This window comes from Flavobacterium sp. A45 (assembly GCF_002001005.1).
GTDB lineage: Bacteria > Bacteroidota > Bacteroidia > Flavobacteriales > Flavobacteriaceae > Flavobacterium.
In genome coordinates, this window is sequence record NZ_MUNX01000089.1 from 1 (window position 1) to 53,103 (window position 53,103).

The window sequence follows — 53,103 nt, forward strand, 5'->3', positions numbered from 1 at the left end:
ATAAATATATGTCCTACAAAAAAAGTGCAACAATTCAAAAAATGAATTATTGCACTTACAAAAAAAAATCAAGTATGACCCAAAAAACCAATTAATTCTGTTCCGTATGACAAACAGAATTAATTTTACTGTACAACCTAAGGAATTGGTCATTCTCCTCAGCTAATTTAGACTCAATCATTATTTACCAAATAAAACAAAGGCAATGATTAAAGTAATAACAACATTGAAAGTCTGTGCTATTAAGAAAGCATAGAACGGTTTTTTACTGTTTGAATTGAATAAATCTTTAAAGTTTGTTTCCAAACCAATACTTGTAAAAGCCAAGGCAAACCATATACTCTGAAGATTTTTCAGGCTGTCTTTTACAGCATCTCTAGTTTCTATTGAAACTAGAAATGAAAAAACCAATGAGGCAACTATAAAACCAATAACGAACTTTGGAAAACGTTCCCAGATAATCCTCAAAGTTGGCTTATCAACCTCAACATCCGATGAAGTATTCTTAGTGTATGTCCAATAAAGGGATATTGCAAATGCCGCTATTCCTAAAAGCACATTCTGAGAAAATTTTACAATTGTGCTTATTTTTAAAGCAGTTTCTCCTACCAGCGAACCAGATGCAACAACAGCTCCCGTAGTGTCTATACTGCCACCGAGCCAAGCGCCAGTTACTTCTTCTGAAAAGTTAAAATACTTTGCAATCATTGGCATAAAAATCATCATGGGGATAGCTGTTATCAACACCATAGAGATTACATAGGAAAGTTTCTTTGAATCCCCCTTTATGGCGCCAGATGTTGCGATTGCCGCCGAAACTCCACATATAGAAACCGAACTCGATATCATCATGGCGAGTTCATCATCCACTTTTAATTTTGTGCATAACCAAAATGCAAAATACCAAACCGACAAAACCACCAACAAAGCTTGTATCAATCCCAAAGAACCCGCTTTTAGAACATCCGAAAATATGATAGTGGTTCCTAACAATATTAGACCAATTTTGACAAACAATTCAGTTGAAAGCGAAGATCGAAACCAACTTGGAAGCGCGAAAAAATTACTGATGAATAGACCAATAAAAAGACTAAAAATAACGGCTTCCAGATTGTATGCTTTTACTTGTTCATTTCCTGCAATAATCAATGCTATAATGGTTAAAAAATATACGGCTGGAAATCCAATCAGGAAATTCTTAACCGATTTTCCAGTCAATAAAACACCAAAACTCCCTATAGACAGCAGATAAACAAACTGCTCTAAAACTATTTTCAAATTTCCGTAACCAAACACATCAACAACAAGTTCGTCATATTTCACCCATTTAAAAACAGGCACCGGAAGAATAAAAACCGAAAGAGACAACCCAATAATCAGGAAACCTAAGATTACTACTGTCCAATCTTCGTGAATGGCAAATTGTTTTGTATTTGTATTTTCAGACATTTTAAAAAAATTTTATTTAGATCTTGAACTATATTATTTATCCTTCACGCATCGAAATCCCAAGTGATTACAAGCACTTGTGGTTTCTCCTTTTCCTCGGCTTCCTGCCACATACCGAATGCAATATTGATCGCTGCATAAAAAAGAACCTCCGCGCTGTACGTGTTTTTCAACTCCGGGCTCTTCGGGATCATTACTGGTCGATGGCCCTTTTGGATTATAAACAGCACTATTTTTATAATAATCATCACGGTATAAATCGCTGCACCATTCCCAAACATTCCCTTCCAAATCATAGATTCCAAAAGGATTTTTTGGAAAAGATTTCACTGGTGCGGCACCTGCAAAACCATCTTCCACTGTATTCTCGTTAGGAAAAGTTCCCTGAAAAATATTGGCAACCCATTTTCCATTCGGTTTCAATTCCGTTCCCCAATAATATTTCGTTTGAGATCTCCCTGCTCTTGCGGCAAACTCCCATTCGGCTTCGGTTGGAAGTCGTTTCCCCGCCCATTCTGCATAAGCCTTCGCATCAACATAACTAATTTGAACCACAGGATAATTATCCAAGCCAACGATACTGCTTTCAGGCCCTGTTGGATGTTGCCAGTTGGCTCCGGGCACATATTGCCACCATTGTTGCATATTCTCCAAAGAGACTTGACCTGCAGGAGGCGAAAACACAGCAGAACCCGGCACTAAATTTTCAAGTGGAACACCCGGATAATCATTTGGATTCAGAGGCCTTTCTGCTATTGTTACATAATTTGTTGCTCGTACAAAAGCGGCAAATTGAGCATTCGTTACTTCATGCTCGTCAATCCAATATCCTTTGACACTTACTTCATGAATAGGCTTTGCATCGGGATAATCATTAGTTCCCATATTGAAATTCCCTGCCGCTACCCAAACCATACCATTGGTTGAAGTAGCAACAGCGTTCCCTTTGGAATTATTACTAATGGACTGTAACAGCAATGCTTTTTTGGAAGTGTTTGCCTTGCAAAAAGTTTGACACTCTTTTGAGGCAACAACAGCAACAGCTTTACTCTCTTGCGCAAAAATTGAACTTAAACCAGACAAAACAAATCCAGTTATTAAACTATATATTTTCATATTTTTATTATTCATCATCCGTCTCCCCGAAAGTGCAATGCAATTAAATTTAAGCCCAAACCTAACCAAAAACTTTCTCCGAATTTCTAACAGCCTCTCTATTATTTAAAGAAATCACATTTATTGCTCATCATGTAATTCACTTTGCCTCTTCGATATTGCTGTAATCTCCACTCGGTCAAAATAACCAAAAAAAAAGCTTAATTTAATTTCACTCTCTATCACTTTCGGGAGCAACTGATGATTTTTATCTTACTATTATTGATTAACCAAAGCTAAGTCAACATCCTTTTTTAAATCTCCCAAACCTTCTTTTTTGAAAATGATTTTTCCATTTTTATATAATATCAAAGTTGGAAAAACCTTTACCGTTTTTAAATCGGCTATTACTTGCGGACTTTCTTCCAAATCAATTTCGACAATTTTCAAATTAGCTCCATATTCTGTTCTGATAGTTTCCAAAACAGGTTTCACTTTTTTACAGGCACCACAATATTTCGAACCAATATCAACCAAAACGGTGTTGTTATCGGCAATAATTTTATTGTATTCTATCAATGTCAATTTGCTTTTTAAATTGGTATAGAAAGGCTTTCCAGAACCTATCCAAGCAGCAATTCCCCCTTGTAAAACATGCATCTCAGAAAAACCGTTTTTTAATAATTCTTTTGCCAATTGACCGCTTCTTCCAGCACCAATAGAATAAATGAACACTGGTTTAGATTTATCCAATGCAGTCACATATTTTGTATAATTCTCCGTTTCCAAATTAAAATTAACTGCACCATTAATATGATTCAGCGCAAACTCTTCAGTACCTCGCGCATCAATTAACTGCGGATTTTTTTGCTCCTTAATTTTTGCAGAAAAGGAATCTATTTTTAAAGTAAATACATTTTTATTTTGGGAAAAACCAGCAATTGCAACTAAAAACACAATTGCTGTTATTCCATTTTTAACTGATTTAAGACTGAACTGGTTCATATACATCTGAATTTGTTAAGACAACATTTTTATTTTGAGAAATTGGCAAAGCAATAACGCCTTCCGCTAATGGGCTTCCCTCTTTTTTAGATTTGAATATTGGCCAAAGGAACTGTGCATACCATTCTTCCTGCTTGTACGATTTCGTTCCGTAGGACTTCGGGAATTTTCGAGTAATTAAACCCGTTCCAAAAATCACGTCCCATAGGAAAAACATATTTCCGAAATTTCCTTTAAAGTGACCAACACCATCACCGCTTGTATCAGCATGATGTGCGTGATGTGTCGCCGGAGTAGAAATAAGTCGCTCTAAAACCCATGCAATTGGATGCAATATTCTGTATTTGTAAAACGGTTTATCCCAAGCAATACTAGAGTGTGCTGCTAAAGTGATGGTGCTTTTTATAACCAAAACAAATAAAGCCGGAATTCCTAATCCTAAATAAGTCAAGGTTGCTGTCAAATAAATTTGAGAGAAAAACACGGTGTAAAGAAAGTTTTGTCTGGATGCCATCGCCATTCCCATATAAGGAGCTGAGTGATGCGTTCTGTGAAAACGCCACAAGAATGGTACTTGGTGGTGCAAACGGTGGTACCAATATTGCGTTAAATCATCAGCTATCGCAATTAAGAAAAAACCTCCCCAAAACGGAACCCATGAAAGTGTATTAGCCAAATTTGGAATTAAATAAGGTAAAGCCGTTAAGCTAAAAAAAGCAGTAACAGGAGGTAAAAGCAATTTTGGTGCTAAAAAACAAACAACATCGATTTTACGCTCACTTCCTGTCCAATGCTCATCGTATAAGCCTGCAGCAAATTCTACGATTCCTAAAACAATTGCGAATACAATAAATCCCCAACTTCTGATGTTGGTAAAAATGGGCTGTAGAAATTCTAAATAAGAGGGTAATGTAAGATGCGATTCTGTTACAATACCGTTATTCAGTTTAAAATAAAGGTAAATTGCCAATACTGGCAAACTATAAATAAAAAGACTAATCCCTAAGTCTCTTTTCAGTTTTGTTGTATCTAATGCCATGATTTCTTACTTTAAAATTTGATTTACTAATGTTAAACCTCCAGCCAAAATGACTAATGGCACTAAAAACACGATTATCCCAACGACAATCTTTTTTCCTATTAATTGAAAATCTACTAGTTTCATAATTTTTGATTTATAAGAATCAGGTCTTTTCTAATTAAACTAAAAAGACCTGAATTCCAAATTAAATATTAATTGGTTGTTCCTGATTGTGTTCCTTTATGAATCAATTCCTGAAGGTTTTGGTTTTTATCTCCTGTAGGGTTATGTATTCTTCTGGCAAATACGTCTTGCCAATCAATTAACGGATAAAGGTTATTCTCTTTGGCTTGCTCATCAAACAATTTTTTAAGTTCCTCCAATTTTTCAGGATACTTTTTAGCCAAGTTAACACGCTCGTTAAAATCCTCATTCAAGTTGTACAATTCCCAAACATCAGTATCAAAATTGCTTGTTGTTGGTTTTTCATTTTTGCCCAACGAATTTTTTAAGGCAAAAGAATCCGGAAGATGTGCCGCTGCAGCTTTCCAACCCTCTTTGTAAATGGCTCTGTTACCAAAAATATAATAGTATTGTACTTTGTGTAATGACTCGGCTTTAGCATCATTCAGCGAAGCATACAAAGAAGAACCCTGAATAATATCCTGTTTAATTTCCTTGATTTTTTCAGGCGCTTTTATTCCGGCAATTTCCAATGTAGTAGGAAGTATGTCTGTTACATGGCTATATTGGTTTCTGATTCCTCCTTTTTCTTTAATCCCTTTTGGATAATGAATAATCAATGGATTACGAGTTCCTCCTTCTGAATGTGCATCTTGTTTCCAATTTTTGAAAGGGGCATTGGTGGCTTGTGCCCATCCCAAAGGGTAGTTCGTATTTAATCCTTTTGCAGTTCCAATTTCTCCAATGTTATTTAAATTATCCTGAAGGTTTTTTTCATCAGAAACCCCTTTAGCAAAAAGATTTTGACTAATTGTGCCTTGAATAGTACCTTCTTTACTTGCTCCATTATCCCCAATTGCAACAAAAATCAAGGTGTTATCCAATTGATTGCTTTCTTTTAAATAATTTACCACTCTTCCAATTTCATGATCCGTATAGGTAAGGTATCCAGCATACACTTCCATAAATCTGGCATATACTTTCTTTTGGTCTGGAGTCAATTTTTTCCAATCCGTAATTAGTGGATTGCGTTCCGGCAATACTGCATTGGCAGGAATCACGCCCAATTTCTTTTGATTGGCTATTACTTTTTCACGGTAAACATCCCAGCCTTCGTCAAATTTTCCTTTATATTGATCACTCCATTCTTGGGCAACTTGATGTGGTGCATGAACGGCTCCTGGTGCATAGTATAAGAAGAATGGTTTTCCCGGTGCCGCTTTTTGTTGTTTGGTAATATAACTAATGGCCTTATCGGTAATTTGATCAGTCAAATGTCTTCCGTCTGGTTTTACATGTGCCTGATCTTCTACCAAATCAGGATTGTATTGATCGGTTTGAGAGCCTAAAAAACCAAAGAAATGGTCAAATCCTTTGCCTGTTGGCCATCTATCAAACGGTCCTGCATCAGTTGCTTCTTCATCCGGTGTTACTCCATATTTACCAACCGCAAAAGTGTTATAGCCATTCTCCCTTAAAATCTCGGCAATCGTTCCTTTATCCGATGGTATTCTTCCGTCCCAGCCTGGGAAACCTGCCGATAAAATAGTATGTGAAAACCCGCTAACGTGAACTCTTCCTGAATTTCTTCCTGTCAATAACGCCGCACGTGTTGGAGCACAAATTGCCGTGGTGTGAAAATTCGTATATCGAAGTCCATTATTTCCCAAGGCATCAAAAGTTGGTGTTTCTATTAAACCTCCAAAAGCACTGGAAGCACCAAATCCTACGTCATCCAGCAGAATCCAAACTACGTTAGGAGCACCTGCAGGTGCTTTTACCGGTTCTGGCCAATATTCTTTTGAATCCGCTAAAGTTTTACCTATAACTCCTTTGTAGTTGGTATCTGGTTTGTTTTGGGCAAAACCAAATTGTGTCACAAGTAAAGCTGTAAGCAAAAGTCCTTTCTTAGGACTTTTTATTTTTGGTGTAAGCGACAGTGAACTGTCAAAGTAATTGATCTTAAAATTTTTCATAGTTATATAGTTTTTGATTAGTAACCAGGATTTTGCGGTAATCCAACAGGATCTAAATTTCTCTCACTTTGCGGAATTGGGTACAAATTATTTCTTTCAGAAACAGAATTTTTGGCAGTTACCTTTTTCACTTCGGTAACCAAAGTTCCCCAACGCACTAAATCAAACCATCTTTGCCCTTCCTGAACAAATTCTTTTTTACGCTCTTCACGAATGGCATCCCTTAATTGAGAAGCTGTAAGACCTATTAAATCCACAGTTGCATCCGGTGTCGTAATTGGCTTTCCAAAAGCTCTTCTTCTTACCTGATTCACAAGTTCATGAGCTTCTAGAGTTGCGCCTTCTTTTTCATTAATGGCTTCTGCAAGAGATAATAAGATATCCGCATAACGGATTATTGGGAAATTAATAGCCACATTCCCTGGTGTAGCTAAATTTGTCAAGTCGAGATATTTGCCAAAAATTGGTTTTGGAAAAGTATACAGCGTTCCTGTAGCCGGATTCAATAATTGTTTTTTATAGCTTACATCTCTTCTGGTATCGCCTGCAGCATAAATATCATAAAACAAGGCTACATCCGAAATAATATCTGCGGGTTCAGTCGCAGTAAATCCGGTAAATGAAGTTGACGGAAAAGTACTTCCGCTCGAACCATTACCTGCTAGATTTGGCTCGAACTGAACAGAAAAAATGTGCTCTTTACCATTCTTTTTTGTTTTAGTAAATATGTCCTGAAAGTTTTCAAATAGCGCATATCCGTAGCCTCCATTTATAACCTCTTTACTTTTTAGAATAGCATTTGACCAATCTTTTCTAGTTAAATATACTTTGGCCAAAATAGCTTTTGCCGCACCCGATGTAGCTCTTCCAGCTTCATTGGCAGGATAAGTAGCAGGCAGACTTTCTGCAGCTGTCAAATCCGAAATAATTTGTGCATAAACTTCTTCTACTATAGCTCTTTTTGACTTTAAACTCTCTATATCAATAGAAGTTTGCTCATGCAAAACGATTGGAACACCTCCCCAAAGACGTACTGCTTGAAAATACAACAGCCCTCTGATGAATTTGGCTTCATTAATCAGTCTGGTTTTTATAATCTCTGAACCAGCAGCTCTGGGAATATTATCAATAGCTATATTTGCTCTGTTGATACCGTTATAGATTTGGCGCCAAGCTACCTGCACACGATCTGATGTTGCATCATGAGTCAAACTGCTCATAGCTCTTACCTGCGGATTCGTTGCAGATACTCCTGCTGCAGCATAATCAGATCCCATGTCGGTCAAGAAATAAAGATTTCTTCCAAATAAACTCTGTTCACCTGGGTCAATATTCAAAGAGGCATACACTGCAGTTACACTAGCAACAGCATCATCCTGCGATTTGAAGAAATTTTCTTCGGTTATAAAAGAGGTTGGCGTTACCTCCAAGTCCGTGCACGATACAAACAATCCTGCACTTAATATGAATGTTATTATTATCTTTTTCATTGTTAAATATTTTATTATACTTAGAAAGTTACGTTCAAGCCCGAAATGAATGTTTTAGAATTTGGATAAGCACCAAAGTCAATTCCAGGATATAAATTGTTTTGTTCATAAGAACTTACCTCAGGATCATAGCCTGTATATTTCGTCCATGTAATTAAGTTTTCGGCAGATACGTATATCTTAATGCTCTTTGTTCCAATTTTTGAAGAAATGCTTTTTGGGAAAGTATAACCTAAAGTAATTAGTTTTAATCTCAAGAAAGAAGCATCTTCCACATAACGCTCCGATACAATTCCAAGCGGAGAACTCGATGCTCTTGGGATTTCATTGCTTGGATTAGTTGGAGTCCAACGATCTAATAAAGTTGCTGCTGCATTAGTTCCAAGAGTAGAAATTTCCAATTGCTGATTTAGAGCGTTAAATATTTTACCTCCATAAGCACCTTGGAACGAAAAATTCAAATCGAAGTTACCGTAAGAAAGTGTGTTGCTAAAACTTCCAACAAATTTAGGCTGTGAACTTCCAAGATCACCTTTATCAAGAGCTGTGATTACTCCGTCACCATTGGTATCTATGTATTTTCTGTCCCCAACTTTTGTATTGGCAAGACTGTTAATTTTTGGCTGTGTATTGATTTCCTCCTGAGTCTGAAAAATCCCGTTGGTTTTGTATCCCCAGAAAGTTCCAAGAGGCAATCCAACTTTTACAGTTACTGGCTGCTGCTGTAGTAAAGAACCATTTGGCACTATCGGAAAAAATTGATTCACTCCATTTCCTATTTCCAGTACTTTATTTCTGTTGGCAGAAAAGACAAAATTAGAATTCCATGAAAACGTTTCTGTTTTTATATTTTCGGTTATCAGACCAATTTCAATCCCTTTGTTCTCCACACCGCCAATATTCTGAAGAACGGTAGCATATCCTGAAGTCAATGGAACTGGCACATTGATAAGCAGATCATTTGTTTTTTTATAATAGGCATCAAAAACAAAATTTATTTTTCTGTCCAATAATGATAAGTCTAAACCGATATTATACTGATCTGTTTTTTCCCATCTCAAATCTGGATTTGCCAAACGGGTTGGTGCCAATCCTGTTTGAATTGTACCGCCAAAAGCATAATTAACTGAACCTATAGAAGCTAATGAAAGATAATTACCAATTTCCTGATTTCCTGTAGTTCCTGCACTCAGTCTAAGTTTCGCATCAGTTACAACTTTAATATTTTTGGCAAAATCTTCTTCGGTGATGTTCCAAGAAAATCCAGCTGAAGGAAAATAACCCCAAAGTGATTCTGAACCAAATCTTGAAGAACCATCAGCACGCGCTGATACTGTTAGATTGTATTTCCCTTTATAAGAATAATTTGCTCTGGCAAGCCAAGATTTCAGTACGCTTTCGAATGCTTCCGAATAAGGTTTTACAGCCACACCATCCTGAAGTGCATTGTAAGTATTGGAATCATTAACAAAAGTATTTGCTCCTGCATTCACCACTTCTCCCTGAGTATATTGAAGCGTATATCCAGCCAAAGCAGAGAATTTATGATCTTCTCCAAAATGGGTATTGTAATTCAGTGTGTTTTCATTCAATACTGAACTTACCAACCTGTCACCAACAGAGGCTAGCCCTTTGGTTGGAGCACCAGTAGTAGTATTTGACGGTGCATAATAATTTTGTTTGGTATTAATTACATCACCGCTTACAGCAACTTTGGCCGTAATTTCTTTGTTGATTTTGTATTCACCAAACAAACTAGTCAAAATTCTGTTGATTTTAGTTTCGTTTACGGTGTTTTCTAAATCATTAATTGGATTGGGTACATAACCGTTAACTGAAGTAGCATAAGGATTATTGGTCACATTATAGCTCCCGTCATCATTCCGGATTGGAACTACCGGCGCAGTTAGCAGGATACTAACCAATGGATTGGGATTTCTGCCGGCTGTAGTACCGCCATTAGTTCCTACTCCATTTGATACCGAATTACTATAATTAGCATTTACTCCAAATTTAAAAGCCTGAGAATAGTTTCTTTCGTAATTGGCACGAAGCGAAATTCGTTTAAAATCAGATCCTATTACAATTCCTTCCTGATCAAAATAACCGGATGAAACTGCATATCTGGAGCGGTCATCCCCGCCTGAAAATGTCAATTGGTGGTTTTGAACCGGAGCAGCAGCATTAAAAGCCGCCGACTGCCAGTCATATCCTCCTGAAGTTTTAAGAGCTTCAATTTGGGCAGCTGAAAAAGAAGGCGCTTGACCAATACTTGCCTGGACATCATTACGCAGGCTTGCCCATTGGCTCGCATCTAATAAATCTAACTTTTTTGAAACATTTTGAAATCCAATATATCCCTGATACGAAATATTGTCCTGTCCTTTAGTCCCTTTTTTAGTTGTTATAAGTACGACACCATTTGCACCGCGGGAGCCATAAATCGCAGTTGCCGATGCATCTTTCAATACATCAATAGATTCAATATCGGCAGGGTTTATTGTTGACAGTACATTCACTCCAGCTCCTGAATATGTTACTCCGGCAGTACCATTGCTGTTGTCATTATAGATTAAAACCCCATCCACAACATACAGCGGTTCATTTCCTGCTGTAATTGAATTCCCTCCTCTAATACGAACGCTGGAAGTTGCACCCGGACGGCCTGAACTTTGAGTTACTACAACTCCGGGAATCGCTCCACGCAATAAATTATCTGCAGAAGAAGTAACCTGTGCTAAATTTGCTTTTGGGACCGATGATATTGCACCTGTGATATCTTTTTTCTTTTGAGTTCCATATCCTACAACCACCAGCTCATTCAACTCTTGAAGATCCTCCTCCAAATTGATAATAAGCGGGCTTCCGTCTGCAACGACTTCAGCTTTTTTATAACCAATATAAGTTATGATTAAGGTGTATGGAAATTTTTGTCCGGTTTGAAAATAAAATTTACCCTCTGCATCGGTTACCACTCCGTGAGTGGTTCCTTTAATAATTACAGAAGCTCCTGCTACTGGTAAATTTGAAACTTTATTAAGTACTGTTCCGTCAAGTTTAGACTGGATAAGCGGTTTAGTGTTTTGGGCATAAATCCCGACTGAAACCAGAAAAACACCTAGCCATAAAAGATTATATAATATTTTTTTCATTACTTTGTTTTGGTTTAATAAATAAGGAGTTTGAAAACTGATTTAATCAATTTTCACTTTCCGACTAACGATAACATTTTTTTAAGCCTGCCATTTCTGTTGCCGCAGAAATGGCTTTTTTTTTATCTACAACAACACATTCGTTTTCTCATTTTATTTCTTTTTGATTAGTATTAGTATTTGAATTGAATATTATTTTGAAAAATCCATAAGACAACAGTCTAAATAATTTATATCGAATTGAATAAATTATTTTGAAATTGAAAATTGTAAAATGGAATAAATCGAAGACTTTAACAGCAACAACACATTCGACGAAGAGTGTCGAATGAGATAGATCTTTGCATGATCAAAAAAGGGATGTTTTTGATTGTCTTCACAATTTTAGTTTTAGTATTAATATCGTTTTTTAAACTCTACTATTTCTATAGACAAAAGTAAGTTAAAATTATTAATCACCAAAAAAAAATATAACTATTTACTAAAAAAATGTTAATCGCTGTTTATTAAACTGATAAAGCACTATAAACCAACACATTAAATATTTATTTAAATAAGTAATAATGCCAAAAAAAATATTAGCAGGTATAGTAAAAGTTGTTTTTTTAAGCCCTAAACAAAACCTAAGCTTGAAAAAAATCAAATTTGGAACCTAAAATTGCAACAATAAAGGCTGCACAAAAAAAAACGCAATAATTTAGAAACTAAATTACTGCGCTTGGCAATCATGAAAAACTATTATTACTAACTAAACAAACCCTGTTTTTTGTTTTGGCTACTTATTCATCCGCAGCTAAAACACCTTTTTCGTTTTTTGAAACTTCCAATTCGAAAGCAACTCCATACTCATTAATCATTGTAAGATTGAAATCTTCTTTTTGGGCTAAAGCTTGAGAAACACCACCCGTAAAAGAATTATATGATAAATTCACACTTTTCAAATTATCTAATTTGGCAATAGTGTACGGAATATATCCATTCATTTTATTGTCAAACAAACTCAAATTTTCAAGTTCTTTTAAATTTTCAACGTTCCAACTTATCTGTCCCGAAAATTTATTACTACTCAAGACCAACTCTTTTAGATTCTTTAATTCATATAATGAAGCGGGAAGTGGACCCGATAATTCATTATTGAATAATGACACCATTTCCAATTCTTTTAAATTACCTATTTGACTAGGTAATTCTCCTGAAAGCCTATTCATAAACATCATTATGGTGTGTAAATGTGGTATATCGCAAATAGAACTTGGTATACTGCCAGATAGTTTATTAAACGAAAGATTTAATTCTTTTAAGTTTTTCAAATCCCCAATCTTTTCAGGGATTGTCCCCGAAATCTGATTTTTAAATAGGTTCAGTACTTCTAAATTTTTCAACCCAATTATTTCAACAGGCAAATTACCAACAAGATTATTATTGGAAAGATTGATGCCTATTATTTTATCGTTTTTAATTGTAACTCCATGCCAAGTTGAAACTGGCGCTTTCAAATCCCACTTTATTTTCCATTGGCTACCATTAGTACTTTCAAATAATTTTTCCAATATTTTTTTCTCAGAATTCGGAACATTTGCTAATAACGAAATCGAAAATACGGCTGTAAGAAATAATGTAATGAAATTTTTCATGATTTTTATTTTACAATTATAATACAAAAATAACTCTTAAATCCATTTAAATGCAAATTTTATCGATAAAATACACAATAATCTTAAAATTGTAAACTTTATACTATTTAATTGTATTTATAAAGCTCAAAATGCATATCAAAAAATTAATTATATTTGATGTATAACCTTAAAACCTTATATTATGGAAATGAATTGGATTGCAGTTTTTGTAAGTGCATTAGCAACATTAGTAGTTGGATTTATTTGGTATAACCCAAAAGTATTTGGAACTGCCTGGATGAAAGAAACCGGTCTCACAGAAGAGGAACTTGCAAAAGGAAATATGCTGAAAATATTTGGACTGACCTATATTTTCTCTCTTATGATTGTTATAATAGAATCGTCATTAACCATTCATCAGTCAGGTGCGCTCGGAATGATTGGAGGACCAATGAAAATTAATGAGGCACTTCCATCTTTCAATGCTTTTATGACTGATTATGGAACCGCTTACAGAACATTCAAACACGGTGCTTTACATGGATTTGTGTCTGGTTTGTTTTTTGCTTTCCCAATGATTGCAATAAACGGTTTATTCGAAAGAAAATCCTGGAAATACATTTGGATTCATGCAGGATATTGGATAGTTACTTTGACCATCATAGGGTCTTTGATTTGCGGTTGGGTCTAAATTATAGCTATAAAATAGATAAGCCTTATTTCTATAACACAAAGAAATAAGGCTTTTTTTTATTAGAACAGACCCTCAATCTGAGTGGCTAATTCAAAATCTTTAGTGGTCACTCCTCCAGAATCATGTGTATTCAAACGAATATTCACTTTATTATATACGTTAAAAAGTTCTGGATGATGATTCATCTTTTCGGCCAATACACCAACTTGGACTATAAAACCAAGTGCCTGCGTGAAATTCTTAAATTTAAAATCCTTTTCTATGGCGTTTTCCTTGAAATGCCAATCTTTTAAGTTTTCCAAAAGGGGGCTAGCTGATTCCTCCGTAAATGTTTTCATAACCATTTATTTTTTATAAAGTTAAGAAAAAGATTCTGAGATACTGAGATTCTAAGTTTCTAAGAGGCTAAGTTTATTAATTCAAAATTAAAGCCCTAATATGATTATCACTATTCTATTTTTTTTTAGATAATAGCAAAAATCTAAAATCTTTCCCCTTAGCCCCGATTACAGTGAAAATCATTATGTGCCGGGGTTCGGCACATAATATTGCAACGGAAAGCGGGACGATGTATCCTGAAAAAAGCTAATCTTTCTGCTCCAAATTCAGCTTAGAAACTTAGAATCTTAGCCTCTTAGAAACTTAATTACAATTCCATATAAATTAGCTAAATTTGAAAAAATATACTTATCCAGTTTGAAAACAGCTCTTTCCTATCGAATTTTCGAAACCGCAGTCCAACTTCCAGAAAACTGGGATGATCTGGGCTGTAAAAATATTTTTTTGTCCAAAGCTTATTTTGAAATTCTGGAGAAATCGGCTCCAAACAATATGATTTGTCATTATATCGGTATTTTTAAGAATCAAAATTTAGAGGGAATAGCCATCTCGCAATTTTTGGACTTAAATAAATTGGATTCTTTTGGCGATAGAGATCGATGCGTTAAGACCTCTGTCCGAAAATTTATTTTAAAGAACTTTGCTTCTCATGTTTTAATCATAGGGAACAACATGCTTACCGGACAAAATTCATTTATTTTTTCGGATTCAATATCGCCAGCTGAAGGTATTAAAACTTTAAAGCAGGCAACAGCCGATTTGAAGTTGAAATTTAAATCGATGGGCAAAAAAGTGCACATCACTACTTTTAAAGATTACACACAGAAAGATGCCGAAAACTTCGCCTCGGATCACTTTAAAAAAAATTACAAATACCGCATACAGCCCAACATGACCTTTCCTATTCGTGATGAATGGAAGACAGAGCAGGATTATATCGATTCTCTGATCAAAAAATACCGTGACCAATACAAAAGAGCCCGAAAAAAAGCCGAAGGAATTGAAAAAAGAAAATTACACTTGGAAGACATTATCAAGTATGAAACTGTGATTTATGATTTATACCATCATGTTGCCCAAAATGCACCTTTCAACACTTTTTTTCTGACCAGAAATCATTTTAGGATTTTTAAAGAAACGCTGAAAGACAAATTCTTATTTTACGGATATTTTTTGGATGACAAACTTATCGGTTTCAACACATTAATTAAAAATGGCAACACGATCGATACCTATTTTTTAGGTTACGATGATACTGTTCAAAGGGAAAAAATGCTGTATTTAAACATGCTTTATGACATGATTGCCTATTCAATTAATAAAGGATTTAAAGAAATCATTTTCTCCAGAACGGCTTTGGAAATTAAAAGTTCAGTTGGGGCAAAGCCAATGGAAATGTTCGGTTTCATGGAACATAGTAATTCCAAAATAAACAAACATGTTCCTAAACTATTTCCAAAATTGGAACCAGAGATTGTGTGGCAGGAAAGAAATCCTTTTAAGTAATTAAAAAATTATGGAATAGCAACCTTTAATTGTTTGTGCAGAATAGAAATTTCCAAAAGACTTTCGGCTCCGCAATACTCACCGTCAATTTGGAAATTTACAGGAATATTTGTTTTTATGGTGGCTCTATCTGTAGAGATTATTTCAATATCGTCATTTTCAATCGGCATATTCCCAGTGATAATTTGTCCAAAAACAATCAAATCCAAATTTTTCAGAATTACTAATTCAAATTTCCCGTCGTTCATTGCACCGTCTGGATTAATCATTACTCCGGTTCCATATTTTTGCGAATTGGCAATTACAATCATTCGGGCAACACATTTAATAGTTTGGTTATTGGCAGTAATTGTCGCTTCAAAAGGATCCTCCATATCTTTCAAAGTGGTATAGGCTTGAATGGCATATCCCCACATCCCTCGTGTTTCGCTATTTTCATAGTTTTTTACAAGATCTGCATTTAGTCCGATATCACTCAAATGCAGACTTTTTTTACCATTGATAGCAATCATATCCATTTCGATATAATTCCCATAAAAAGCTATTTTCAGATTATCTTCGAGTGCAGTTGGCAGGTTCAAATCAACCGATAGACCATTTGCCGAACCAGCGGGTAAAATTCCGAGAATTACATCGTGCTTTTCTATTGCTTCTGCAACCATTTTTATAGTTCCGTCACCGCCAGCCACTAAAATTCTTTCGGGCTGATGAGTATTATACAGTTCCTTTATCTTAACTAAATCACCCTCACCGGTTGTTTCGTATAAAATGAGTTCTAAGTTTTCTTTCTCTGTAAAAAAACTGGCGGCTTCTACAAATTGAGTTTTATCAACATCTCCCGATATTGGATTTACTACCATGATAATACTCTTTTTCATAATTTGGGTTAGTATGTGAATTAAAAACAATAAATTTAGTGATAATAAAATCAATCATATTACATGAAGCCTTTTTTAAAATTATATCGGGGATATGCCAATGAACAGGAACTGATCGTCATGGGGCATGTCTTTAATTCCAACAAAGTCAAGGATTATGATTATAAAAAGAATAATTTCAAAAATGCGGCAGCTATAATTAATTTATTTCGGACGAAAACAAAAGCTAATGCTGATGTATATCTAAAGTATAAAAATTCAACAATCCGAACGAGAACATTAGATGACGGTTACTTTAAATTTTGTATTCCTGTTGATGCAACTGTTGGTTTTGGCTGGATTGATTATGAAGTAAGCATCATACACAATAATGAAAGCATCGTAGAAAAGGGAAGTTATATTCGCCCTACCCAAGGCAGTCTCGGAATTATTTCAGACATTGATGATACTTTTTTAATTTCGTACACATCAAATCCTTTAAAGAAACTGTATGTTTTATTGTTTAGAAATGTAAGCAGCAGAAAAATTTACCGGAACGTAGTTTCCCATTATCAAGCCTTAAGTTCTGCTGGCCGAAATAATAAAAACGAGCAAAATGCTTTTTTTTATGTCTCAAGCAGTGAATGGAATTTATACACTTTTATAATCCGCTTTACCGAAATTCATCAATTGCCCAGAGCGGTTTTATTGCTGAAAGATATCAAAACTAGTTTGAAAGATTTTGTTTTCACAGGCAGAGGAGGCCACAACCATAAGTTTGAAAAAATAAAACATATTCTGGAATTTTATCCAAATCTGAAATACGTTCTGCTAGGCGACGATTCACAGGAGGATCCTTATTTATATGAGAATATATGTAAAATTTTCCCCGTAAATGTAAAAGCTGTTTATATCAGACAAACTGGAAGTTCTCAGTCAGAAAAAGTAATAGAAGTGCTAAACAATTTAAAAGAATTAAATGTTGAAATCTGCTATTTTAAAAACAGCGAAGAAGCCATTGAGCATTCCAAAAAATTTGAAGTAATTTAAATGACAACAAACTTTATATAACAGAATTATCTATAAAAAAAGCTCCAAAATGGAGCTTCTCTTTTTTACAAATTATCAATTTCTTCCTGAACGATTTCCCAGTCCAAAAGTAATTTATCCAATTCTGCTTTCTTTTTGTTATACGCTATAAAAAAAGAAGCGTCTTCAATATGTTTGTCATAATTAGAAGCCAATAATTTATCATCGTGCTGAATGTCTTTTTCCAATTGCTTAATCTGACTTTCAACTTTACTCAACTTATTCTGCAGAGCTTTGCCTTTTTTCTGATCTTCATAGGAAGCTTTATTGCTTTCTTTAGGGGCTGAAGCTTTTGCAATATCTTTTTTCTCCACTTCACGCATGTTTTCCAAATTGCGCTGTTCCAAGAAATAATTAATATCCCCTAAATATTCTTTTATTTTCTGATCCTTGAATTCATAAACGATATTAGACATTCCCTGAAGAAAGTCCCTATCGTGGGAAACCAATAATAAAGTTCCGCCAAATTTTTGCAAAGCTGCTTTCAAAACATTTTTAGACTTAATATCTAAGTGATTCGTTGGCTCATCCATCAGCAAAACATTAATAGGCTGTAATAACAATTTACATAGTGCCAAACGGTTTCTTTCACCTCCAGAAAGCACTTTTACCTTTTTCTCTACATCATCACCACGAAACAGGAAAGACCCCAGCATATCGCGCACTTTCATACGGTTGGTATCTGCAGCTGCATCTTCCATAGTCTGCAGCAAAGTGATTTCACCATCAAGATATTCGGCTTGGTTTTGAGCGAAATAGCCCAATTGTACATTATGCCCTAGTTTAATTGAACCTTGATATTCAAATTCGTCAACAATAGCTTTAATAAAAGTAGATTTACCTTGACCATTTTGACCAACAAAAGCAATCTTGCTTCCACGCTCTACCAACAAACTGATATCTTTCAGAATCGTTTTATCGCCATAACTTTTGGTCACATTCTCAGCTTCTATAACTACTCTGCCCGGCTCTTTAGAAACAGGGAAAGAAATATTCATAACCGAATTGTCATCTTCATCAACTTCGATGCGTTCTACTTTATCCAGCTTTTTGATTAACGATTGCGCCATAGAAGCTTTGGAAGCTTTGGCTCTAAATTTTTCAATCAGCTTTTCGGTTTCTTCAATTTTCTTGGCTTGATTTTTCTGAGTGGCCAATTGCTTTTCACGGATTTCATGACGTAATTCCAGATATTGAGAATACGGTTTATTAAAATCGTATGCTTTACCAAGTGAAATTTCTATAGTTCTATTGGTCACATTATCTAAAAACATCTTATCATGCGAAACGATAACCACAACTCCAGGGTAATTGCGCAAAAAGCTTTCAAGCCAAATAATACTTTCAATATCTAGGTGATTGGTTGGCTCATCAAGTAACAAAACATCATTCGACTGCAATAATAATTTGGCCAATTCGATACGCATTCTCCAACCTCCTGAAAAAGTTTCGGTTTGATTGTCAAAAACGTCACGTTTAAAACCTAACCCCAGAAGAATTTTTTCGGTATCACCAACATAATTATATCCCCCCAACAATTCAAAGCGATGCGTATAATCAGATAGGTCTTCTATAATTTGGCTGTATTCTTCGCTTTCATAATCGGTTCGTGTTACCAATTGATGATTGATGTCAGCTAACTTTTTCTCTACAATTTTGATTTCGGTAAATGCTTCGTAAGCTTCTTCCAAAACGGTTCGTCCTCTTTCAAAATCAATATCTTGACGCAAAAATCCTAAGCGAATTTCCTTCTCCTGAGAAATCACTCCAGAATCTGGAGCAAAATCTCTAGCCAGCATTTTAAGCATTGTCGATTTCCCTGCACCGTTCTTTCCAACAAGACCTACACGGTCACCCGCACCTAATCGAAAAGTAACTTCCTCAAACAAATAAGAACCACCAAACGAAACCGATAAATTGTGTATATTAAGCATGTATTATTATTTTATTCCTTTATGAATTAGTAAATTTGGTCTTTCTAAAAATAGAAAAATTAAATTTTTTGCAAATGTTAAAAAAAGGATCCAAACTATATAGCATTTTAACAGGAACTTGTCCAAAATGCATGAATGAGAGTATGTATGTGGACAAAAATCCTTTACATTTAGGTTCAGTACTCAAAATGAATGAACATTGTAGTCATTGTGGCCTAAAATATCAAATTGAACCTTCCTTCTTTTATGGAGCCATGTATGTTAGTTATGGATTGAATGTTGGAGTAGGAATTGCAACTTTTATTATATCCTATCTTATATTTAAAGCCAGTATCCAAACTTCTTTTATTGCAATTATTGCAACATTAATTATATTATTCCCAATAGTATTACGATGGTCTCGAAACATCTACATTAATATGTTTGTTTCTTATGACCCAACAACTAAAATTTAATTAAGATTTTCCTGTACGCTTATTGGTAAATCTTTTGATATCGATTTCCTTATCCAATGGGATATCATTTTCAATATTATCAAACAAGGCTTTGGCCATAGCCGGCCCCAGCATCACGCCACGAGTTCCCAAGCCGTTCAAAACATGAAGTCTTTTAAATTCAGGATGCGTTCCCACTAATGGTCTCCTGTCTCTAACTGTCGGACGAACTCCTGCATAGTGCTCTATAATTTCAAACTCACAGGAAATTATCTCTTTAATTCTATCCATTAATTCTATCTTTCCTTCCTCTGTAGGCAAATCTGTTTTGTCCTTCCAATTGTAAGTTGCACCTACTTTAAACAAATCATTACCTAACGGCAAAATAAAAACACTAGTGTTTATGATAAGATCAAGTTTCAAATTTGATGCTTTAATAATAAACAATTCACCTTTAGTACCATCCAAAGGCAGTTCATTAAAAAAAGGGTTTGCATGTAAACCAAAACCTTCTGCAAACACAATGTGTTTTGCATCTATATCTTTATAAGAAACACCATTGTCTTTAATAATTAAAGCATTATAATCAAAAGTTTCTGTTCTCAAAAGTTGGTACAACAATAGATATTCATGATATTCAGAAAGCAACAAAGCAGTATCGACATATCCAGTTTGTAATACTTCACCATAACCAAAAGGAGAATCAATACCTTCAAAAGTTTTAAATAGTAAAGAAGTAGACAAAAAGGGAGCTAAAGCAGGTTTATCTGAAGCAGCAAACCAATTATTTTGTTCTTCAACAGAAAAAAACTTTCTTAATATAGGAATTTTGAAATCAACCTTTGATTCAATTTTATCATTAAGACTCAAGTAAAAACTATCCATTAATTGCAATTGCTCTTGAGCTTGCCAAACTTCACTAAAGCGCTTTAAAATAACTGGATTATAAAGGCCTCCTGCAATTTTGGATGAATTTTGAGAATCATCATTAAAAACTAAAACAGTTTTATTATTCAACAAGGCTGTCTCAGCAAAAGAAATACCAGCTAAACCTGACCCAACAATTATATAATCAATCATAAATAATGTAATAAATGTAAAAAACAAAAAACTCTTACTTAAATTAAGTAAGAGTTTTTATTGTAAAATACTATGAAATTAGTAATTCCACATATCATGTTCGAAATCACGAATTTTATCTTTAATTCTATCTGATTCCAATAACTGATTCAAAGCATTTTCGTTTACATACTCTGTGATCAAACGGTCACCGTAAACATTTTCTTCTTTATAAATGGTACCGCTAAATTGGCGGGAATCCAAAATTCTGTCAAACGAAACTGGCATAGCTGAGTTTTTCTCATTAAACGCTAAATACTGATGCAAGTAGTCGCGAATTGAAGGATAGAATATCCAGAATAAATCAATATAATCAGGATTTTCGCTACCTACTTCTCTAGCTTCAGGAGCAATTGGACAAATACCCAATAAACGATATTTCAATTCACTTTGACGTTTGTCAAAATACCAATATCCCTTTAACTTGTATCCTGTGATATCTTGAGCTGTAAGCTCTCTTTTGTCAATAAATTGAGGATCTAAAACTCTAGCCACAGTTGGAGGACCAACGACTTTTACTTTTTTTCCTTTTACAGTTTTATAAGTAACAGTCTCTTTTGGATAATATAAATCTCTATTGGCATTTACCTCTTCTCTACCTGCATTGGTAGTATCAATATAAGTAAATGAACTACTCATATCTTTGAACGTTTTTTTGGTATTAAAATAATCGTCTGCGTACACTTCAGTTATTTTATTAGTTTTAATACCTTTAATCAAAACATCAAACAAAGATCTTCTATCTTTTCCGATATTAGTAGAATCGATTGGGAAATACATAGGAAAATTAAATCTTTCACTCAAATCGACAATCTCCCAAGTAGTTTTACCCATCAATATATCTCTATCATCTACGTAACCATATGCCAAAGGCTTATCATTATCAAGAGACACTTGAGATTTAGTTTTTACTCCAATTTGATCTGGTGTCTTAGCATTCAGTAAATTAGACTGTGCAAATGAAGAAAAACTTCCCGCAACAAATGCTATAACCGCAACTAAATTTTTAGTCTTCATCTTTATCAATTTTTAAGTTATTTAAGTAGGTAAATTGTAACTTAAATATTATTGTATTTCGTAAATTACTGGAGCAGTTCTTGAAAGCATGATATCAGAACCTACCAATTTAGTTTTAATATCAGATATGGTAATTTGATCACCTCTAGTCGCTCTGGCTAAAGCCGTTTTACACTGTGCATTCACTCTGTCTCCAGATACGATTACTGCAGCTTGCCCTGTAACTTTCAAAGTAAATCCAACAACATTCAAATTAACGTTAAAATCAAAATCTGGAAGTTTTGCAGAAACTTGTGAAACTTCTAAACGAGACTTTGCTCCTTTAACAATTCCCATTTCCCCTCCAATTGCACCTACTGGAGCTGGAATTCCTTTAATTCTATATGATTTTTTGTCTGACACTTTCGTTCCATCAGGCAAAGTACCAGTTACATTAATTACAACTTCAGAACCTTGTCCTGGATTCATATTATAAGATCCTGGTTTTCCCGCTGAACTCAAACCTGGAGCAGAAGCAGTAACCTTATTTGCTGGAACACCTGCAAAAGAAATTGTCATTGGATTAACAACACCTCTATAAACAACATTCATTTTATCAGCAGAAATTGTTGCTGAATTTGGCTTTGGTACCACAACATAATTCCCTTTAATAGGAATAGCTACTGGTTTTCCATCTTCCATAAAAGTAAAGCTACCATTGATGTCATGCTCACCAACATTACCTGCACCAAAACTAAAGTCAACTTGACCATCGTGTAAGGCACTTCCAAGGTTTAAATTTCCACCATTAACTACAACTTTAGTAGGAACAGTCGCTTTATCAAAACGTCCTAAAACAATTTTCCCTTTAACAGCCTCTCCTGCGAAGAAAGCTGACTTTTCAGGAATAACAATTGCAGTATAATTTTTCATAGATGCAGCAGCAACAGCTGTTGAACCAGTTAACCTGCTTAAAATTTGATTTTCAATAGCATTAGCATCATTTTGAATCGCTGTTAATTTTGCTACAGAAGCGATAAGAGGGAAACCTTTAAAATGATAATCTAAATTATTTTTTTTAACTCCTTCTCTATCAACTACATCACCAGTATTGAACTTGTTATTAAATTCAGCTGCAATATCCTTAAATTTAGCGTCGTTACCAATAGCAGATTTAATAGCTGCTTTATAAGCCTCTACAGCCGCCACAACTTCCTTACCTTTTGCTGACAAACCATCACCACTAAACCATGACTCATCTAAATTTGATGAATTATCCATTGTCTCATAAGGCAATTTACCATTCTTTTCTCTTTCTATATCTTTAGTAAAATCTGATTTCAAAGATTCAAGATATTTATAAAAAGTAGAAGTAGCGGCTTCAACTTTTTTTCCAATTTCGTTAGGAACTTTATATTGTTCAGGCTTATCCTGAGCTTTAACATCCAAATCTGCTAAAATAGCTTCATTTGTAGATAAGGCTAAATTGTTAGCCGTTTCAAATCTTTCGTTCATTAATCCAAATGCTGATAATACTTCTTTGGACATATTTAGTGCTAACATTGCGATGAAAACCAAGTACATCAGGTTAATCATCTTCTGTCTAGGGGTTAATTTTCCTCCTGCCATTTTTTCTAATTAGTTTATTATTTAATATTATAATATATAGTTAAAAAACTAATTATCCTTTATTACTCATCGCAGTAAGCATACCACCATACACATTATTTAAAGATGCAATATTTGCAGTCATTGATTGCATTTGCTCTTTCAATTTACTTGCATTTTCAGCTATTTCTTTATTAGCTTCAGCATTTCTAGTAGCACTTTCTAATTGTACTTTATAAAGACTATTCAAAGACTCCATTTGTGCTGCAGCCATAGACAATTCTTCGCTGTATTTTTTTGTTGCAGAAATAGAATCAACTGTAGGAGAAATATTTCTTGAAGCATCTTCGAAATTTCTAATACTGTTTCCAAGGCTACTCATCAACTCACCATCAATTTTAGCTTCTTTTAACATTGCATCTAACTTAGAAGACAACATTCCGTCAGCATCATCAGATACAACTTCTTTTTTCTCTGATTTTTCACCACCTGCCAATTCAGGATATACCAAAGACCAATCTAATTCATTCTCAACTGGTTCAAATGCCGATAGAGCAAAGATAAAAGCTTCTGTACAAAGACCAATTATTAATAATGCACTTGCATATGGATAATGTTGAATTTTAAATAGGGCTCCGATAATTACTACTGCCGCTCCCATACCATAGGTAAAATTCATTGCTTTTTTGCTCAATACTGCCATCTCTTAAAAATTTTAAAGTTAATTTATAGGTTATATTTATTTAAATTTGGGTTATTCTCTTTTTGTTATCTTCTTTTACTGCTACTGTTACCTGTCGTTTGGGTTCCCATGTAATCTTGAACAGTTCTGAATCCGATATAACTTCTAGCTGAATCTGAATATTCAAATGCACGAGTACTTACCTGAAGGAAATAAGAAACATCTTTCCAAGATCCACCTCTTACAACTTTACGCTTATTTGAGTTATCTATAACTGCTGGATTCATTGTTGAAACAAAATCATAAGAGTTAGCATCATAAGCAGAATCAGTCCATTCTGAAACGTTACCAGCCATATTGTATAGATTATAACCGTTTGTTTCATAAGATTTTGCTTCTACAGTATACAAAGCCTGATCGGCTGCATAATCTCCTCTATTTGGTTTGAAATTAGCCAAGAAACAACCTCTGTCATTTTTCGTATAAGGCCCTCCCCAAGGAAAAGTGGCAGATTCAAGTCCACCTCTAGCTGCATATTCCCACTCAGCTTCTGAAGGCAATCTGAATGAATTCACATTATCAACATGATTTTTCTTAGATTTCAAATAACTATTTTTATACAAAGTTCTCCATTCACAAAATGCTTTTGCCTGACTCCATGTAACACCAACTACAGGATATTCACCATAAGCTTTATGCCAAAAATAATCATTATGCATTGGTTCATTATAAGAGTATGCAAAATCCTTGATCCAAACTGTAGTATCAGGATACACTTTTACTTCTTCAGTTCTAATAAAGTCTTGTCTTTTACCAACTTTAGCTTTAGCTGCAGCTTGAATATCCATCCAAGTGTAACGAAATTTCAACTTATTTACATCAATAGTTCTCAAACCATTATAAGAAGCTTCTAAAGGTAAATACATAGAATCCATTACTTCTGTGTAATATTCATCTGGATATTTCTTAACATCCTTGACCAATTTCGCTTTTCTATCCAATCTTTTATAAGCATTAGGATCTTTATCCGTACCAATACTATAATAGTTATCGTACATATACTTATCGTAGGCCGTCATTTTTTCTGGATCAGAATTATTATTACTAAAAGAATAATCAGCTATGCTTCCTGTATTTTTTCCTTTACCTTTTCCATCACTAGCACCACCTTGACCACTATCTTCAGCCAAAATAGCTAAACGCAAACGAATTGTAGAATCTTTTACCCATTCCACAAATTGACGGTATTCACTATTGGTAATCTCTGTTTCGTCCATATAAAATGACCTAACAGTTACTGTTTTTGTTGGCGCATCTGCAACATTTGCAATATCATCATCAGATTTACCCATGATATATGAGCCACCAGGTACCAGTGTCATTCCATAAGGTTTTTCAGGATGCCACTTTGCTCCTTTTACACCAACCAACTCTCCTTTGTCGCTTGATCTACCACAGCTAATCAACACTGTTAAAATTGCCGTAAATGCAATGAATTTTTTCATAAAAATTGGGGGTTATCTATTCATTATTAATAGGACTGCAAACCTATTTATTTTTTATTTAAAAAACAATTCTTTTATAGTCACTAAATATTTGGTCAAATGTATGTTAAAAATTCTAAAAAAAAAATATTTTTATCGCCAAACGGACAAAAAGAACGACAAAAAACATCATTTTGAAAATTTTGTAAGTATAGAGCAAATATTTCTAATATTCACACAAAATTAACTATTTTACTATAAATTCATTAATCGATTTAATCCTTAAATTTTACACAATATTTTTCCTTTGCGCCTTCCACCATCTTTCAGGCATCTCTTGATTGCAAGCACCTAGGTACTCCTCATATGAACACGGTAATAACGTATTTTTTTTCAATTTATTGCTGGTGTTTGAAATAAATGGTATCTCAATCCACCAACGGTCTGTTTTATCACTTTTATAAAACACCAAATCCTCTTCTTCAAGTGGAACAATGTATTTTAAATAATTTTCTCTGCTCCCAAAAGGGTATTCATTTGACCTATAATGATAGCCCTCAACAAAATACCAAAATATTTGCGCAATAATTACCGCTTCCTGCTTTGAATTATTGTGATTAAAAATTCCAAACGAACTCACTTTATCACTTATTCCAGCATATCTAGACAAAGAACAAATCTCTTTTCCATTGAAACCGTTTGGATTAAAATATGTAAAATTACCAGAATCTGATGATTTTACTGATTTCAAATCTAAACTCACCATATCTGCATCTCTAAAAACCGGTTCCGAAATTGAAATATTATTAGATACTTCACCTAAACGATAGGCGTCAAAAAACAACTTTTCAATAAGATCTATTTCCTCTTGAGAATTATAATAAGTCTGGTAGCCAATATTACAAAAATTAAACAAGTTATTCGGTTCGTCTATAATAATTTTAGTTAAAAAAGAATCAGAACTAATAGTCTCATTATCTTTTCCAAAATCAAACCTACTATCAATAGAAACTAAATTCACCATTTGCTCTAAATCATCATATCCTCTATATAAAGCATAGGTTAAGTCCTGAGATCCACCAATAACAATAGGTATGATTTTTCTTTTTATAAGCCTTGAAGCTATTTTTTTTAAAGCAAAGAAAGTGTCCTCTTTTGAATTACCAGGAAGAATATCCCCTAAATCACCAATTGAAACATTCCAATTCCCTGGAAACATTCCATATATTTCTTTTCGAATCGCATCCAAATTGACCTCAACATCACCATTCTTATCTCCTCTGTTTTCAAGAACACCAATTATTGCAATATTAATTTTATCCAAATCTGGTATTGCTTCATTTGTATGTAAAACTATTTTACTGCCCAAATTTTGAGCAGACAAACCTAAAACATAGTTTAGAAATTCTTTACTTAATGGTTCTAAAAAATCAAACTCCATTTCTTACTTCTTTTACCTCTTCTCTACTATTTTCAGTTAATGAGAAAGAGGACTGATTGAATTTAATTCTTTATTTTTTTTTGGCTACTGCTTTTTTGGCTACTGGCTTCTTCGCTGCAGTCGTTTTTTTGGCTGCAACTTTTTTGACAGGTGTCTTTTTGGCAATCATTTCCTGAACTTCTGCTAATGTCAATTTTGTTGCATCAACGTCTTTGCTCAACTCAATTTTTATTTTACCTTTCGTTATTACAGAACGACCCCAGCGAGCTTTCTCTACCAGTATCCCTTCGTCCTCCCAATTATGAAGCACTTTATCAATATTCTTTTGTAGTTTATCTTCAATCAAAGCCTCTACATCAGATTGAGAAAGATTATCAAAATTATATTTCTTACTTACATTTATAAAGATTCCGTTCCATTTGATAAACGGACCAAAACGTCCAGTCCCTTTTTGTACGCCTTCGCCTTTATAAACAGCAATTGGCGCATCGGCAATAGCTTTTTCATCAATTAACTCCTGAGCTCTAACCATTGAAACATCCAATGGATCTTCTCCCCTCGGTAAAGAAATAAAAACACTTCCGTGTCTTACATAGGGCCCGTAACGACCATTACTCACCTCAACTTCTTCTCCCTTATATAAACCTAAATTTTTTGGAAGCAAGAATAAATTCAAGGCTTCTTCTAAAGTAATATTACCAATATTCTGCTCATGTCTAAGACTTGCAAACTTTTTATCTTCATCTTCGGCATCTCCAATTTGAGCCATTGGTCCAAATTTACCTAAACGAACCGAAACCGGCTTGCCAGATGCTGGATCAATTCCAAGTATTCGTTCCCCGCTTTCTCTATCGGCATTAGCCTCTACATCTTTTACAGTTGGATGAAATTTATCATAGAACTCCTGCATCATAGCAGTCCATTCAATATTACCTTCGGCTATTTCATCAAAATCATGCTCTACTTTGGCAGTAAAATTATAATCCAGAATATTGCCAAAATTCTTAACCAAGAAATCAGTAACAATCGTACCAATATCTGTAGGAACTAATTTTCCTTTATCTGAACCTGTATTTTCTTTAAGTAATTTTTCCTCAAATTTACCAGACTGTAATGTCAGTTGCGTATAATTTCGCTCTAACCCTTCAAGATTCCCTTTTTCAACATAATTTCTATTGATAATCGTAGAAATAGTTGGTGCATAAGTAGAAGGACGTCCAATTCCTAACTCTTCTAATTTTTTTACCAAAGAAGCCTCTGTGTAACGTGCCGCTGCTCTTGAATATCTTTCGGTTGCAGTAATATAATTATTCTGAAGCTTCTCATTGACTTTCATTACAGGCAACATTCCTTCCTGCTCTTCTTCATCGTCATCATGACCTTCAAGATACACTTTTAAAAACCCTTCAAAAAGCAAAACCTCGCCCGAAGCAGTAAAAACTTCATCATGATTATTTGCTTCAATTTTAACATTAGTACGTTCCAGCTTAGCATCGCTCATTTGAGAAGCCAAAGTTCTTTTCCAAATCAAATCATACAAACGCGCTTGATCTCTGTCAATATCCACAGTATGGCGAGACATATCAGTAGGACGAATCGCTTCGTGTGCTTCCTGTGCTCCTTTACTTTTATTTACGAAAGTACGTGGGAACGAAAACTCTTTACCATAAGACTTGATAATTTCTGCCTGAGCAGCATCCATAGCCTCTTTGGATAAGTTTACACTATCCGTTCTCATATAGGTTATAAGTCCAGCTTCATACAAACGCTGAGCCAATTGCATCGTGATTCCAACAGGCAGATATAATTTTCTTGCCGCTTCCTGTTGTAGAGTTGAAGTTGTAAAAGGAGCTGTAGGAGATTTTTTGGTAGGTTTAGTTTCTAAATCTGCTACCTTATATATAGAACCTATATTTTGTTTTAAAAAATCTTCGGCTTCTTTCTTTGTATTGAAATTTTTCGGAAGTTTTGCTTTGAAAGACTTTCCAGCTTCATTAGTAAATTCTGCTACAACTGAATAAGATGCAACAGCAGTAAAATTTTGAATTTCACGTTCTCTTTCAACAATCAATCGAACAGAAACCGATTGAACACGTCCAGCAGATAAACCGCCTTTCACTTTTCTCCAAAGAACCGGCGACAATTCATATCCCACCAAACGATCCAAAACTCTTCGCGCCTGTTGAGCATTAACTAAATTATAATCGATTTCACGAGGCTTATCAATTGCTTTAAGAATAGCCGATTTTGTAATCTCATGAAAAACAATACGTTTTGTTTTCTCTTTTTTAAGTTTCAATTCTTCCGCCAAATGCCAAGAAATTGCTTCCCCCTCACGATCCTCATCACTTGCCAACCATACCATGTCGGCATTTTTAGCTAAAGCCTTTAATTTGGATACCAATGCTTTTTTATCCGAGGAAACTTCATATTTGGGTTTGAATCCGTTTTCGACATCAACACCAATTTCTTTAGAAGGTAAATCGGCAATATGCCCGTAACTTGACTCTACCTGATAATCACTTCCTAGAAATTTCTCGATTGTTTTTGCCTTTGCAGGGGACTCAACTATCACTAAATTCTTTGCCATTTTGCTTTTGTTTGAATCGCAAAAGTAATTTTTTTTTTTAAATATCAACCTTTCATTGATTTTAAAAACCAATTAAATCGGCAAACAAACCATTTCAACTACACAAAGCACAACAATTTTAATTCATTAATAATGATGTGATTTCAGTTTTAACCAGAAATAAACATAATGATTAAATACAAGAATCACCTTTATAACAACAAAATACCCAATTCTATTTCACCTACATATAATAGGTATAAAAAAAGAAAAACGAATTTAAATTTTCAAAAAGCAAATGCTTTTAAATAATTAATTAAATTTACTACAAGAGACCAAATCAAACCTACAAAACCAGCCAATGAACCGAATTGAACAGCTAGAAAAACTCAAGCAAGTGCAGAATTGGGACATCATCATTATTGGTGGTGGTGCCAACGGACTTGGTGTGGCAGTAGACTCAGCGAGCAGAGGTTTTAAAACCATACTGTTGGAGGCAGTTGATTTTGCAAAAGGAACCTCAAGCCGAAGTACTAAATTAGTTCACGGCGGTGTCCGCTATTTGGAGCAAGGCAATCTTTCTTTGGTTATAGAAGCACTGAAAGAAAGAGGTCTAATGCAAAAGAACGCTGAGCATCTAGTAAAAAACGAATCATTCATAATACCAAATTATAATTGGTGGGGAGGTTATTTTTACACCTTTGGATTAAAATTCTATGACTTATTAGCTGGAAGACTAAGTCTAGGAAATTCAAAATATCTATCCAAAGAAAAGACTTTAAAGTTAATTCCTTCCATTAAACCAAGCGGACTTCAGAGTGGTGTACTCTATCATGACGGACAGTTTGACGACTCCAGATTGGCAATTAATTTAGCTCAAACCGCAGTTGATAATGGAGCTTGCTTACTAAATCATTTTAAAATAACCCAATTAATCAAAAACGATAAAAACCAAATTACAGGAGTTGTTGCAGCTAATCAGGAAACAAAAGAAGAACACATCATAAAAGGCAAAGCAGTAATTAATGCAACTGGAGTATTTACCAATGCCATTATGAAAATGAATGATACGGTTTATAAAAAATATATCGTTCCCAGTCAAGGCATCCATTTGGTATTTGACAAATCCTTTTTACCAGGCGGTCATGCACTAATGATTCCGAAGACAAGTGACGGAAGAGTACTTTTTGCAGTTCCGTGGCATGATAAAATTGTTGTGGGAACTACCGATACTTTAGTCAAAAAATCGGATATTGAACCTATTGCTCTTGAGGAAGAAATTGAATTTGTATTGGAAACTGCGCAAAGATATTTATCTAAAAACCCAACAAGAGCCGATGTGCTTTCGGTTTTTGCGGGATTAAGGCCTTTGGCAGCACCCGAAAAAAAAGGGCAAACCACCAAAGAACTTTCGAGAAGTCATAAAATAATTGTTTCCGAAACAGGTTTAATCACCATCACTGGCGGAAAATGGACAACCTACCGAAAAATTGCCGAAGAAATCGTCAACAAAGCCATTACAGTACACCAACTACCAAATAACAAATGTGCAACCGAGCATTTGGCTATTCACGGAAATAAGAAAAACAGTGCCGTAGATCTTGAAAACCACCTGTTCATTTATGGAACGGATGCAACTGCTATTCTTCAATTACAGGAAAGCGAACCCAAACTTAAAGAAAAACTACATCCGAATTACGATTACACTTTGGCCGAAGTCGTTTGGGCTATTCGAGAAGAGATGGCTACTACCGTGGAGGATATTTTGGCAAGACGTGTTCGATTATTATTTCTGGATGCACGAGTTGCCATTGCTTGTGCAGAAAAAGTAGCACGTATACTGGCGAAAGAATTAGAACACGATGAAGAATGGATTCAAAATCAATTAATTGAATTTAAAGCTGTTGCGAATGGATTTCTGCTGAAAGAGTTTCGGACTAAATAGAAACAAAAGCACAATCTAAATCATCATTAGTTCGCAGACAGCAACCTCTATCCTAATACAAATTAAAACTCATTTATAAATGCAACTGTATTTTATACTTATTAAAAATTCGCATCACAAATAACATAATTGTCGAAAATACTAAAGACCAAATAATCCCAAGCACACCACTACTTAAATAATCGGGAAGAATCTTTATTCCCAAGGCTAAATTGAAGTAATAAATAATTCCGGGAAGAATATAAATAAGAAGCGGATTTGCAGCTGCGGGCATAAAGAACTCACTCCATTTGGTTGTTTTTTTAATTTCCATCAGCCAATACAAAAAATAAAACAACAGGGTACAAATCCCCGCTGAATACAATATCCAAGAAGGCGTTCCTCTTATTTTTGAAACTTCATAATAAGGTCGCAACAAGTATCCCGTTAAAAAAAACAGTAATGCAAAACCAATCACTTTCCATTTAACTTTTTCGGACAAAGTACCTTCAAAAAACAAAAGTGAAATTACTACTCCAGCAACAACAAGCGTTGCGTGTGTCATGTGTCCCGCTATAAAACTTAACCAGCCTATTTCTTGAACAAATGCACCCTCGGTTAAATTTAAAACATTGGCAATAAGACAAACAAAAAGAAACACAATCATTGCCAGCAATCTACCGTTGACCAGCCAATAATAAACCACAGTAATAAGATAAGCCCATCCTATAAGTCCGAGGATTCCCCACCATTTTGGCGTAATACCGATTGCTCCAGTATCTTGTACATATAAAAAATACAACGCAACCAAAACCAGCATTCCTGCGTATTGGAGTAGATTTTTAGTCAGTTTTGGAAATGTTTTTGGGTATTTATTCCAAATTGGGATTGGCATCGAATAGGCCAAAAGTCCCCAAAATGCAGGAGCTATAAACATTTTAGATTCGTCATAACCGTACTCGGCATTGACCATATAAACACCAATAATGATTAATGCCAAAGCTCTTTTTAAAGTATGAGTCCAAATAATTTTGGGACTGTCCCCTTTTAGTAATCTCGCATTAAACGCAAACGGAATAGACATTCCTACAATAAATAAAAAAGAAGGAAAAACCAAATCGACAAAAGTCATTGCATCGGCATCTGCGGGCATGTGTTTCATCCATTGCGGTACATTGGCGATGCTAGCCAGTTCATTGACAAAAATCATGATAAAAATGGTAATTCCGCGAAAAGCATCTATAGAAATAATTCTTTGATTGTATAGGTTCTCTTTGATTTTCATAGTTCAGTACTATATGCAGGTTTAAAAAATATCTATTCTTACGTTTTTTGGAGATTTGGAATTCTGGTGACTTATAATAGTAACAAATATAAAATATTCACTGAGAAAACAATTCCATAATATACAATTCTGAAAACGAATACCCTAGCCCCGAGTGAAGTGAAAAGCCCGGAGTCTCGTTGACTTAAATTTTTTGTGTTTGCAAAGCGACTGAAAGAAGCTCTTGCAGACACTTAAAAATTTTGTCAACGAGACGAGGACTTGTAACGAAAAGCGGGAAATAGCTCCTTAATAAAAAAACACCTCCTAATCTGATTTTAGATGACTTAAAAAGTTGTTAATTCTTCGGCTGACATCTTGTCATAATGCATGTATTTGCCTTATCTTTGCGCTTTGAAAATACCCAATGGAAAAGATAATTGAAGAAAGCAAACAAGGGAACAGCCTTGTTCTAGAACATAAACCAGAGAATACCAAAAAGCTTTTTATAGAGAGTTACGGCTGTGCGATGAATTTTTCAGACAGCGAGATTGTAGCATCTATATTGTCTGATGGCGGTTATAATACCACTTCAGTTCTGGAAGAGGCAGATTTGGTTCTTGTAAATACCTGTTCCATTCGGGACAAAGCGGAACAAACGATACGCAAACGTTTAGAAAAATATAATGCAGTGAAACGTACCAATCCGAAGATGAAAGTTGGAGTTTTGGGATGTATGGCTGAGCGTTTGAAAGAAAAATTTCTTGACGAAGAGAAAATTGTGGACCTTGTTGTAGGACCTGATGCTTACAAAGATTTACCCAATTTATTGAGCGAAGTTGAGGAAGGGCGCGATGCGATTAACGTGATTTTGTCCAAAGAGGAAACCTATGGCGATATTTCACCGGTTCGATTAATGAGCAACGGAATTACGGCTTTGGTTTCTATCACAAGAGGCTGCGACAATATGTGTACGTTTTGCGTAGTGCCTTTCACCCGCGGGCGAGAGCGCAGCCGTGAACCGCAAAGTATTATGAACGAAATTCAGGATTTGTGGAGCAAAGGTTTTAAGGAAATCACGCTTTTGGGTCAGAACGTAGATAGTTATTTATGGTATGGCGGCGGTTTAAAAAAGGATTTTGCCGATGCTAGCGAAATGCAAAAAGCGACAGCGGTTGATTTTGACCAATTACTGGAAATGGTAGCGGTTGGTTTCCCAAAAATGCGTATTCGTTTTTCGACTTCGAATCCACAAGATATGCACGAAAGCATTTTGCACGTTATTGCCAAATATCCTAACATTTGTAAGCACATTCACTTACCGGTGCAATCGGGAAGTAACCGCATTTTGAAAGAAATGAATCGTTTGCACACGCGAGAAGAATACATGACTTTGATTGATAAAATTCGTTCTATTATTCCTGACGGAGCCATTTCGCAAGATATGATTTCGGGATTTCCTACAGAAACGGAAGAAGATCATCAAGACACTTTGAGTTTGATGGAATATGTGAAATATAATTTTGGTTATATGTACAGCTATTCAGAACGTCCGGGAACTTTGGCGGGAAGGAAAATGGAAGATGATGTTTCAGAAACCACTAAAGCGAGAAGATTACAAGAGATTGTGGATTTGCAACAAAAACACGCTTGGTTACGCTCTGAGGAATTCATTGGAAAAACAGTTGAAGTATTAGTAGAGAAAGTATCAAAAAAATCGACTGAAGAGTTTTCTGGAAGAAATTCACAAAGTATAACTGTGGTTTTCCCAAAGGAGAATTATAAGATCGGAGATTTTGTAAATGTAAAAATTAATTCTTGTACCTCTGGAACTCTGAAAGGAGAAGCGGTTGGATATTCAAATATGAACTAATTTTTTTTACCACAAATTACACAAATTTTCACAAATTAATTTTTTGAATCAATTATAACATGACTGACTCTAACGACTTTTATTACAAAAAGAATGAAAATTATGAAATTGTTGGTCTTTGCATGGAAGTTCATCGCTTATTAGGGCCAGGTTTACTTGAGATAGTCTATAAAGATGCATTAGAAATAGAATTCAAAAATCACAATATCCCATACGAAAGAGAGAAAGAGTATGCAGTAGAATACAAAGGGGTTATTTTACCCCATAAATTTTATGCCGATTTTGTAGTTTATTCCGATATTATTCTCGAAGTAAAATCAATAAAAGAAATTAGTAATGACCACCTAGCGCAAACATTAAATTATATGAAACTAGCAGATACCCCAGTTGGAATAATCGCTAACTTTCAAAATAAATCATTAGTTCACAAAAGACTGATAAATACATAAAATACAAATTTGTGAAAATTTGTGTAATTTGTGGTTAATAAAAAACTAAAATCATTAATATGACCAAAAAACATATACTTATCGCTTTAATTACTTTTATTATTGCATTTGGAACGACATTCTATGTCATTAGAACTTATTTTCCAAAACACAAAATTGAAGAAACAGCTATTCAAAAAGATACGTTAACAAAGCCATAATAGTAGAACCCTTTTATATTTATAGGTATAAAAATAGTTTCAAGTTTCAGGTTTCAAGTTTCAGGTTCTCACTGCCACTTGAAACATGAAACAAACAAAACTTTCAACAAAACAAAATGGATACAGTACAATCAATAAAACAGCGTTTTGAGATTATTGGGAATGATCCAAAGCTCAATCGTGCGATAGAAAAAGCCATTCAGGTTGCCCCTACCGATATTTCGGTTTTGGTGGCTGGAGAAAGTGGTGTGGGAAAAGAAAATATCCCAAAGATTATACATTCATTATCACACAGAAAACACGGTAAATATATTGCCGTAAACTGTGGTGCAATTCCAGAAGGAACTATTGACAGTGAACTTTTTGGTCACGAAAAAGGAGCTTTTACTGGAGCCACCAGCACTCGTGAAGGATATTTTGAAGTAGCAAATGGCGGAACTATTTTCCTTGATGAAGTGGGAGAATTGCCTTTGACCACCCAAGTACGTTTATTGCGTGTTTTGGAAAATGGAGAATTCATAAAAGTAGGCTCATCACAAGTTCAAAAAACAAATGTCCGAATCGTAGCAGCAACCAACGTCAATTTATTCAAGGCTATCGAAAAAGGAAAATTTCGGGAAGATTTGTATTATCGTTTGAGTACCGTAGATATTACTTTACCACCACTACGAGAACGAAAAGAAGATATCCATTTATTATTCCGAAAATTTGTTGCCGATTTTGCTAATAAATACAAAATGCCTCCATTAAAACTTGATGAAAGTGCTATTTTGCTTTTGCAAAAATTTCGCTGGAGTGGTAACATTCGACAATTGCGAAATGTCGCTGAACAGATTTCGGTACTGGAAACCAACAGAGACATTACTGCTACAACTTTACAATCCTATTTACCAAGAGAAGACAGTAATTTGCCATCGGTAATTAAGGACAAAAAAAACGATAGCGATTTTAATACCGAAAGAGAGATTTTATACAAAGTGCTTTTTGACATGAAAAGTGATTTACACGACTTAAAAAAACTCACATTGGAATTAATGCAAAACGGCAGTTCCAAAGTACAGGAAACAAATAAATCGCTTATCAAAAAGATATACGGTTCCAAAGAAGAGGACAGTGAAATTGACTTTGAAGAAGAACCAAGAACTTCCTATCTATCCAATCAAAACATAGAACAGGATTACGAAGAACAGGACAACAGCAATTATCTTTTGGCCGAAACTATTGAAGAGGAAGAAATCTTAAGGCTTGAACAAAAAGAAATCGAAATGATCAAAAAGTCATTAGAAAAAAACAAAGGAAAAAGAAAAGCAGCAGCAGATGAATTGGGTATTTCCGAGCGTACTTTGTATCGAAAAATAAAACAATTTGATTTATAACAAAAAATAAAAATTCAAAAAAAAACAAAATTCAAATCACTATTCGATTTTTGTACATTTGAATTTTAAACCAAATCGGAATTTGGGCTCGAGCGATAGCGAACAGGCGTAGCAATTTACACTTTATATGAAAAAAACACATTATTTCTTATTACTAATTAGTTCATTCATTCTAAACAGTTGTTCGGTTTACAACTTTACTGGAACTGGTAAAATTGATGCCAAAACCTATCAAGTGAATTTCTTTCCAAACAATTCGGAATTGATTGAGCCAGGAATTGACAGAATTTTTACACTTACATTGCAAGACTTGATTCAAGGCCAAACTAATTTGCAATTAGTGAAAAACGGAGGAGATTTAACCTACGAAGGAGAAATTGTGGATTACCGTATCAGTCCGATGACCGCAACTGCAGATCAACAAGCTGCACAAAGCAGATTAAAAATAAGGGTAAATGTTAGGTTTACGAATAAAAATAAAGAAACAGATGATTTCGAAAAAGTTTTTGAATTTTATTATGACTTTCCTGCAGCCCAACAATTGACAGGAGCAACGAAAGACGCCGCAATCAAAGAAATTTTCGAAAGAATCACACAAGATATTTTCAATGATTCACTTGCAAAATGGTAATTTTTAAAAAGTATTCAGTTAGAATAATTGTTATTAAAAACCGATAACTGATACGAAATATACAAACAAATGAACGTTAGCAGCTATAATTATCTCATAAATAAACCAGACGAAATCAATGATTCTCAAACAGTGGCTTTGGAAAAAGTACTGGATGAATTTCCTTTTTTTCAAAGTGCGAGAGCGTTGCGCCTAAAGGGGCTTTACAATCAAAATAGCTACAAATATAATTTTGCGCTAAAAATAGCCGCAGCTCATACTACAGACCGCAGCGTTTTATTTGATTTTATCACTTCAGAATCGTTTACAGCAATACAAAAAAAGACTTACGAGAAAAAAATAGAGGAACTCCTTAATATAACAGTAATTGACAGTCAAATTATCGAAAAGGAAGAAGTAGCACCGATTATCGTGACAACTCCTTTGGAACATTCTATCCTTACATCCATAAAAGAAGCTAATACTAATATTGCTCAAAACAAATCACTCTTCATTGATAAATTAGAAATTGATAAAAATGTAGAACAATCAATTCTAGATTCCATCAAAGAAGCCACGCCTACAAAAACTGAAGAAAAAACCACAGAAGCTGAGAAAAACTTAGAAATTGGAAAACCACTGGATTTTTCAAAATCAGAAACGCATTCTTTTCATCAATGGCTTCAAATTTCGAGGATACAACCCATAATACGTGAAAATCCCCAAGAAAATAAGACTATGGAAAAAGCCCCAATCATAGACGAGGATAAAAAGAAAAAAGCCGAATTAATCGATAAGTTCATAGAAACCAGTCCAAAGATTCCACCTATAAAACCTGGAGTCGTATTCACTCCAAATATAGACCTCAACAAAGAAGACAATTCTTATTTAATGACAGAGACGTTGGCAAAGGTATATTTGGAACAAAAAAAATATCAAAAAGCGATACAAGCTTATGAAATATTAATTTTGAAATATCCAGAAAAAAGTAGTTTCTTTGCAGACCGTATAAAGGATATTAAAATAGTACAACAAAATAACAATTAATAATAAATAGTATGTTTTCAATTTTTTTAGTTTTAATTACAATAGTATGTTTTCTATTGATCGTAGTAATAATGGTTCAAAACCCTAAAGGTGGTGGTCTTTCTTCTACAATAAGTGGTTCTCAAATGTTAGGTGGTGTACAAAAAACTACTGATTTCTTAGACAAAAGTACTTGGACATTGGCAACTATATTAATTGCTTTAATCTTACTTTCAGGATTGAGTTTCACAGGAACTTTAAGTGATGCTGATTCAAAAATCATTGACAACACAGAAACTGCTGCACCAAAAACTAATGCACCTGCTACAGATGCACCTGCACAAAGTACACCTGCAACTCCAGCAAAATAATCTATTTACATAAATACTCAAAAATGCCAGCCTGTCAAAGCTGGCATTTTTTATAAGAAAAAATGTCAGTTTACGTACTGTGGCATAATTTCTGAAATACAACAACAGTAAAAATTAACATAAACATAAAAAATCATGACTTTAAACATTAAACCACTTTCAGATAGAGTTCTTATCGAACCAGTTGCAGCTGAAACGAAAACGGCGTCAGGAATTTTTATTCCAGATACCGCAAAAGAAAAACCACAAAAAGGAACTGTAGTTGCAGTAGGAAATGGAACTAAAGACCATACTATGACTGTCAAAATTGGAGATTCAGTACTTTATGGAAAATACGCTGGAACTGAATTAAAATTAGAAGGAAAAGATTATCTAATTATGCGTGAGGACGATATCCTTGCGATAATCTAAAAAAGTATTAAGTACAAAGAATTAAGTATCAAGATAACTTGACCACTTGAAACAAACTAAACTTTAAACAAAATTTAAAATGGCAAAAGATATAAAATTTGATATTGAAGCACGTGACGGATTAAAACGTGGAGTTGATGCATTGGCAAATGCGGTTAAAGTAACCCTTGGACCAAAAGGACGTAACGTAATTATCGGCAAATCTTTCGGTGGACCAAATGTGACTAAAGATGGTGTTACTGTAGCCAAAGAAATTGAATTGAAAGATCCATTGGAAAACATGGGTGCACAAATGGTTAAAGAAGTAGCCTCAAAAACTAATGATTTAGCTGGAGACGGAACTACAACTGCTACTGTATTGGCACAAGCTATCGTAAAAGAAGGATTAAAAAACGTTGCGGCTGGAGCAAATCCAATGGATTTGAAACGCGGTATCGACAAAGCTGTTGAAGCTATCGTAGCAGATCTTGCTAAACAAGCTAAAGTAGTAGGAAGCGATTCTGAAAAAATCAAACAAATTGCTTCTATTTCTGCTAACAATGATGAAGTAATTGGAGAATTAATTGCCAATGCTTTCGCAAAAGTTGGAAAAGAAGGTGTAATCACTGTTGAAGAAGCTAAAGGAACAGATACGTATGTAGATGTTGTTGAAGGAATGCAATTTGACAGAGGATATCTTTCTCCATACTTTGTGACCAATCCAGAAAAAATGGAAGCAGAACTAGAAAGTCCTTACATCCTTTTGTATGACAAAAAAGTTTCTTCTTTAAAAGAATTATTACCAATATTGGAACCAATTGCACAAACTGGAAAACCATTATTGATTATTGCAGAAGATGTTGACGGTGAAGCTTTATCTACTTTGGTGGTAAACAAATTGCGTGGTGCCTTGAAAATCGCTGCTGTAAAAGCACCTGGTTTTGGAGACAGAAGAAAAGCAATGCTAGAAGATATCGCTATCTTAACTGGTGGAACTGTAATCTCTGAAGAAAGAGGATACACTTTAGAAAACACCACTTTAGAGATGTTAGGTTCAGCAAAAAGAGTTACTATCGACAAAGACAACACTACAATTGTTAGCGGTGCTGGAGAAGCTGATATGATAAAAAATCGTGTGAACCAAATCAAAGGTCAAATGGAAACTACGACTTCTGATTATGATAAAGAAAAATTGCAAGAGCGTTTAGCTAAATTAGCTGGAGGTGTTGCTGTACTTTATGTTGGTGCTGCTTCTGAAGTGGAAATGAAAGAGAAAAAAGACCGTGTTGACGATGCACTTCACGCAACTCGTGCAGCTGTTGAAGAAGGAATTGTTGCCGGAGGTGGAGTAGCTTTATTGAGAGCCAAAAACGTTCTAAGCACTATCGTTTCAGACAACGCTGATGAGAAAACAGGAATCCAAATTATTTCTCGTGCCGTAGAATCTCCTTTGAGAACTATTGTTGAGAATGCAGGTCTTGAAGGTTCTGTGGTTGTTGCAAAAGTTAGCGAAGGTTCTGGAGATTTTGGATACAATGCCAAAACAGACGAGTACGTAGATATGCTAAAAGCTGGAATCATTGACCCTAAAAAAGTAACTCGTATTGCATTGGAAAATGCTGCTTCGGTTGCAGGAATGATCTTGACTACAGAGTGTGCTTTAATTGACATTAAAGAAGAAAGTGCAGCTGGCGGCCACATGGGTGGAGGTATGCCAGGAATGATGTAAAATCAGCATTAGATTCCAAATATAATCCGTCTTGAATTCGTTCTCGACGGATTTTTTTATGCTTTTTCAGGAGTACTTTTAGCTGAGCTCAATCAATTGTTTTGGGAGCAGAAAGATTTGGTTTATTAGGAAATATCGTCCCGCTATCCGTTACAAACGAAGTTCACTGAACTCCTATAAAAATAAAAGTATAGGTGAAGTAATCTTTTAAACCGAACCCCGGCTTATAAGGATTTTCACTGCACACGAGCGAAGCGAACTGGCGAAGCAATCGGGGCTAAAGGGAAGTATTTTACTTTTTTTTTTGCAATCATCCCAAAAAAAAACCGTCTTGTTCTATTGAGCAAGACGGTTCATTTGTATTTATTAAGTTTTAATGATGAACAACTTTTTTCTTAATCATCTTTAGAAAAACAGGTAAAGTTGAAACTAAAATAATTGCGATTACAATTTTCTCAATATGTTCTTTTAAGTCAATTCCCATTTCCAAAAACATTCCATAAAGATAATGTCCAGAGAAAATCAAAATGAAAGACCATAAAATCGAACTCAAGACATTAAAAAACATAAACTTCTTTCTGTCCATCGACCCTATACCAGCAACTATTGGCGCAAAAGTTCTCACGATAGGCAAAAATCTCGCATAAATAATAGCCTTTCCACCATGCTTATCAAAAAACTCCTTAGCCTGAAGCAAATACTTCTTCTTAAACAAAAGCGTATCTTCTCTGTTGTATAAATAATACCCACTTTTGGCTCCAAACCAATAGCCTACCATATTACCCAAAATACCTGCAAGCGCTACTAGAGACGAAAGCAAAACAAGATTTATGAAATCACTTTCGATATAAACAACATTCTGAACCAATTCTCCGCTATAAATCCCTGCAAGAAAAAGCAAACTATCACCAGGAAGAAAAAAACCGGCAAAAAGACCCGTTTCGGCAAAAACAATAAATAAAACGATATACAAACCCAGTTTAATATCACCAATTGTAAAATTAATATAAAATTCAGGGTTTACTAATTGGGTCCATTCAAAATTACTCATATATTGTTCTATTTTATTTAAGCCGTGAAAGTAAGGATAATTTAGGTGAACCACAATTTATTGCCTCATTTTAAAGTTTTATTAACGATTTAAAAATCACAAAAAGCATCAAAATTAAACTTATATTTTGATGCTTTTTTCAATCATTGAAAGTTTTAAATTAAGCAGCATAAAAAAAATTAATACCACTAAATAATCCTTTTCATTCGTTACAATCTATCATACTGGCAACAATGATGAAGGCTATCATAATCTTCTTTTGTAGATTTCACTGAATCGGTATCATGACCAACTTTGGCAATTGCTTTTTTTACATCTCCCAAAGAACATTTTTCTTCATTGATAATTAAATCCAACTGATGTGTCTCAATATTCCACGAAGCCGATTTGACTCCTGCAACTGAAAAAGCAGCCTTTTGGATTCTCTTTTGGCATTGTTCACAGTTACCGTTTACTTCGGTAGTGTATTTAGCGTTTTTATTTTTCTTTTCTTGGCCTTGTGCCGAAAATGCAAAGACAGTCATTAGTAAAACTAAAAATATGCTCTTAATGCTGCTATTTCTAAATTCTTGAATATTTGTTTTCATTTCTATTAGTATTAAAATTTGTAATTGATTTTGTTATTATTCTTGTTGTTACTTTATTTTAAACCTTAAACCCGCATAATACATTTGTCCAAATACTGGTGCATATAAAATAGTTGCATCAAAATAAGGACCAAAAGGATTCTGAGCATCCACTATTGCTGGATTTTGGGTATAATTACCTATATTCTCCCCTCCTACATACACTTCAAAAGTAGATGAAAATGTTCTGGTAATTTGAGCATTCATTAAAGAATACGCTGGTGAATGTTCAGAAAGCTGATATGCTGTAGGATTTGAAGCCGTATAAGGCAATTGTTGTTCCCCAATCCAGTTGTAGGTGAAATCAAATTTCCATTGTTGCCCTTTGTCTTTAATATGGGTTTCATATCCTAAATTCCCAAAGAAACGATGCGCAGCCTGCAATGGTCTTTGATACTTGCCTGATAAATAATCGGTTTTAATGTCGTAGAATTTATAAGCTGAACGCAATTCCAAATGTTTTGCCAATTCATAATTGAACTCTAATTGAAAACTGTTGGCAAACGATGCACCATCCAAATTATGAAAAATCACTTGTTGGGGACTTTGCATGATATCCACCACTACTTGATTCTGGAAATTGGTTCTGTAAAAATCGGCAGTAACATCTCCGTTACGATTAAATAATTTAAACCCTTGCATAAAACTTAATCCATAATTCCATGCAATCTCTGGATCCAAACCATATAATTTACCTCCAGTATTAGTAACATCAAAAGTTCTGGAACTGGCAAACAAGTTTTGGTTTTCTGCAAAAATATTGGCTGGACGTTTTCCTCTTCCGGCAGAAACCCTCAAAACTCCTTTCTCCCAAGGATTGTATTTCATGTGTACTCTTGGCGTTACAAAAACTCCCAAACGATTCCCATAATCTGCCCTGCCTCCAAGAATAAAACTAAAATCATCTTGGTTATCAAATGTATATTCGAAGAAAGCGCCTACTGTATTGTCAATTCTGCTATAATCTGTCGTATTAACAAACTCTATGTAATTATCATAGGTAAAATTCAAACCGGTTGCAAACTTGTTCTTTTCGTTATTGATAATTGAATTAAAAATCAAGTTCGAATAAAAACTGTTTTGTTTGATATTGTAACCATTCAACCCAAAATAGGAATCTTGATCATAGCTTGAAAATGCATTTTGAAAACCAATACTTTGATACGGCATATCCTTAAAAACATAACCGATTTTTGTCGAAACATCAATCTTTTGAGTATCAATTTCGGAACCCCAAGAATTGATTGTTCCTCTATCCCTATCAGGATCAAAACTGGTTTGACCCATTAGTTTAGTATCGTTCATATATTGCAAATTAATGAAACTAACCCAACCTGTTTCGGCATTATAATATTGGTAACGATTGAGTAAATTGAATTGTTTTTGCAAAGGGTTATCCAAAAAACCATCCTCATTGTTATCCATCTTAGAATCTCGAATATTGCCGTGGAGCAACAAACTCGTAGCCCATTTATCGGACAATTTTTGATTAAAATTGGCATTCAACTCAAAACGGGAATCGGTAGAACCATAAGCATTCAACAGAAATGGGACTTCCGACATTGGCTTTATTAATTCAGTATTAATTTGCCCCGAAATGCTTTCAAAACCGTTGACAACACTCCCTGCTCCCTTGGTAATCTGAATACTTTCTATCCAAGGACCAGGGGTAAAAGAAAGTCCGTAAACCTGAGAAGCACCGCGAACAGAAGGAATATTTTCCTGAGTCATCATCAAGTACGGACTTGTCAGACCCAACATCTTGATTTGCTTAGTTCCTGTTAATGCATCAGAAAAATTGACATCGATGGAAGGATTGGTTTCAAAACTTTCTGCAAGATTACAACAGGCAGCTTTGAGCAATTCTTTTTTGGTGACTAATGTTGTATTAGCGGTAACTGTATATGTTTTTTGCAGGCTCTTGCGTTTCGACTGCACTTTTATTTCCTGTAGTGTATCTTGCGAATAAGAATTAAAAGCAGTAAACAAGAGCAACAAAACTATTGCTATTTTTGTTTTCATGATTTTTATTATAATGATTAAAAATGTCAAACCACAAAAAATGGGTTTAACTTCAATTAAACATTATAACTTATCGTAAAGGAGGTATTGGCTGTACAGCTTGAAAAGTGGCGGTGCATTGGCATCGCAATAATAAGCAAGAACTGAATTATTTTTGAAATTGTCGACAGTAGCAAAAACAAATGAATGTGTTTCCGGAATTACGAATGCATAATCCATCTGAAAAGAAAAAGTTTTCACAATTCCATTGTCTGATTTTTTCTGAATGACAATTTTTTTATCCTTACAGCAACTGTCTTTTTTACTAGTGACTTTTTTTTCGCAACAACCTTTTTCACTTTGCAGTGATGGTAAAACTGAATTCAATGAAACAGAGGCTAATTCTCCTCCACAATAATGTACGTTAAAAGCAAGACCTACATTGGAAACCAATAATAGAAATGCTAGAAATATACTTATGTGCTTTTTGAAATTCATATTGCAAAATTAGCATTAATATCACTTCCAAAAACCAAGGTTTTGTTAATTTTTATTCAAGAAGAAGTAAAGGTTCTAATACTCTAAATTTCTGATTCAAAATCAACTGATTGAATCAGGTTCAAAACCGAAACTACAATTCAAACTCCTGACCCATCAAAGGAACAATACAATCAAAACCATATTTTTCCTTAATTTTCATTCTAAGTTCATCGGCTGGCTCATTTTCCCCGTGTACCAAAAATACTTTTTTGGGAGCTTTCTCCAAATCCGAAAGCCAATTAATCAAATCCTTTTGATCTCCATGTGCAGATAAGGTTTCAATTTCAACCACTTTAGCTTTTACCGAGTAATACTTTCCATGTATTTTTATATCCTTTGCTCCTTCCAACAATTTTCTTCCGCGTGTGCCTTCTCCTTGATAACCTATTATTATTACCATAGTTTCGGGTAATCCTATATATCGTTCCAAATAACTCAACACTCTACCACCCGTAACCATACCACTTGCGGCTATAACTACTTTTGACTGTTTATTATAAATGGTTTCAATAGTTTCTTGATAATCTGAAACCATCGTAAACATTTTACACATAGCTGTAAATTCTTCTTGGTGCAAACGGTGCCATTTTCTGTTGTTGGAAAAAAGTTGCAACATACTAATCCCCATCGGAGTATCAATAACATATAGAATATCTGGAATTCTGCCTTCTTCCTTCAATTGCCAAAGCAAGTACATTATACTTTGAGAACGTTCAACTGCAAAACTCGGAATTATGATAGTCCCTCCATTTTGAACGGTATTATTAATATAAATTTCAAGTTCAGCTTTAGGATCAATATCTGGATGAAGCCTATTGCCATAAGTGCTTTCAAGGAAGACATAATCTGCCTTTTTGGGTTTTGTGGGCGGAAACATCAACACATCATTGTCCCTTCCAATATCTCCTGAAAATACAAGAACTTTATTTTCAAGATGAAGCTCAATTGTACACGCCCCCAAAATGTGTCCTGCATTGGTAAAAACAGCTTCTATTTCGGCATCTAACAAAATACTTTCGTTGGGATTAATGACTCTAAAATGAGGAAAAACCTTTTCGGCTTGAGCAATAGTATAAAGTGGCTCTGCTATTTCATGTTTTGAAAATTTTCCTTCATTGGCAATTCTGGCATCTTCTTCCTGAATTTTAGCACTGTCCAAAAGTATCAATTTAGCAATATCCTTTGTTGGACTCGTACAATATATTTTACCTTCAAATCCTTGATTTACCAATCTTGGTAACCAGCCACAATGATCCAAATGACCGTGAGTAAGCAATACAAAATCTATAGTCGAAGGCAAAATTGGCAAAGGTTCCCAATTCAATTCCCGCAAGGACTTTAACCCTTGAAATTGCCCACAGTCTATCAAAATCCGAATACCGTTACTTTCTACCAAAGTTTTAGATCCTGTAACCGTTCCCACTCCACCAATGCATTTAATTTTCATTTTAATTCAATTTAGATTAATTGTAAAAAAAAGACGCTAAGTCACTAAGAATCTAAGCTTCCAAGTTTAGAAAAAACACTTTATATCTTTTAAAATCGAAATCTTAGCAAATTAGTCACTTAAAAAAACTATATAAACCGGCACAACTCTGACGCTTCTTTAATCACATTTTTTATTCGATTGGGACTCAACCCAATTTTTTCCAAATCCTCACGGTTATTGATAATCTCCCGAACTAAAATAACATCCAAAATCAGTAATTTTTCTTTTTCAGAAAGTGTCAAAGTTGTCAGGCAAGTAATTGGATACAATTGACGATTATCGATTTTGTTTTTTAAATTATTGCCTTTTGGATAATCCCAACAGATCAAATTAAGACCTGAACATTTAGCAAAATCAACAGCATCAGAAGTAAAACGATTATTGGTAGCAATCCAACATTTTGAAATAACATCATTTCTCGAAAAAATTTCATGTTTTTTCTCTTTCAAATCATTGAATCGAGACAAAATATACATTGGCACTTTCACATCGGTTGTAGCGTCTCTGCCCACATGAAATTTACACTCCACCATACTTATGACATCATTACTCTTAACCAGAACATCAACTTCATGCGAAACACATTTGCCCCACAAAATCAAATTCACTTTGGTTTCATAATGCTCGAATGCGAAAAGGCGAGCAATGAATTTTTCGAAAAAAAAACCTGCAGGTCCCAATAATCGGATAGCTTCTCTTAAATTATATCGAGCAGCGTGCGAATTTGAAGTTTTCTTAAGTAGTCCAAAAGCCATTTTATAAATACGCTTGGTAGAAATACCCTCATAAATCTCACTTTCAATCAGTTGCAAAACATTGTCAACTATATCGGGAGAAGCTCCTGATTTCAGTAGGGAGTGTTTTAATTTTGATCGATTAAAATCAACAATTGCACCTGAATATTTTACAACTTTCATCTTTCTTGAATTTGGCAAGTAAGTTTGCTAAATTCAGATTAAAGATACAAAATAACTATGGTTAATTATTTAGTTTTTGATAATAAAACGCTGGTATAAAAACAATTACAAACAAAGGTTGAATCAAAAAACGACGTACGTAAAACAGAAGTAAATTTTCCTGATTTTTAAAAAAGTGTAGCATACAAAAGAAGGCAGCAATTAAAATCACAAACAAAAAAAGATACAAAATGGATACAAACGATATCATTTCCTTATCCTTAAAAATAAAATAAAGAATTCCCAAAGAAAATAAGGCATTCAAAAAAAAGCGAAAAGTCAACCCGAAAAATAATTTTAGATTATCAAATTCGGGCAAAGGCAATTCCATATAATCACCTTCAAAATAAACCAAAAAAGGATCGTAAAACAATTGTTTTTCAAACGCCCTAACAAAAACCAATAGTGTAACAAATAGCATTACAACAAAAATTGAAGTTTTATTTTGAAGTAATTTATTTAGCATATTTCGAGAATTTATTGACCCAAATCACCCATAAGATAAAAACTAAACCATAAATACTCAATGGAAAAAGAACGCCATGCAATAAATGAGACTGCTCTGGAAAATAATAAAGTAAAACAGTCAAAAAAACTATACGAATAACATTCAAGACATAAATTATCAGGCTTCCGCCAAAGATGAAAAGCAAGGTGTTTTTTAAGCTTCCCGAAAATGCCACAATAAAAGAAATAAACAAAATAATTACACTAATTCCATTGCACCCTTCAACTATCTGGGCAACACTTTGATTCTTAAAAAAAACAGTGAAAACTGGGGTATTATCACTTTCCACTACATCACTCGATTGATTTATCCACGAAACAACTTCTTTTGTATTTCTTGCCACCATCCGTGTTATTGCATCTACTTTCTTGTTCTCAAAACCATCCAAAAAGAACTGATACAGAAAAGTAAGCAACACATAAGCACCAAAAAAACTAATAAAAAAAAGCAAAAAAGGCTTGTACTGAATGAAGTATCTTTTCATTTATAGTTTTATTTTTTATAGGAAAACAAATCGAAACTAATCATCCTACCTACTATTTTGAATCATCACAATTTCAAAATTAAATTTTTAACAAATTTATACAATTTTAAAATTGGCTTTTAAATACTTTTGTAAAAAATATAACAAACCATGACTTTTCAAGAATTACAGCCCAAAGTAACTGAAATTACATTAAATACAACGCTTTCAAGAGACGAAAAACTTCTAGCCGTTTGTCAACTTTTGAGTGATTCCGTTTCCTACTACAACTGGGTAGGTTTTTATTTTGCCAATCATGAGGCCAAAACACTACACCTTGGCCCATACGTAGGTGCTGAAACCGATCATACCGTTATCCCTTTCGGAAAAGGAATCTGCGGACAAGTAGCAGTTTCCAATACTAATTTTGTCGTCCCAGATGTAAGTGCACAAGACAATTATATCGCCTGCAGTTTTACTGTAAAATCCGAAATTGTAGTTCCTCTTTTTGTAAATGGAGAAAACATTGGTCAAATTGATATTGACAGCCACGTTATCGACCCGTTTACCGAAGAAGACGAGCGTTTTCTGGAATTTGTGAATGAGGAGATTGCGAAACTGTTTTAAGGATTTAAAAATTTAAAAAGCCAAAGATTTAAAAAGTCCTTTTTATAAGACTTCAAAATCATTTAATCATTATTTTTTTGAATATTTCAATATTTTGCATTACTTTTGCACCCGTCTTATAATAGCTGTAAGACATACATAAAAATCATTAAATAATATTCGAATGTATTTAACTAAAGAGATTAAAGAAGAAATCTTCGCTAAACACGGAGGAAAAGCAGAAAACACAGGATCTGCAGAAGGTCAAATCGCGTTATTCACTTACAGAATCAGCCACCTTACTGAGCACTTGAAAAAAAATCGTCACGATTTTAACACTGAGCGTTCATTGGTACTGTTAGTAGGTAAAAGAAGAGCTTTGTTGGATTACTTGAAGAAAACAGAAATCAACAGATATCGTGAGATTATCAAAGTATTGGGTATTAGAAAATAATCAATATATAAAAGAGGTGCGAGAGTGCCTCTTTTTTTTATTTATTCTTTAGATTTAAAAAAATTGTTTTAAATTTAAAACTTATTGTCATTTTTTTTCAAAATGACATTTCATTAAAAAAAGTTTGGTTTTTCATTGGGTTTTAGGCATTAACTACGCAACAACTACAACTAACAACACAACTAAAACCCATTGTATAACCAATAAGGAAAAAAATTATGATTCCACAATTATTTGTAGAAAGCATCGATTTAGGTGATGGCAGAAGCATCACAATCGAGACAGGACGTTTAGCAAAACAAGCTGATGGATCTGTAGTAGTAAGAATTGGTAAAACTGTTATTTTAGGAACAGTTGTATCATCAAGAAAAGCAAGTCCAGGTATCGACTTTTTACCACTTACGGTAGACTATCGCGAAAAATTTGCTGCAGCAGGACGTTTTCCTGGAGGTTTCTTCAAAAGAGAAGCTCGTCCTAGTGATAGCGAAGTGTTAACAATGAGATTAGTTGACCGTGTTTTACGTCCGCTTTTCCCAAGTGATTATCACGCAGAAGTTCAGGTTATGATTCAATTGATGTCTCATGATGATGAAGTTATGCCGGATGCATTAGCAGGATTAGCAGCTTCGGCAGCTCTTGCTTTGTCTGACATTCCTTTTGAAACTTTAATTTCAGAAGCGAGAGTAGGAAGAATTGACGGTAAATTCATCATCAATCCATCCCGCGCACAATTAGAATTGTCTGATATTGACATGATGATTGGAGCTTCAACAGATTCTATCGCAATGGTAGAAGGAGAAATGAAAGAAATCTCAGAAGCTGAAATGTTAGAAGCAATTAAATTTGCTCACGAACATATTAAAGTACAAATTGCAGCTCAAGAAAGATTGGCTCAAGCATTTGGAAAAAAAGAAGTTCGTACTTATGAAACTGAAAAAACAGACGATGCTATTTACGCAAAAGTAAAAGCAGCTGCTTATGATAAAATTTACGCTATTGCAAGTAAAGGTTCGGCTAAACACGAACGTTCTGCTGCATTTGATGCTGTAAAAGAAGAAGTACGCGCCTTGTTTACAGAAGAAGAATTGGCAGAAAACGGAGATTTAGTTTCTAAATACTTCTACAAAACCAATAAAGAAGCTGTTCGTAATGTAACTTTAGATTTAGGGACTCGTCTTGACGGAAGAAAAACTACAGAAATCAGACCAATCTGGTGTGAAGTAGATTATTTACCATCTGTTCACGGTTCTGCATTATTTACTCGTGGAGAAACTCAAGCTTTGGCAACAGCAACTTTAGGAACTTCTAGAGAAGCTAACCAAATTGATTCACCATCTGAACAAGGAGAAGAAAAATTCTACTTGCACTATAACTTCCCACCATTTTCTACAGGAGAAGCTCGTCCGTTGAGAGGAACTTCAAGAAGAGAAGTTGGTCACGGAAACTTGGCACAAAGAGCATTGAAAAACATGATTCCTGCTGAAAATCCATATACAATCAGAGTTGTTTCTGAGGTATTGGAATCAAATGGTTCATCTTCTATGGCTACAGTTTGTGCTGGAACATTGGCTTTGATGGATGCTGGTATTCAAATGATTCGTCCGGTTTCTGGAATTGCAATGGGATTGATTACTGATGGCGAACGTTTTGCCGTTTTATCTGATATTTTAGGTGATGAAGATCATTTAGGAGATATGGATTTCAAGGTAACAGGAACTTCAGAAGGCATTACAGCTTGTCAAATGGACATCAAAATTGACGGATTGAAATACGAAATCATGGAGCAGGCTTTAGCTCAGGCTCGTGACGGACGTTTACACATTTTAGGAAAATTACTTGAAACTCTTGCAAAACCAAATGCAGACGTTAAAGCACACTCTCCTAAAATCATTACTAGAACTATTCCTGGAAACTTCATTGGAGCATTAATTGGTCCTGGTGGAAAAGTAATTCAAGAATTGCAAAAAGCTACGGGAACGACTATCGTAATCAACGAAGTAGACGAACAAGGAGTTATTGAAATTTTAGGAACTGATCCTGCTGGAATTGAGGCGGTATTAGCTAAAATCCAATCGATCACTTTCAAACCACAAATGGGAGAAGCTTATGAAGTGAAAGTAATCAAAATGCTTGATTTTGGTGCAGTTGTAGAATACACTGCTGCTCCTGGAAATGAAGTATTGCTTCACGTATCTGAACTAGCTTGGGAGCGTACAGAAAACGTTGCCGATGTAGTAAACATGGGAGATGTTTTCCAAGTGAAATACTTAGGACTTGATCCAAAAACCAGAAAAGAAAAAGTGTCTAGAAAAGCACTTCTACCAAGACCTCCACGTGAGGAAAAGAAAGAGTAATCCAATCTTAGTTTACTAAAGGTTTATTTTATAGAAAAACCCCCGTTTCATCATGGTGAAACGGGGGTTTTCGGTATTCTTATGCGCCAAAACAATTTAACCTTCAAATATTCCTACTTCTTTTGCAATAAAAAATACGCTCCCCATCAATACCAAAATCAAAAATTTAATAGAATCGCATAATCTTCAAAACTATTTTTTAAATAAAATTTATTTTTGCCTTTTATTTCAGAATAAGTTAAAAAAATAAAAATATAACAATTAGCCTTGTTTTTGTAAGATTAAATATTACTTTTATAAAAAAAGCGTAGTTTTTCTAAAATTAGGTTTAAAATCATCTATTAACACAAACCAACTACAAAAAAACCACAATACAAAAATGCAATTTAGAAAATCAAAGATTAAACTTATAGTGTTATTGACTATAATTACGTCAACTACTTCAAAAACACATTCCCAAACCAATTCTGAAATATCGTTATATACCAAATTCGATTCCATTGTTGGAAAAGAAAATCTTGGAATTAACAATGGAACACTCCACTCAAATTTGTTCAGAATAATTTCCAAAAATCAAAGATATTACATAAAAGATGAGTTTAGCATTGGTCAACTTATTTACGACAATCAAATTTATCTAAACATCAATCTTAAGTATGACTTATTGGATGATCAATTAGTCTTTAAACACAAAGGCCAAACTGACAATCTTTCGATAAATCTAAACCGAAATAAAATCAATTTCTTTATTATAAAAAACAAAAAATTCATCAATATGGATCTGGATTTATCTTTAAAACCAGATTTCATAAAAGGTTTATATGAGGAAAATTTTATTGGGAATGAAATCTCACTCTATATAAAACATTACAAGGAAAGAAAAGAAATCAATCAATCTGATGGTATCTATAGTGATTATTTAAACCACAATATTTTTGTAATTAAAAACAAAAAAACGTTCTATCGAATAGAAACAAAAAGAGATTTAAAAAAAATACTGCCTGAATACTCAAAAATAATTAATGATTACTATAATATAAATAGTAAACTTGAAAGTATTGACAAGTTACAATTTATGGAAGGTTTAGTCAGATACATCAATAA

45 protein-coding genes are annotated in these 53,103 nt (G+C 34.3%); 18 read left to right on the forward strand and 27 right to left on the reverse strand.

The window, feature by feature from the left end; all coding sequences use genetic code 11:
- Positions 1–180: 180 nt before the first annotated feature.
- The 8 genes from B0E44_RS10815 to B0E44_RS10850 all read right to left on the reverse strand — a co-directional run bounded on the left by B0E44_RS10815 (position 181) and on the right by B0E44_RS10850 (position 13,005).
- Positions 181–1,449, reverse strand: coding sequence for a YeiH family protein (locus tag B0E44_RS10815; protein ID WP_077374351.1), 1,269 nt, complete (start codon positions 1,447–1,449; stop codon positions 181–183).
- Between the two features lie 33 nt (positions 1,450–1,482).
- The gene (locus tag B0E44_RS10820; RefSeq protein ID WP_254423283.1) at positions 1,483–2,565 is read right to left on the reverse strand and encodes a formylglycine-generating enzyme family protein; all 1,083 of its coding nucleotides are present in this window, start codon (positions 2,563–2,565) and stop codon (positions 1,483–1,485) included.
- A gap of 258 nt (positions 2,566–2,823) precedes the next feature.
- A complete protein-coding gene (locus B0E44_RS10825; protein WP_077374697.1) occupies positions 2,824–3,549 on the reverse strand; it encodes a thioredoxin domain-containing protein in 726 nt (241 codons plus the stop codon).
- Complete coding sequence (locus B0E44_RS10830; protein WP_077374357.1) at positions 3,530–4,588, reverse strand: sterol desaturase family protein; 1,059 nt, start codon at positions 4,586–4,588, stop codon at positions 3,530–3,532. Before B0E44_RS10830 ends, B0E44_RS10825 begins: the two co-directional genes overlap by 20 nt.
- Positions 4,589–4,782: 194 nt before the next feature.
- On the reverse strand, positions 4,783–6,729 hold the full coding sequence (locus tag B0E44_RS10835) for an arylsulfatase (protein ID WP_077374360.1): 1,947 nt from the start codon (positions 6,727–6,729) through the stop codon (positions 4,783–4,785).
- A gap of 17 nt (positions 6,730–6,746) precedes the next feature.
- Positions 6,747–8,219, reverse strand: a complete 1,473-nt coding sequence (locus tag B0E44_RS10840; protein ID WP_077374363.1) for a RagB/SusD family nutrient uptake outer membrane protein — start codon at positions 8,217–8,219, stop codon at positions 6,747–6,749.
- A 20-nt stretch (positions 8,220–8,239) separates the two neighbouring features.
- The gene (locus tag B0E44_RS10845) at positions 8,240–11,371 is read right to left on the reverse strand and encodes a TonB-dependent receptor (protein ID WP_077374366.1); all 3,132 of its coding nucleotides are present in this window, start codon (positions 11,369–11,371) and stop codon (positions 8,240–8,242) included.
- A gap of 779 nt (positions 11,372–12,150) precedes the next feature.
- A complete protein-coding gene (locus B0E44_RS10850) occupies positions 12,151–13,005 on the reverse strand; it encodes a leucine-rich repeat domain-containing protein (protein WP_077374369.1) in 855 nt (284 codons plus the stop codon).
- Between the two features lie 184 nt (positions 13,006–13,189).
- Between B0E44_RS10850 and B0E44_RS10855 the strand changes: the two genes are divergently transcribed.
- Positions 13,190–13,678 carry a DUF1761 domain-containing protein gene (locus B0E44_RS10855; protein WP_077374372.1) on the forward strand — a complete coding sequence of 163 codons (489 nt, stop codon included), beginning with the start codon at positions 13,190–13,192 and terminating at the stop codon, positions 13,676–13,678.
- 62 nt (positions 13,679–13,740) lie between these two features.
- On the opposite strand, the gene B0E44_RS10860 is transcribed toward B0E44_RS10855, so the two are convergent.
- Entirely contained in the window at positions 13,741–14,019 is a 279-nt protein-coding gene (locus tag B0E44_RS10860) for a 4a-hydroxytetrahydrobiopterin dehydratase (RefSeq protein WP_077374700.1), read from the reverse strand.
- Between the two features lie 358 nt (positions 14,020–14,377).
- On the opposite strand from B0E44_RS10860, the gene B0E44_RS10865 reads away from it, so the two are divergent.
- On the forward strand, positions 14,378–15,526 hold the full coding sequence (locus B0E44_RS10865) for a GNAT family N-acetyltransferase (RefSeq protein ID WP_077374375.1): 1,149 nt from the start codon (positions 14,378–14,380) through the stop codon (positions 15,524–15,526).
- 8 nt (positions 15,527–15,534) lie between these two features.
- Here the strand turns inward: B0E44_RS10865 and B0E44_RS10870 are convergent, their stop codons facing one another.
- Positions 15,535–16,404: a diacylglycerol kinase family protein gene (locus B0E44_RS10870; protein ID WP_077374378.1), complete on the reverse strand. Its 870-nt coding sequence runs from the start codon at positions 16,402–16,404 to the stop codon at positions 15,535–15,537.
- 63 nt (positions 16,405–16,467) lie between these two features.
- Here B0E44_RS10870 and B0E44_RS10875 point away from each other — a divergent pair, with 63 nt between their 5' ends.
- Positions 16,468–17,433 (forward strand): App1 family protein, encoded by a 966-nt coding sequence (locus B0E44_RS10875; RefSeq protein ID WP_077374381.1) that lies wholly within the window; start codon positions 16,468–16,470, stop codon positions 17,431–17,433.
- Between the two features lie 65 nt (positions 17,434–17,498).
- Here B0E44_RS10875 and B0E44_RS10880 read toward each other — a convergent pair whose 3' ends face one another.
- Positions 17,499–19,406: an ABC-F family ATP-binding cassette domain-containing protein gene (locus B0E44_RS10880; protein ID WP_077374384.1), complete on the reverse strand. Its 1,908-nt coding sequence runs from the start codon at positions 19,404–19,406 to the stop codon at positions 17,499–17,501.
- 74 nt (positions 19,407–19,480) lie between these two features.
- Here B0E44_RS10880 and B0E44_RS10885 point away from each other — a divergent pair, with 74 nt between their 5' ends.
- Positions 19,481–19,861 carry a DUF983 domain-containing protein gene (locus B0E44_RS10885; RefSeq protein WP_077374387.1) on the forward strand — a complete coding sequence of 127 codons (381 nt, stop codon included), beginning with the start codon at positions 19,481–19,483 and terminating at the stop codon, positions 19,859–19,861.
- Here the strand turns inward: B0E44_RS10885 and B0E44_RS10890 are convergent, their stop codons facing one another.
- The 7 genes from B0E44_RS10890 to topA all read right to left on the reverse strand — a co-directional run bounded on the left by B0E44_RS10890 (position 19,862) and on the right by topA (position 29,760).
- On the reverse strand, positions 19,862–20,920 hold the full coding sequence (locus tag B0E44_RS10890) for an FAD-binding oxidoreductase (protein WP_077374390.1): 1,059 nt from the start codon (positions 20,918–20,920) through the stop codon (positions 19,862–19,864).
- Positions 20,921–20,998: 78 nt separating this feature from the next.
- Positions 20,999–21,976, reverse strand: a complete 978-nt coding sequence (gene gldN, locus B0E44_RS10895) for a gliding motility protein GldN (protein ID WP_077374393.1) — start codon at positions 21,974–21,976, stop codon at positions 20,999–21,001.
- 48 nt (positions 21,977–22,024) lie between these two features.
- Positions 22,025–23,584 (reverse strand): gliding motility protein GldM, encoded by a 1,560-nt coding sequence (gene gldM / locus B0E44_RS10900; RefSeq protein WP_077374396.1) that lies wholly within the window; start codon positions 23,582–23,584, stop codon positions 22,025–22,027.
- Between the two features lie 52 nt (positions 23,585–23,636).
- Entirely contained in the window at positions 23,637–24,266 is a 630-nt protein-coding gene (gene gldL, locus B0E44_RS10905) for a gliding motility protein GldL (protein ID WP_077374399.1), read from the reverse strand.
- A gap of 65 nt (positions 24,267–24,331) precedes the next feature.
- On the reverse strand, positions 24,332–25,750 hold the full coding sequence (gene gldK, locus B0E44_RS10910) for a gliding motility lipoprotein GldK (RefSeq protein ID WP_077374402.1): 1,419 nt from the start codon (positions 25,748–25,750) through the stop codon (positions 24,332–24,334).
- A 268-nt stretch (positions 25,751–26,018) separates the two neighbouring features.
- On the reverse strand, positions 26,019–27,170 hold the full coding sequence (locus tag B0E44_RS10920; RefSeq protein ID WP_077374407.1) for a formimidoylglutamase: 1,152 nt from the start codon (positions 27,168–27,170) through the stop codon (positions 26,019–26,021).
- Between the two features lie 70 nt (positions 27,171–27,240).
- Complete coding sequence (gene topA / locus B0E44_RS10925) at positions 27,241–29,760, reverse strand: type I DNA topoisomerase (protein ID WP_077374703.1); 2,520 nt, start codon at positions 29,758–29,760, stop codon at positions 27,241–27,243.
- Positions 29,761–30,100: 340 nt separating this feature from the next.
- On the opposite strand from topA, the gene B0E44_RS10930 reads away from it, so the two are divergent.
- Complete coding sequence (locus B0E44_RS10930; RefSeq protein ID WP_077374410.1) at positions 30,101–31,684, forward strand: glycerol-3-phosphate dehydrogenase/oxidase; 1,584 nt, start codon at positions 30,101–30,103, stop codon at positions 31,682–31,684.
- A 73-nt stretch (positions 31,685–31,757) separates the two neighbouring features.
- On the opposite strand, the gene B0E44_RS10935 is transcribed toward B0E44_RS10930, so the two are convergent.
- On the reverse strand, positions 31,758–32,948 hold the full coding sequence (locus B0E44_RS10935) for a DUF5009 domain-containing protein (protein WP_077374413.1): 1,191 nt from the start codon (positions 32,946–32,948) through the stop codon (positions 31,758–31,760).
- 406 nt (positions 32,949–33,354) lie between these two features.
- Between B0E44_RS10935 and miaB the strand changes: the two genes are divergently transcribed.
- The 9 genes from miaB to groL all read left to right on the forward strand — a co-directional run bounded on the left by miaB (position 33,355) and on the right by groL (position 40,951).
- Positions 33,355–34,800 (forward strand): tRNA (N6-isopentenyl adenosine(37)-C2)-methylthiotransferase MiaB, encoded by a 1,446-nt coding sequence (gene miaB / locus B0E44_RS10940; protein WP_077374417.1) that lies wholly within the window; start codon positions 33,355–33,357, stop codon positions 34,798–34,800.
- Between the two features lie 59 nt (positions 34,801–34,859).
- Entirely contained in the window at positions 34,860–35,249 is a 390-nt protein-coding gene (locus B0E44_RS10945) for a GxxExxY protein (protein ID WP_077374420.1), read from the forward strand.
- A 59-nt stretch (positions 35,250–35,308) separates the two neighbouring features.
- The gene (locus B0E44_RS18820) at positions 35,309–35,449 is read left to right on the forward strand and encodes a hypothetical protein (RefSeq protein WP_165688788.1); all 141 of its coding nucleotides are present in this window, start codon (positions 35,309–35,311) and stop codon (positions 35,447–35,449) included.
- Between the two features lie 116 nt (positions 35,450–35,565).
- Entirely contained in the window at positions 35,566–36,825 is a 1,260-nt protein-coding gene (locus B0E44_RS10950) for a sigma-54-dependent Fis family transcriptional regulator (protein ID WP_077374424.1), read from the forward strand.
- A 127-nt stretch (positions 36,826–36,952) separates the two neighbouring features.
- Entirely contained in the window at positions 36,953–37,456 is a 504-nt protein-coding gene (locus B0E44_RS10955) for an LptE family protein (protein ID WP_077374427.1), read from the forward strand.
- A 69-nt stretch (positions 37,457–37,525) separates the two neighbouring features.
- Entirely contained in the window at positions 37,526–38,482 is a 957-nt protein-coding gene (locus B0E44_RS10960; protein WP_077374430.1) for a tetratricopeptide repeat protein, read from the forward strand.
- Positions 38,483–38,493: 11 nt separating this feature from the next.
- Entirely contained in the window at positions 38,494–38,832 is a 339-nt protein-coding gene (secG, locus tag B0E44_RS10965) for a preprotein translocase subunit SecG (RefSeq protein ID WP_077374433.1), read from the forward strand.
- 135 nt (positions 38,833–38,967) lie between these two features.
- Positions 38,968–39,243, forward strand: a complete 276-nt coding sequence (groES, locus tag B0E44_RS10970; protein WP_077374652.1) for a co-chaperone GroES — start codon at positions 38,968–38,970, stop codon at positions 39,241–39,243.
- 79 nt (positions 39,244–39,322) lie between these two features.
- Positions 39,323–40,951, forward strand: coding sequence for a chaperonin GroEL (groL, locus tag B0E44_RS10975; RefSeq protein WP_077374656.1), 1,629 nt, complete (start codon positions 39,323–39,325; stop codon positions 40,949–40,951).
- Between the two features lie 373 nt (positions 40,952–41,324).
- Here groL and B0E44_RS10980 read toward each other — a convergent pair whose 3' ends face one another.
- From B0E44_RS10980 to xrtF, 8 genes are all read right to left on the reverse strand, one after another.
- On the reverse strand, positions 41,325–42,002 hold the full coding sequence (locus tag B0E44_RS10980) for a DedA family protein (RefSeq protein WP_077374659.1): 678 nt from the start codon (positions 42,000–42,002) through the stop codon (positions 41,325–41,327).
- A gap of 209 nt (positions 42,003–42,211) precedes the next feature.
- The gene (locus tag B0E44_RS10985) at positions 42,212–42,589 is read right to left on the reverse strand and encodes a heavy-metal-associated domain-containing protein (RefSeq protein ID WP_077374663.1); all 378 of its coding nucleotides are present in this window, start codon (positions 42,587–42,589) and stop codon (positions 42,212–42,214) included.
- A gap of 48 nt (positions 42,590–42,637) precedes the next feature.
- The gene (locus B0E44_RS10990) at positions 42,638–44,650 is read right to left on the reverse strand and encodes a TonB-dependent siderophore receptor (protein WP_077374666.1); all 2,013 of its coding nucleotides are present in this window, start codon (positions 44,648–44,650) and stop codon (positions 42,638–42,640) included.
- A gap of 63 nt (positions 44,651–44,713) precedes the next feature.
- Positions 44,714–45,127, reverse strand: a complete 414-nt coding sequence (locus B0E44_RS10995) for a hypothetical protein (protein ID WP_077374669.1) — start codon at positions 45,125–45,127, stop codon at positions 44,714–44,716.
- A 133-nt stretch (positions 45,128–45,260) separates the two neighbouring features.
- Entirely contained in the window at positions 45,261–46,616 is a 1,356-nt protein-coding gene (locus B0E44_RS11000; protein WP_077374672.1) for an MBL fold metallo-hydrolase RNA specificity domain-containing protein, read from the reverse strand.
- Between the two features lie 128 nt (positions 46,617–46,744).
- Entirely contained in the window at positions 46,745–47,575 is an 831-nt protein-coding gene (locus B0E44_RS11005) for an ATP cone domain-containing protein (RefSeq protein ID WP_077374675.1), read from the reverse strand.
- A gap of 61 nt (positions 47,576–47,636) precedes the next feature.
- On the reverse strand, positions 47,637–48,080 hold the full coding sequence (locus tag B0E44_RS11010; protein ID WP_077374678.1) for an exosortase F system-associated protein: 444 nt from the start codon (positions 48,078–48,080) through the stop codon (positions 47,637–47,639).
- Complete coding sequence (gene xrtF / locus B0E44_RS11015; RefSeq protein WP_077374682.1) at positions 48,070–48,606, reverse strand: exosortase family protein XrtF; 537 nt, start codon at positions 48,604–48,606, stop codon at positions 48,070–48,072. The genes B0E44_RS11010 and xrtF overlap by 11 nt, the downstream gene beginning before the upstream one ends.
- Positions 48,607–48,756: 150 nt before the next feature.
- On the opposite strand from xrtF, the gene B0E44_RS11020 reads away from it, so the two are divergent.
- The 4 genes from B0E44_RS11020 to B0E44_RS11035 form a co-directional block, all read left to right on the forward strand.
- Positions 48,757–49,212, forward strand: a complete 456-nt coding sequence (locus tag B0E44_RS11020; RefSeq protein ID WP_077374684.1) for a GAF domain-containing protein — start codon at positions 48,757–48,759, stop codon at positions 49,210–49,212.
- Between the two features lie 163 nt (positions 49,213–49,375).
- Positions 49,376–49,645, forward strand: coding sequence for a 30S ribosomal protein S15 (gene rpsO / locus B0E44_RS11025; protein WP_077374687.1), 270 nt, complete (start codon positions 49,376–49,378; stop codon positions 49,643–49,645).
- Positions 49,646–49,863: 218 nt separating this feature from the next.
- Entirely contained in the window at positions 49,864–51,999 is a 2,136-nt protein-coding gene (locus tag B0E44_RS11030; RefSeq protein WP_077374690.1) for a polyribonucleotide nucleotidyltransferase, read from the forward strand.
- Between the two features lie 379 nt (positions 52,000–52,378).
- Positions 52,379–53,103 (forward strand): hypothetical protein (locus tag B0E44_RS11035; RefSeq protein ID WP_077374693.1); only part of this gene is annotated, 725 nt, incomplete at its 3' end.

Bases quoted from the DNA above. Each gene is read 5' to 3' on its own strand.
- B0E44_RS11000 (WP_077374672.1), bottom strand. From the start codon at position 46,616: ATGAAAATTAAATGCATTGGTGGAGTGGGAACGGTTACAGGATCTAAA.
- B0E44_RS10990 (WP_077374666.1), bottom strand. From the start codon at position 44,650: ATGAAAACAAAAATAGCAATAGTTTTGTTGCTCTTGTTTACTGCTTTT.
- B0E44_RS10815 (WP_077374351.1), bottom strand. From the start codon at position 1,449: ATGTCTGAAAATACAAATACAAAACAATTTGCCATTCACGAAGATTGG.
- miaB (WP_077374417.1), top strand. From the start codon at position 33,355: ATGGAAAAGATAATTGAAGAAAGCAAACAAGGGAACAGCCTTGTTCTA.
- B0E44_RS11030 (WP_077374690.1), top strand. From the start codon at position 49,864: ATGATTCCACAATTATTTGTAGAAAGCATCGATTTAGGTGATGGCAGA.
- B0E44_RS10955 (WP_077374427.1), top strand. From the start codon at position 36,953: ATGAAAAAAACACATTATTTCTTATTACTAATTAGTTCATTCATTCTA.
- B0E44_RS10930 (WP_077374410.1), top strand. From the start codon at position 30,101: ATGAACCGAATTGAACAGCTAGAAAAACTCAAGCAAGTGCAGAATTGG.
- B0E44_RS10935 (WP_077374413.1), bottom strand. From the start codon at position 32,948: ATGAAAATCAAAGAGAACCTATACAATCAAAGAATTATTTCTATAGAT.
- B0E44_RS10985 (WP_077374663.1), bottom strand. From the start codon at position 42,589: ATGAAAACAAATATTCAAGAATTTAGAAATAGCAGCATTAAGAGCATA.
- B0E44_RS11010 (WP_077374678.1), bottom strand. From the start codon at position 48,080: ATGCTAAATAAATTACTTCAAAATAAAACTTCAATTTTTGTTGTAATG.
- secG (WP_077374433.1), top strand. From the start codon at position 38,494: ATGTTTTCAATTTTTTTAGTTTTAATTACAATAGTATGTTTTCTATTG.
- B0E44_RS10830 (WP_077374357.1), bottom strand. From the start codon at position 4,588: ATGGCATTAGATACAACAAAACTGAAAAGAGACTTAGGGATTAGTCTT.
- B0E44_RS10855 (WP_077374372.1), top strand. From the start codon at position 13,190: ATGGAAATGAATTGGATTGCAGTTTTTGTAAGTGCATTAGCAACATTA.
- gldM (WP_077374396.1), bottom strand. From the start codon at position 23,584: ATGGCAGGAGGAAAATTAACCCCTAGACAGAAGATGATTAACCTGATG.
- B0E44_RS10890 (WP_077374390.1), bottom strand. From the start codon at position 20,920: ATGATTGATTATATAATTGTTGGGTCAGGTTTAGCTGGTATTTCTTTT.
- B0E44_RS10870 (WP_077374378.1), bottom strand. From the start codon at position 16,404: ATGAAAAAGAGTATTATCATGGTAGTAAATCCAATATCGGGAGATGTT.
- B0E44_RS10875 (WP_077374381.1), top strand. From the start codon at position 16,468: ATGAAGCCTTTTTTAAAATTATATCGGGGATATGCCAATGAACAGGAA.
- B0E44_RS10995 (WP_077374669.1), bottom strand. From the start codon at position 45,127: ATGAATTTCAAAAAGCACATAAGTATATTTCTAGCATTTCTATTATTG.
- B0E44_RS10885 (WP_077374387.1), top strand. From the start codon at position 19,481: ATGTTAAAAAAAGGATCCAAACTATATAGCATTTTAACAGGAACTTGT.
- gldL (WP_077374399.1), bottom strand. From the start codon at position 24,266: ATGGCAGTATTGAGCAAAAAAGCAATGAATTTTACCTATGGTATGGGA.
- B0E44_RS10945 (WP_077374420.1), top strand. From the start codon at position 34,860: ATGACTGACTCTAACGACTTTTATTACAAAAAGAATGAAAATTATGAA.
- B0E44_RS10835 (WP_077374360.1), bottom strand. From the start codon at position 6,729: ATGAAAAATTTTAAGATCAATTACTTTGACAGTTCACTGTCGCTTACA.
- gldN (WP_077374393.1), bottom strand. From the start codon at position 21,976: ATGAAGACTAAAAATTTAGTTGCGGTTATAGCATTTGTTGCGGGAAGT.
- topA (WP_077374703.1), bottom strand. From the start codon at position 29,760: ATGGCAAAGAATTTAGTGATAGTTGAGTCCCCTGCAAAGGCAAAAACA.
- B0E44_RS10845 (WP_077374366.1), bottom strand. From the start codon at position 11,371: ATGAAAAAAATATTATATAATCTTTTATGGCTAGGTGTTTTTCTGGTT.
- groES (WP_077374652.1), top strand. From the start codon at position 38,968: ATGACTTTAAACATTAAACCACTTTCAGATAGAGTTCTTATCGAACCA.
- B0E44_RS10850 (WP_077374369.1), bottom strand. From the start codon at position 13,005: ATGAAAAATTTCATTACATTATTTCTTACAGCCGTATTTTCGATTTCG.
- B0E44_RS11020 (WP_077374684.1), top strand. From the start codon at position 48,757: ATGACTTTTCAAGAATTACAGCCCAAAGTAACTGAAATTACATTAAAT.
- xrtF (WP_077374682.1), bottom strand. From the start codon at position 48,606: ATGAAAAGATACTTCATTCAGTACAAGCCTTTTTTGCTTTTTTTTATT.
- B0E44_RS10825 (WP_077374697.1), bottom strand. From the start codon at position 3,549: ATGAACCAGTTCAGTCTTAAATCAGTTAAAAATGGAATAACAGCAATT.
- B0E44_RS10860 (WP_077374700.1), bottom strand. From the start codon at position 14,019: ATGAAAACATTTACGGAGGAATCAGCTAGCCCCCTTTTGGAAAACTTA.
- B0E44_RS10980 (WP_077374659.1), bottom strand. From the start codon at position 42,002: ATGAGTAATTTTGAATGGACCCAATTAGTAAACCCTGAATTTTATATT.
- rpsO (WP_077374687.1), top strand. From the start codon at position 49,376: ATGTATTTAACTAAAGAGATTAAAGAAGAAATCTTCGCTAAACACGGA.
- B0E44_RS11005 (WP_077374675.1), bottom strand. From the start codon at position 47,575: ATGAAAGTTGTAAAATATTCAGGTGCAATTGTTGATTTTAATCGATCA.
- groL (WP_077374656.1), top strand. From the start codon at position 39,323: ATGGCAAAAGATATAAAATTTGATATTGAAGCACGTGACGGATTAAAA.
- gldK (WP_077374402.1), bottom strand. From the start codon at position 25,750: ATGAAAAAATTCATTGCATTTACGGCAATTTTAACAGTGTTGATTAGC.
- B0E44_RS10950 (WP_077374424.1), top strand. From the start codon at position 35,566: ATGGATACAGTACAATCAATAAAACAGCGTTTTGAGATTATTGGGAAT.
- B0E44_RS18820 (WP_165688788.1), top strand. From the start codon at position 35,309: ATGACCAAAAAACATATACTTATCGCTTTAATTACTTTTATTATTGCA.
- B0E44_RS10840 (WP_077374363.1), bottom strand. From the start codon at position 8,219: ATGAAAAAGATAATAATAACATTCATATTAAGTGCAGGATTGTTTGTA.
- B0E44_RS10960 (WP_077374430.1), top strand. From the start codon at position 37,526: ATGAACGTTAGCAGCTATAATTATCTCATAAATAAACCAGACGAAATC.
- B0E44_RS10820 (WP_254423283.1), bottom strand. From the start codon at position 2,565: ATGAAAATATATAGTTTAATAACTGGATTTGTTTTGTCTGGTTTAAGT.
- B0E44_RS10920 (WP_077374407.1), bottom strand. From the start codon at position 27,170: ATGGAGTTTGATTTTTTAGAACCATTAAGTAAAGAATTTCTAAACTAT.
- B0E44_RS10880 (WP_077374384.1), bottom strand. From the start codon at position 19,406: ATGCTTAATATACACAATTTATCGGTTTCGTTTGGTGGTTCTTATTTG.